Below are 55,635 nucleotides of genomic sequence, written 5' to 3' on the forward strand. Positions count from 1 at the left end.
CCACGGGCTGCTGCCGCGCCGGCTGCGGACCCGGACGGGGTCCGGGCGCACCCGGGCGCGGGCCGGAGCCCGGCCGCTGCTCGGGCCGCTGCTGACGCTCGGCCGGGGCCGCCGCCGGAGCGGACGAGGCCGCCGGAGCGGACGAGGCCGCCGGAGCGGCGGGAGCCGCCGGTGCCGGAGGAGCCGAGGGGGCCGCGGGCGGCCGGGGGCCGGGACGCGGTCCGGGTCCGGGCACCGCGGACGGTCCGGGGATGCCGCCTGAACGCGGCGGACCGGGGACGGCCGAGGGACCGGGGGTCGAGCCACCCGAGGGACGGGGGCCGGGGCGCGCGCCGCCGGGGGCACGACGGTTACCGTCGCCGCCACCGTTGCCGGCGCTGCCGTTACCACCGCCGGAGACCGAGTCACGCAACTTGCGCGCGACGGGGGCCTCGACGGTGGAGGAGGGGGACTTCACGTACTCCCCGAGGTCCTGCAGCTTGCTGAGGACCTGCTTACTGCTGAGTCCGAGCTCTTTCGCAAGCTCGTGAACGCGGGCCTTGCCTGCCACTGCTCTCCTTGTACTCGAAGAGGCCGGCGGCAACTCCCGCTCGACCTCGAACCTAAAGTCGATGCACGTTCATGGTGCGATCTTCACGACTGGCTCATGACGGGTCGACCTTGCTTCCGTGAATGACGGGCCCGGGCGCTTCCCGAACCCCTCGTGCCGTTTCCGATCCCGTGCCGTCGTTCCCCGCAGCGCGTTCCTGCAGGAACCTCCGTAGCGGGGCGGTGTCCAGCCGCCCGGGGACGCGCAACGCCCTCGGGAAGGCCGATCTCCGCTCCGCACGGTCCAGACACTCCGGCACGGGGTGCAGCCAGGCACCTCGGCCGGGGAGTCTTCCCCGCGGGTCCGGGACCAGGGCCCCGTTCACCGCGACGACTCGCAACAGACCGGTGGCCAGCTCCCGGGAGCGGCATCCCACACAGGTACGGACGGGATCCGAACCGGAACGTACGGGAACCGACCCCTGGTGACGGGCCGGACCTGAGTGTAGCGCGTCGCGGGTCAGCCGACCGACTCCGTCCCCGACGGCCGCGCGATCTCCGCCACGTCGGCGTCCGGCTCGACGTCGGCGTCGACCTCCTCGCCGTCCGCGGTCAGGGCGGCGTTGCGCGGGTCGGCATCACTGCGGATGTCGATCCGCCAGCCGGTCAGCCGGGCCGCGAGCCGGGCGTTCTGCCCCTCCTTGCCGATGGCGAGGGAGAGCTGGAAGTCCGGGACGACGACGCGGGCGGTGCGGGTCTTGGCGTCGACCACGGTGACGGACACCACCTTCGACGGCGAGAGCGCGTTCCCGACGAACGTCGCCGGGTCCTCGTCCCAGTCGATGATGTCGATCTTCTCCCCAGCGAGCTCGCTCATCACGTTGCGCACCCGCTGGCCCATCGGCCCGATGCAGGCGCCCTTGGGGTTGACCCCGGGCACGGTCGAGCGGACCGCGATCTTGGACCGGTGGCCGGCCTCGCGGGCGATCGACATGATCTCCACCGAGCCGTCGACGAGCTCCGGTACCTCGAGCGCGAACAGCTTGCGCACGAGGTTGGGGTGTGTCCGTGACAACGTGATCTGGGTACCGCGCATTCCGCGCGTCACGCCCACCACGTAGCAGCGGATGCGCTCGCCGTGCACGTACTTCTCCCCGGGGACCTGCTCGGCCTGCGGCAGCACGCCCTCGGTCTGTCCCAGGGCCACGACGACCACTCCGCGGGCGTTCGCGCGGGCGTCGCGCGAGATCACCCCGGCGACGATCTCGCCCTCCTTGGTGGAGTACTCGCCGTAGGTGCGCTCGTGCTCGGCGTCCCGCAGCCGCTGCACGATCACCTGGCGGGCCGTGGTGGCCGCGATGCGGCCGAAGCCCTCGGGGGTGTCGTCCCACTCCTGGGCCACGGAGCCGTCCTCGGCCATCTCCTGGGCCATGACGCGGACGAGGCCCGACTTGCGGTCGATGTCGACGCGTGCGTGCGGCTGGTGGCCGTCGGTGTGCCGGTAGGCGGTGATCAGCGCCGTCTCGATGGCCTCGATGACCATGTCGAACGGGATGTCCTTGTCGCGCTCGATCGCGCGGAGCGCGGCGATGTCGACGTTCATGAGAGCTCCTGGGGGTCGTGCTCGGCCACGCCGTCGTCGGTGTCGGAAGGGGGCGCCAGCAGGGTGGTCTCGGCCGCGGGCGGCGGGCGGAACTCGACCTGCACGACGGCGTTCGCGACGTCGGCGTAGCGCAGCGTGCGGCGTTCGGGCTTCTTCGCGCCCGCGTCGACGACGGTGACGGAGTCCGGGCCCGCCTCGCCGACGCGGACGTCCTGGGTGCCGCCACCGGCGAGGGTGACGCGGACCAGCCGCAGCCTCGCCCGCCGCCAGTGCAGCGGACGGGTGAGCGGGCGGTCGACACCGGGCGAGGTGACCTCGAGCGTGTAGGAGCCCTCGATCAGGTGCTCGTGTCCGTCGAGCTCGGCGGCGACGGTGCGGCTCACCTCCGCGATGGCGTCCAGACCCACGGCGTCCGACCCGTCCTTGCCGTGCTCCGGAACGTCCACGACGACCTTGACGGTGTGCCGCCGGCCCGCCGAACGCACGTCGAGCTCGTCGAGCTCGTAGCCTGCGCCGGCAACGACGGGCTCCAGCACACCGCGCAGCAGCTCGGTGAGCTGCTCGGGGCCTGGACTGGGCATCGCGGTCGCTCCTCGCGGTCGGTTCCTCGGCGGGTCGCGCTCTGTCGTCGCCGTCACGGTCGGCACCGGCATGCCGGCACCCCTGCTCCCGTCAGGCCGGACGATCAGGGCCGAGACGATCGGAGACCGAGACGCGTCGGGCCGGACGGGCCGTCCAGGGTATCGCGCCACACCCCGGGCCCCGTCGCCCGCGCGGGTGGCGGCCCGTGATCGGCCGCCTGGCAGGATGCCGGTCCGTGAACGTCCCCCGTCCGACGCTGAGCCGACGAAGGCTGTTCGCGCTCGCGGCGGCGGGTGCGGCGGCGGTGACGGTCTCCCCCGCACTGGTCGCCTGCACCACCACGGGCACCGGATCCGACGGCCCGGACCCGCTGATCGCGCTCGCCCGACGGGCCCGCGCGGACACGGCCGTGATCGCCGCCGCGATCGCGGCGGACCCCGAGCTGACCGAGCGGCTCGACCCGCTGCGCTCCGCCCGAACGGACCACGCCTCGGCGCTCGACCGCGAGATCCAGCGGCTCGACCCGCAGGCCCGCCCCTCCACCGCGCCGCCGACCGCGCCACGGACCGCCGACCTCCCCGCCGTCCGGACCGCGATCGAGGACGCGGCCCGGGAGGCGCAGGGGCTCGTCGGCGGCATCGCGGTCGAGCGGGTGGGGCTCGTCGCGGCGATCACCGCCTGCTGCACGACGTACGCGGCGGTGCTGACGTGAGCGCCCCCCGGCAGCAGGAGTCCCCCATCAGCGACGAGGCGATCACCGCGCTGCAGGGCGCGCTCTCCGCCGAGCACGCGGCGCTGTGGTCCTACACGCTGGTCCTCGCGTTCGTCCCGTCGGACCAGGCGGCCCAGGCCCGCGACGACATCGAGGCGCACCGGACGCTGCGCTCGCAGATCGAGCAGACCCTCACCGAGCTCGGCGCCCGCCCGGTCTCCGCGCAGCCCGCCTACACGAGCCCGCAGCCGGTGACCGACGCGCTCAGCGCGGGCCGTCTCGCCGTCGCCGCGGAGGACGACGCGATGGCGGCCTGGCGCTCGGTCCTCGAGCACACCGAGGAGCCGCAACTGCGGGCGGCGGGCCTGAAGTCGTTGGTCGAGGGCACCACGCGGAGTGCCCGCTGGCGGATCGCGACGGGCACCACGCCGGTGATCCCGCCGTTCCCCGGCGTCACCCGCTGAGCGCCCGTCACCCGCTGAGCGCCGCCAGGGCCCGTTCGACGTCGGACATGTCGTTGTAGAGGTGGAAGGACAGCCGGGCCCCGCCGCCGCGGTCGGTCGCGGTGATCCCGGCGGCGGCGAGCCGCTCGGCCGCCCCGGGCACGCGCACGTGCGTGATCGCCGAGCCCGCAGGCTCCAGGCCCAGCCCGGCCCGGAACGCGTCGGCGAGCCCGGTGCAGTGCTTCGCGACGAGCTCGAGGTCCAGCCCGGCGACCCACTCCAGCGCGACGGCGGCCCCGGCCTGGCACATCCAGGCCGGTGACGTGTCCAGCGCCCGGGCGTCCGGCGCGAGCCGCGGCGGCAGCCCGGACGTGCTGCCCCACCGGTCCGCGGCCGCGTACCAGCCCGCCGCGTGCGGGGTGAGTTCCAGGGACGGGTGGACGGCCATCCACGCCGTCCCGCGCGGGGACATCAGCCACTTGTAGCCCGCGCCGACGACGACGTCCGCCCAGTCCAGCCGCGTCGGCAGCCACCCGGACTGGGTGACGTCCAGGACCACCCTGGTGCCGCGGCCGCGGGCCCGCTCCAGGGCGTCGAGGTCGGCGAGCCGGCCGTCGAGGGACTGGACGACGCTCGTCGCGACGACGTCGAACTCCGCGGCCCGCGCGCCCAGCTCGTCGAGGGGGACCTCGGTGACGGTGACGCCGCGGCCCTGCACGGCGAAGGGATAGCTGACGCTCGTGAACTCGCCCTCGCAGACGCCCACCCGGGTGCCGTCCGGCGCCGCCGCCGCGACCAACCCCACCAGCGGGGACACGGCGGCGCCGATCGCGACCCGGTCCGCCGGGACGCCGACGAGCCGGGCCCACGCCGCGCGGGCGCGGTCCGTGGGGTCGTCGTAGCTCGGCGCCGTGGCGGACCCGGTCCGCCATTCCCGCACCGCCCGTTCCATGGCATCCGCGACCGGCGCGGGTGGAACCCCGACGCTCGCGGTGTTCAGATAGCTGGCAGGGACGTCGAACCGTTCGCCGAAGGCCTCGCGCACGGGGTCAGCCTAGGCTCCGGGGGTGCACAGCGAGCTGATCGAGATCCGGACCGGGGGCGAGGAGCGGGTCGTCGACCTGACCTCCCCGATCGACGACTTCCTGCGCGGCGCCGGGGGCGGTGACGGCCTGCTCAACGTCTGGGTCCCGCACGCGACCGCCGGCATCGCGGTGATCGAGACGGGCGCGGGGAGCGACACGGACCTGCTCGCCGCGCTCAAGGACCTCCTCCCGGCCGACGACCGCTGGAGGCACCGGCACGGCAGCCCCGGCCACGGCCGGGACCACGTCCTGCCCGCGTTCATCCCGCCGTCGACGAGCGTGCCGGTGCTGGGCGGGAAGCTCGCGCTGGGGACGTGGCAGTCCGTGTGCCTGGTGGACACGAACGTCGACAACTCGGTGCGGAGCGTCCGGCTGTCGTTCCTGCAGGGCTAGGACCCGCGCGTCCTCCGGCGTCGGCGAGTACCGCCGGCCACCGGCAGCCGGCCCGACGACCTCCCTCGATCGGCCGATCGATCCGCCCCCTCCGCGATAGTCTCCGCTCGTGAGCACTCCCGGGGCCCCGGACGACGACTCGAGCCCGCAGGAACCACGCGAGAACGGGCGCGTGTCCCCCGAGCCCACCTCGGCCGACCGGACCGAGGACCGGGACGCCGACCCCGGCGGCTCCGTCCCCCGGTACCCCGGACAGCGGTACCCGGCCGCGCCCGGCCACGTCGGGCAGCCCGCCGCGCCGCGGGCGGACGAGACCTGGGTCGGCGACCCGTACCCGTCGGCACCGTGGGGTGGTCCGCAGGCGGACCCGGGGCAGCAGCAGTGGGGTCCGCCGGCGCAGTGGGGCAGCCGGCCCTGGAGCGCTCCCCCGGCCGGTCTGCAATCGCCCGACCCGGGATCGCCCGGCCCGCCGTGGGCAGGCCGGGCACCGGAGCAGCAGGTGTCCGCCCCGCAGTACCCAGGGCAGCAGTGGGCCGGGCCCGGTTCCCCGCCCGGGCCGGGGCAACCCTGGGCCCCACCCGGTCCGCAGTGGGCCGCTGCGGGGCCGCGCGACCCCCGGGACGCTCCCGCGGGCCTCACCGCACCCCCGCCGAAGCGCCGGGGCCGCGCGCTCGCGCTCGTGGCCTTCGCGCTCGTCGTCGTGGGGGCCGTCGTCGCGGCGGGCATCGTGCTCGTCCGGGGCAACCTCGGCAGCTACCGCCCGGCGATCCCGGCGTCGTACCAGCCGATCACCACCCCGTTCCTGACCTACTCCGTGCCCCAGGGCTGGACAGCCGACCCGGCCGGCGGACCGTTCGCGCTCGGGGTCGGGTTCGAGGGTCGCGCGGACGCCCCGTCCTACACCTGCCGCGGCGACGGGTACATCCGCGGCTCCGCGTCCAGCGCGCTTGTCTCCGACCGCGGCGACCCCGCCCAGCTCGCCACGCAGTTCGCGACCCGGATCGCCACGCAGTCCTACACCGGGACGTCCGGCCGGGAGCCGACGGTCACGGTCGTCTCGACGACGCCGGTGCAGGTGCCCGGCCCCGGTGATGCCGAGACCACCGGGAGCCTGGTGGAGGTGCGCGCCACGCCCCCGTCCGACGACGGCTGCCTCGGGACCGAGGGTCTCGTCCTCGTCCTCGCCGTCCCCACGACGGCCGGCGGGCAGGCCGGGACCGCGCTGCTCACCTCCGGCGTGGACACCGCGGGCGGCCCGGCGACCCCGCCCCTGCCGCCGCGGGAGGAGATGGACCTGATCGCCGCCAGCGCGGCGCTGCCCGGGTGATCACATGCTGACGCGGGCCGCCGGGTTCTGAAGATCCTCAGGTCGGGGCGAGATGACGGTCCGATCTCGGGTCCTGTGCCCGGCCGGGCCGCGCGGCTACCGTGGGCGGCCGGGTGTGGCGATTTACGGGGGAGACGGGGACAGGGTGCAGGGCACGACGTTCGGCCCGTACACGATCGAGGAGCTGCTCGGTCGCGGCGGGATGGGCGAGGTCTACCGGGCCTTCGACACCGAGACGGACCGCGAGGTCGCGCTGAAGGTGCTGCCGCCCCACCTCGCGTCGGACGCCGAGTACCTCGAACGGTTCCGCCGCGAGTGCCGGGCCGCCGCGAAGCTCCGCGAACCGCACATCGTCCCGATACACCGCTTCGGTGAGATCGACGGCCGGCTCTACCTCGACATGCGCCTCGTCGAGGGCGCGGACCTCGGCTCCTGGCTGCGCGACCACGGCCCGCTCTCCCCCGCCGCGGCCGTGGCGGTCATCTCCCAGGTCGCGAGCGCGCTCGACGCCGCGCACGCCGAGGGGATGGTGCACCGGGACGTCAAACCGTCGAACATCCTGCTGGCGGGCGTGTCGGGCGACGAGGTGGACCCGGGCGCGGTCTTCGCCTACCTCTTCGACTTCGGGATCGCCAGCTCCGTCTCCGACACCGCGGAGGACGAGTCCACCCTGACGCGCACCGGCACGGTGCCCGGCTCGCTCGCCTATCTCGCGCCCGAGCGCTTCCGCGGGACCACCGCGGACCGCCGGGTCGACGTGTACGCGCTGGCCTGCGTCCTGTACCAGTCCCTCACCGGCCGCCAGCCCTTCGACGGGGACCTGGCGACCCTCATGCACGCCCATCTCACCGTGGAGCCGCCGCCCGCCTCGAGCACCCGGCCGGACGTGCCGACCGCGCTGGACCAGGTGATCGCCCGCGGCATGGCGAAGAACCCGGACGACCGCTACCCGACGGCCGGCGCGCTCGCCGCCGCGGCCCGGGCGGCCGTCGGCTCGCAGGCGGTGCCGGGCGCTGCGCCGCCCGACACCACCGGCGACGCCAGGACGTCGACCTTCGGGACCGGGGCGCCCATGCCCCGGACCGGCCCGGAGACGTTCGTCGGCGTCCCCGCCGGGTTCGGCGACCCCGGCTACGGATCCGGATACCCGAGGGCGCAGCAGGGCCGGGCGAACGGGCCGAACCCGGGTGCGCCGCCCGCGGGCCCGGGCTACGCGCCCGTCCCGCCGACGGGTCCTCCGCCCGGGAGGAAGGGGAAGCGCGGCAGGACGATCGCGGCGGTGGTCGCGGCCCTCGTCGTGTTCGGAGGCGCCGGCGCGGCCGCCTACGCGCTGAGCGGGAGCGGAGGTGGCAGGGAGACGCCGAGCACCAGCACGACCCGGCCGCCGGTCGTCCCGCAGACCGTCGCGAGCGTGCCTCCGGCGACCGGGGACCCCGGACCGTCGACGGACCAGTTGATCGCGGACCTGCCCGTCGGCTTCACGGCCACGACCTGCGGCGCGGACGACCCGGCCGCCCGCAACATCGGCGCGACGGCGTACCTGGCCTGCGAGAACGGCCCGAGCGACGGCCCGAACGGCGCGACGTTCAGCCGCTACTCCCAGCAGAGCGCCCTCGACGGCGGGTTCACCGCGGCCGCGACGGCGGCGAAGGTCCCGACCGTGGAGAAGGGCGAGCTCACGGTGTGCCGCGACGGCGGCTCGCAGGCCACGACGTACACGCGCAACGAGAAGCTCGGCGGGCGCGTCGGCTGCTACAAGGACGCCGCGACGGGCGCCGCCTACCTGTTCTGGACGGACAACGAGGCACTCGCGTTCGGCTACCTCCGCCGCGACGACGGCGACACCTCCACCCTCTACCGCTGGTGGCAGGGCAACGACTTCACGGTGGCCGGCCGCTGACGCCTCCTCGTGCGGGGTGTCAGCCGCGGGCGACGGCCACCATCTCCTCGCGCGGGACGACCTTGATCCGCTCGCGGCCCCGGTCCTCGCCCAGGCCGCGCTCGTGCTTGTCCAGCCGCAGCCAGCCGTCCCAGGTCGTGTACTCGACGCCGCGCTCGGTGAGCAGCTCGACGATCGCGGACGGGTCCGGCACCGGGGCCGGCGGGAGCGCATCCAGATCCTCCAGCAGGCTGCCGACGGTCTCGAGGGCGCAGCCCTTGGTGTGCCCGATCAGCCCGACCGGCCCGCGCTTGATCCAGCCCACCGCGTAGACGCCCGGGACCTGCTGCCCGTCGAGGTCCAGGACCCGCCCCGCGTCGTGCGGGACCACCCCGGCCGCGTGGTCGAACGGCAGCTCGGGGAGAGGCGAACCGAGGTAGCCGACGGCCCGGTAGACGGCCTGGACCGGGAAGTCGGTGAACTCGCCGGTGCCGCGCACCGACCCGGTCCCGGTGAGCTCCGTCCGCTCGGTGCGCAGGCCGGTCACCCTGCCGTCCCCGAGCACGGCGACGGGCGCCCGCAGGAAGTGCAGGTGCAGGCGGGCCCGGGCCGGGTCCGAGGCCGGCCGGCGGTCGCGCAGTGCCCAGTCCTGCACCGTCCGGACCACCATCTGCTGCTGCCGGCTCTCCCGCAGCGCCGCCACCGAGCCCTCGTCGAGCTCGACGTCCTCCGGATCCACGACGAGCTCGACGCCCGGCACGTGGTCGAGCTCGCGCAGCTCCATCGGCGTGAACTTCGCCTGGGCCAGGCCGCGGCGGGCGAACAGGTGGACGTCGGTGGCGCGGTTCGTGGCGAGGCCACGGTGGACGTTGTCCGGGATCTCGGTGGTCAGCATGTCCCCGGCGGACTTAGCCAGCACCCGCGCGACGTCCAGCGCGACGTTCCCGGCGCCGATCACCGCGACCTGCTCGGCGTCGAGGCGCCAGTCCCGCGGGGCGTCGGGGTGCCCGTCGAACCACTGCACGAACTCGGCCGCGCCGTGGCTCCCGGGCAGGTCGACGCCGGGGATGTCCAGGCCCCGGTCCTTCTCGCAGCCGGTCGCGACGATCACCGCGTCGTAGAGCGCGCGGACGTCGGCGAGCGTCACGTCGCGCCCGTAGGCGACGTTGCCGAACAGCCGCACGCCGGGCCGGTCCAGCACCCGGTGCAGCGCGTGGACGATCTGCTTGATGCGCGGGTGGTCCGGCGCCACGCCGTAGCGGATCAGGCCGAACGGGGCGGGCAGCCGGTCGAACACATCCACCGTGCAGGGCGTCCCGGACTTCATCAGGGTGTCCGTGGCGTAGATCCCGGCCGGGCCCGCCCCGATCACCGCCACCCGCAGCGTCCGCACCATGCCGATTCCTTCCCTCGTCCGATCACGTCCGACCGTACCGAGTTGAAGGAAGGCTTACCTAACTAGTGCCGGATCGGGTGCGTCACACCCCGACCGCGAGGGTGGCCGTGTAGCCCGCGTCGAATCGCAGTGCCAGAGGTAGACGGCCGCCCCGGCCAGCGGGGCGGCCCCGTCGGTGACCGTGAGCGTGATCGTCAGCGGGACGCCCTCGGCCGTGGTGGTCGACGAGCGCCGTCACGGCGGCCCAGCTGCTGCCGCTCCTGCTGCTCGCGGAAACCGTCGCCCTGGCGACGATTTCCGCGCACAGTGGCGTCAGCCGCGGACGACGCCCACGAGGTGCTCCGCGGCGCCCTCGCGCGGGATCTCGATCCGCTCGCCGCTGCGGCGGTCCTTGAGTTCGATGACACCGTTCGCCAGGCCCCGGCCCACGACGACGATCGTGGGGACGCCGATCAGCTCCGCGTCGGCGAACTTCACGCCCGGCGACGCCTTGCGGTCGTCCAGGATCACGGACAGGCCAGCGGCCTCCAGCTCGCGGGCCAGGACCTCGCCGCCCTCGATCAGCTCCGCGTTCTTCCCCGCGACGACCACGTGTACGTCGAACGGGGTGACCGAGCGGGGCCAGATCAGCCCGGAGTCGTCGTGGCTCTGCTCCGCGACCGCGGCGACGAGCCGGGAGACGCCGATGCCGTAGGAGCCCATCGTGATGCGGACGGGCTTCGAGTCCGGGCCCAGCGCGTCGAGCCCGAACGCGTCCGCGAACTTGCGGCCGAGCTGGAAGATGTGCCCGATCTCGATGCCGCGGGCCGCCTCGAGCACGCCCTGGCCGTCCGGCGACGGGTCGCCGGCGCGCACCTCGGCGGCCTCGATCGTGCCGTCCGGGGCGAAGTCCCGCCCCGCGACGAGGTCGACGACGTGGTGGTCCGCCTTGTCTGCTCCCGTCACCCACGCCGTCCCCGTGACGATCCGCGGGTCGACCAGGTACCGGACGCCGTTGGCCGCGAGCGCGCCCGGCCCGATGTAGCCCTTGACCAGGAAGGCGTTCCGCGCGAAGTCCGCCTCGTCGAGCAGCGCGACCTCGGCGGGGTGCACCACGGCCTCGACGCGCTTGAGGTCGACCTCGCGGTCCCCGGGGACTCCGACGCCGAGCAGCTCCCAGTCCACGGCACCCGGCCGGCGGATCTTGAGCAGCACGTTCTTCAACGTGTCCGCGGCGGTGAACTCCCGGCCGAGGCCCGCACCGTTCAGGAACGTCACCAGGGCCTCGATCGTCGGGGTGTTGGGCGTGTGGTGCACCTGCGCCGCGGGCTTGTCCTCGACCGGCTGCGCGGGCGGCGCGGGCGTCGTGACGGCCTCGACGTTCGCGGCGTAGCCGCCGGGCCCGCGGACGAACGTGTCCTCACCGGTCTCGGTGATCGCCAGGAACTCCTCGGACGCCGAGCCGCCCATCGCCCCCGACATGGCCGAGACGATCACGTAGTCCAGGGCGAGCCGGTCGAAGATGCGGATGTAGGCGTCGCGGTGCCGGGTGTAGGACTCGGCCAGCCCCTCGTCCGTGAGGTCGAACGAGTACGAGTCCTTCATCCGGAACTCGCGGCCGCGCAGGATGCCGGCGCGGGGCCGCTCCTCGTCCCGGTACTTGTTCTGGATCTGGTACAGCGTGACCGGGTAGTCCTTGTACGAGGAGTACTCGCCCTTCACGACCTGCGTGAACAGCTCCTCGTGGGTCGGGCCCAACAGGTAGTCGTTGCCCTTGCGGTCCTTCAACCGGAACAGGCTCGGCCCGTACTCGGTCCAGCGGCCGGTCGCCTCGTAGGGCTCGCGGGGCAGCAGCGCGGGGAGCTGGATCTCCTGGGCGCCCATCGCGTCCATCTCCTCGCGCACGATCTGCTCGACGCGGCGGAGCACCTTCAGCCCGAGCGGCAGCCAGGAGTAGACACCCGGGGCGACACGGCGGACGTAGCCGGCGCGGACCAACAGCTTGTGGCTGGGCACCTCCGCGTCGGCCGGGTCCTCGCGGAGGGTGCGGAGGAACAGCGACGACATCCTGGTCAACACCCGGAGAAGGGTAGCCACGCGCCCTCGGACCGCTTCATCCCGGTTGGTGGAATACGGTCGCGCCGCGCCCCGGTTGGGACCGGTATGACCGCCGCCACAGGGATCGACCTGCATGCACTGATCGCCGAGGCGCGCCTCGGCGTCCTCGCCACCATCAAGTCCGACGGCCGCCCACAGCTCTCCCCGGTCACCCCGTTCTACGACCGCGAGGCCGGGATCGTCTACGTCTCCATGACCGAGGGTCGCGCCAAGACCGCGAACCTGCGGCGGGACCCGCGGGCGAGCATCGAGGTCACCAGCCCGGACGGCTGGGCGTGGGCCACCGCCGAGGGCACCGCCACCCTGACCGGCCCGAGCACCGATCCGGACTCCCCCGAGGTGCAGGCGCTGGTCGACTACTACCGCAACGCCGCGGGCGAGCACCCGGACTGGGACGAGTACCGCGCCGTCATGGTCGCGGAGCGTCGGGTGCTGATGGCGATGGCCGTGGAGAAGGTCTACGGAGAACGGATCCGGTAGCCGCTCAGTCCTTCAGGAGCTCCGCCACCATCGCCGCCACCGCGCCCGTCTCGATCAGGAAGCCGTCGTGGCCGTACGGGGAGTCGATCACGCGCAGCTCGGCGGCGTTCGGGATGCCCGCGGCCAGCTCCGCCTGCTGCTCCAGCGGGTAGATCCGGTCCGAGCTGACCCCGCCCACGATCGTCCGCGCCGTCACCCGGGCGAGCCCGGCCGCGACGCCGCCTCGGCCACGGCCCACGTCGTGGGCGTTCATCAGTTCCGTGAGCCGCACGTACGACGCCGCGTCGAAGCGGCGGACCAGCTTCTCGGCGTGGTGGTCCAGGTAGGACTCGACGGCGTAGCGGCCGCCGTGCAGCGGGTCCTCGCCGTCCTGGGGGTCCCGGCCGAACCGGGTGCCCAGCTCGTAGCCGCTGCGGTAGCTCAGGTGCGCGATCCGCCGGGCGACGCCGAGGCCCGCGTGCGGCCCCGCGCCGTCGGGCAGGTCGTGGTAGTCGCCGCCCCGCCAGCCCGGGTCCGCGCGGATCGCGGCGAGCTGCGGTGCGGCCCAGGCGATCTGGTCCGCCGACGCGGCGGCCGGGGAGGCGAGCAGGAGCAGCCGCTCCACCCGCTCCGGCTCCGTGGCGGCCCACTCGAGCGCCCGCATGCCGCCCATCGAGCCGCCGACGACGAGCGCCCACCGATCCACCCCGAGGGCGTCGGCCAGCACGGTCTCGGCGCGCACGGAGTCCCGCGCGGTGACGAAAGGGAACCGGCCACCCCACGTCCGCCCGTCCGGGCCGGTCGAGGCGGGGCCGGTCGTGCCCTGGCAGCCGCCGACGACGTTCGGCGCGACCACGAACCAGCGGTCCGTGTCGAGCGCGCGGCCCGGCCCGATCAGGGCGTCCCACCAGCCCGGGCTCTTGTGGCCCGGGCCGAGGGGGCCGGCGACGTGGCTGTCGCCGGTGAGCGCGTGCAGGACCAGCACCGCGTTGCTGCGGCCCGCGGCGTCGACCCGGAGGTCGCCCCACGTCTCGTACGCCAGCCGGACCTGCGGCAGCTCGCCCCCGGCCTCCAGGCGCAGCGGGCCTTCGAGGTCGAGGAAGAGCCGGCGGCCCGGGTCGTCCCCCTCCCGCCAGGCACCGCTGGCGGGAGGGCGGACGGCCGGGTCCGCCGAGGTGGTGATGTCCGTGCTCACGCGCCCTTGGCCGCCCGGAATCCCGCGTCGAGGTCCGCCTTGATGTCCTCGACGCCCTCGAGGCCGACCGAGAGCCGGATGAGGCCCGGGCCAACGCCCGTCGCCAGCTGCTCCTCGCCGGAGAGCTGGCTGTGCGTGGTGCTCGCCGGGTGGATCACCAGGCTGCGCACGTCGCCGATGTTGGCGAGGTGGCTGTGCAGCTCCAGCGCGTCCACGAACCTCCGGCCGGCCTCGACGCCGCCGCGGATGTCGAACGCGACGATCGCGCCGGCGCCCTTGGGCGAGTACTTCTGCTGCAGCGCGTGCCACGGGCTGGACGGGAGGGCGGCGTAGTAGACCTTCTCCACCTCGTCCCGGGCCTCCAGCCACTCGGCGACGGCCAGCGCGTTCTGCACGTGCCGCTCGATGCGCAGGGACAGTGTCTCGATGCCCTGGATCAGCAGGAAGCTGTTGAACGGGGCGATCGCCGGGCCGAGGTCGCGCAGCAGCTGCACCCGGAACTTGATCAGGAACGCCTGCGGGCCGAGCGCCTCCCAGTAGTTGAGGCCGTGGTAGCTCGGGTCCGGCGTGGTCAGACCCGGGTACTTCGCGGCCTGCGCGCCCCAGTCGAAGTTGCCGGAGTCCACGACGACGCCGCCGATGCTGGTGCCGTGGCCGCCGAGGAACTTGGTGGCCGAGTGCACCACGATGTCCGCGCCGTGCTCGAACGGACGGATCAGGTAGGGCGTCGGGACGGTGTTGTCCACGACCAGCGGCACGCCGTTCTCGTGGGCGAGGTCCGCGATCGGGGCGATGTCGAGGACGTTGCTGCGCGGGTTGCCGATCGTCTCGGCGTAGAACAGCTTGGTGTTCGGCCGCACCGCGGCGCGCCACTCGTCGAGGTTGTCGGGGTCGTCGACGAACGTGACGTCGATGCCCATCTTCGGCAGCGTGTAGTGGAACAGGTTGTACGTGCCGCCGTAGAGGGAGGCGCTGGAGACGAAGTGGTCACCCGACTCGGCGAGGTTCAGGATCGCCAGCGTCTGCGCCGCCTGCCCGGAGGCGACGGCCACCGCCCCGATCCCGCCCTCGAGCGCGGCGACGCGCTGCTCCAGGACGTCCTGGGTCGGGTTCATGATCCGGGTGTAGATGTTGCCGAGCTCGGCGAGGCCGAAGAGGTTCGCCGCGTGCTCGGTGTCCCGGAAGGTGTACGACGTGGTCTGGTAGATCGGGGTCGCCCGGGCACCGGTCGTCGGGTCGGACGTGGCGCCCGCGTGGACCTGCTTGGTCTCGAAGGACCAGGCTGCGGTGGGGTCTGTCTCGGTCATGCTGCTCTCCTGAGCGGGAGGCGGCCCGGTACGGGCCGGCCGGGATGGGATCGCTGGGCGCGAGCGGCGCGGGCGCCGGGCGGATGTTCGAGCGCGAGGTCAGCGGCCGGAACGACAGGACGCGCTCGTGACGCGCATGAGGTCGACGTGTCGACGGGTCACGAGACGAATCACGCTGCGACCGTAACGGTGCCGTCACACGTGGCACAACAGCGCCACCTGACCGGGCGGCGGCCCCGCCGCCGGGCCTGGCTAGCGTGGCCGCGTGCTCGTTCTGCTTCCGCCCTCGGAGACCAAGCGGACCAACCGCGACGGCCCGCCGCTCGACCTCGCGGCGCTGTCGTGTCCCGAGCTGGACGCGGTGCGCAAGGAGCTGGTCGACGAGGTGGTGGCCCTCGCCGCGGACGTCGAGGCCAGCCGCGCCGCGCTCGGCCTCTCCGCCCGGCAGGACGACGAGATCGCCCGCAACGCCGAGCTGTGGACGTCGCCGACCATGCCGGCGATCACCCGCTACACCGGCGTGCTCTACGACGCCCTGGACGTCACGTCGCTGCGGGGCGCGTCGGCGGGCCGGGCGCGGGAGCGGCTCGCCGTCGGCTCCGCGCTGTTCGGCCTGCTGCGGGCGGACGACCCGGTACCCGCCTACCGGCTGTCGGCGGGCTCGTCACTGCCCGGGAGCTCGACGCTGGCCGCCCGCTGGAAGCCCGTGCTCGAACCGGTGCTCGCCGCGATCGCGGCCGAACAGCTCGTCGTCGACCTGCGGTCCGGCTCGTACGCGACGCTCGCCCGCGTCCCCGGCGCCGTCACGGTGAACGTCCTGGCGGAGCGCGCGGACGGTTCGCGCAGCGTCGTCAGCCACCACAACAAGTCCCACAAGGGCGGCCTGGCCCGGCTCCTCGCGTCCACCCGCGCCGAGCCGGTGGACGCGTCCGCGGTGGCCCGCCTCGCCCGCCGGGCAGGGCACGCGGTCGAGCGCACCGGCGAGACCCACCTGGACCTGGTCCTCCCCGCGTAATTCGGTGGCGACGCCGGCGCCCCGTGCGGGAGCCGGCCTGGGTGATCACCGCGCACGCCGCCGTCGACACCGATCTCGGCGTGCTCAAGACGGGCAAGGAGGCGGACGTCCACCTGCTCGAGCGCGGCGTCCCGGACACCGGCGAGCAGGTGCTGCTCGCCGCCAGGCGGTACCGCACCGCGGAGCACCGGATGTTCCACCGCGACGCCGGCTACACCGAGGGCCGCCGGGTGCGGCACTCCCGGGAGACCCGTGCGATGGCGTCGCGCACGGCGTTCGGCAGGCAGTTGTTGGCCGGGCAGTGGGCGCGGGCCGAGTTCGAGGCGCTCGGCACGCTCTGGGCGGCGGGCGCGCCCGTCCCCTATCCCGTGCAGCTGCACGGGACGGAGCTGCTGCTCGAGTTCGTCGGGACGCCGGACGGCGCGGCGGCACCGCGGCTCGCGCAGCTCCGCCCGGAGCCCGACGCACTGCGGGGTCTGTGGGAGCAGCTGACCGAGGCACTGCGCGCGCTCGCCCGCCGGGGCTGGGCGCACGGGGACCTCTCGGCGTACAACCTGCTCGTCGACGACGGACCCCTGGTCCTGATCGACCTGCCGCAGGTGGTCGACGTCGTCGGCAATCCGCAGGGCCCGGAGTTCCTGGGGCGTGACGTGCTCCGGATCACCGAGTGGTTCACCGCACGTGGTCTGCCCGGATCCGGCAGCGCCGAGGCGCTCCTCGGCGACCTCCGCCAGGAGGCCGGGATCGGCCCCTGACCGGCACAGACGCGCCGGGCGGCCCCGCGGTGTCACCGCGCGTCCGCGGGGCGGCCCGGCGCGTCGAACCGTCTGCCGGGGCCTGCCTGCGGGCGGGTGACCGGGCGTCACTCTCCGGTGCGGAGGGCGCCTCCGGTAGTGTGATCTACGAGCGCCCGGCCTTTCGTTGCCGCCGAGCCCCACCGACCGCAGTACCCGTTACGGGCGCGCACCCAGCGCCCGGGCCCGTCCCGAGACCATCCCGCGCCGCACGGCGCGTGGCCGCTCCGGCAGACGTGCCACGTCCCGGAGGTCTCCTTGACTGTCCCGTCCCGTCCTGCCCGCCGTCCCCGCCGTGGGGGTGGCAGCCCCAACGGCCGTCCCCGCAGCAGCGGCGGCGGCTCCTCCCGCGGATCGGCTCCTCGCCGCAACTCCGCGATCGACTCCATGCCGGTGGAGGTCCTCTGGACCGTCCCCGAGTCCGGCATGCCCACCTTCGCCGAGCTCGGGCTGCCCGAGCCGATGCTCCGCGCGCTGGTCGCGGAGGGCTTCACCGAGCCGCGCGCCATCCAGGCCGCGACCCTGCCCGAGACCATCCGCGGGCGTGACCTGCTGGGTCGCGGCCAGACCGGCTCCGGCAAGACCCTCGCGTTCGGTCTCGCGCTGCTCGCCCGCCTCGCCGGCAGCCGCGCCGAGCCCCGGCGCCCGCGCGGCCTCGTCCTCGTCCCCACCCGCGAGCTGTCGCAGCAGGTGATGGACGCGCTGAACCCGTTCGCCAAGGCGTTGAACCTGACCGTGGCGTCCGTCGTCGGCGGTATGTCGATGAACCGGCAGATCTCGGAGCTGCGCCGCGGCATCGACCTGCTCGTCGCCACGCCGGGCCGGCTCACCGACCACATCGGCCAGGGCACCGCGGACCTGTCCGCCGTCGAGGTCACCGCGATCGACGAGGCGGACCGGATGTCGGACATGGGCTTCCTGCCCCAGGTCCGGCGGATCCTGGACCAGACCCCGACCGACGGGCAGCGGCTGCTGTTCTCCGCGACGCTGGACAACGAGGTCGCCACCCTGGTCGAGCGCTACCTGCACGACCCGGTGACCCGCGCCGTCGCCTCGGCCGCCGCGCCGGTGGAGACCATGGACCACCACGTGCTGCTCGTGGACCGGGACTCCAAGAACCCGGTGCTGCACCAGCTCGCCGCCCGGGACGGCAAGACGATCATGTTCGTGCGCACCAAGCACGGCGCGGACCGTCTCGTCCGGCAGATGCGCCGGGACGGCATCGACGCCAGCGCGCTGCACGGCGGCAAGGCACAGAACGCCCGCAACCGCGCGATCGACGCGTTCAAGGACGGCAGCGTGCCGGTCCTCGTCGCCACGGACGTCGCGGCCCGCGGCATCCACGTCGACGACGTCGGCCTGGTCGTGCACGTGGACCCGCCGGCGGACCCGAAGGACTACCTGCACCGCGCGGGCCGCACGGCCCGCGGCGGCGAGGACGGCATCGTCGTCACCCTGGTGACGCCGCCGGAGCGCCGCGAGGTGGACACGATGATGCGCCAGGCCGGTGTCCGGCCCACGATCAACGACGGGGTGGTCGGCTCGCCGGTCCTCGCCGACGTGTTCGGCGCCCGGACCCCGAGCGGGATCCCGGTGCCCGAGGCCCCCAAGCCTGCGCAGCAGCCGCGGGCCGGCGGCGGTCGTCGTAGTGGCGGCCGCGGCCGCAGCTCCGGCGGCGGCCAGGGCCAGGGCGGCTACAGCAGCAGCCAGGGCCGCGGGTCCGTGGGCGGCGGTGGCGGCCGCGGCGGCCGCCGACGCGCCGCCTAGCAGCAGAACGACGCGAGGGCGTCCGTCGGGTCCTACCGGGCCCGGCGGGCGCCCTTCTTCGCGGCCCGGCGCAGCTGCAGGATCCGTGCGCTGCCCGGGATCGCGACCAGCAGGATCCCCGCGACGGCCGCGAACAGCATCGCGACGCCCGTCGGCAGGGCCCCGACCGCGCCCAGGAAGTGGATCTCCACCGGGTTCAGGTTCTGCAGGATGAAGATCAGCAGGAAGATCAGGACCAGGGTCGAGAGGATCAGCCCGACCCACAGCCCGCTGGTCCGCGTCCGGCCGATCGGCTCCACCGGGCGCGCCGGCGGGGCGGGGGTCGGCGTGGGGCCGGTCGTCCCGTCCGGGATCGCGACGGTCGAGCCGCCGGACACGTCGCCGCCGGGCACGTCGCCGCTGGGCCCGGGCTCCTCGAAGGTCGGTCCGGGGGACGGCGTCGCTCCCGTGCCGTTCGTGCTGACCCGGTCGTCACTCATCGCGTCCTCGCCCCTCTCCGTGCGCGGCCCCGCGCCGCGGACGTCGGGCGGAGTATGACGCACCACGCCGCCCGTCACCCCGCGCGGCGCGTCACCCGTCAGCGGGACGGGCGCCGCATCGGCAGGTGGGCGACGCCGTCCCAGTCGTACGCCGGGCCCGTCGCCTCGAACCCGAACTCCCGGTAGAACTCGGCCAGGTGCTCCTGCGCGTCGAGGATGCACGCGCCGTCCCCGACCTCCGCCAGCGCCGCCTGCATCAGCTGCCGCCCCAGGCCGCGGCCGCGGGCGTCCCGCGAGGTGCACAGCCGGCCGATCCGGTAGCCGCCGTCCGGCTCCTTCAGCAGCCGCACGCAGCCGAGGATCGGCTCCGGCTCCCCCGGCCCGGTGAGCCAGTAGTGCCGGGCGCGGTCCTCGAGGTCCCGGCCGTCGAGCTCGCCGTAGGGGCAGGCCTGTTCCACCACGAACACGTCGACCCGCAGGCGCAGCAGCTCGTAGAGCGTCCGCGCGTCGAGGTCCAGGGCCCAGGAGCGACGTACCGTCGCCGCCGTCGTCTCGCCGCTCATGCCCCAGTGACTACCAGACCGCGTCCACCGCGCGTGATCCCGGCCGCCGGACGCGCCGTGCCCTCGGCTCGCGGCTAGCCTCGGCGGGGTGCGTCACCACGATCTCGTCGTCATCGGCACCGGTTCCGGCAACACCTTCCTCGACGAGCGGTTCGCGGGTCTCGACGTCGCGCTCGTCGAGCACGGGGTGTTCGGCGGCACCTGCCTCAACGTCGGCTGCATCCCCACGAAGATGTACGTCTACGCCGCGGACGTCGCCGAGGTCGTCCGGCGCGCGGCGAAGTACGGCGTGGACGCGTCCATCGACAAGATCCGCTGGTCGGACATCCGGGACCGGATCTTCAGCCGGATCGACCCGATCTCCGGGGGCGGCAGGCAGTACCGCGTCGAGCGCAGCCCCAACGTGACCGTCTACTTCGGGCACGCGTCGTTCACCGGGCCGCGCGCGCTGCAGGTGGTCCGCACCGACGGATCGGGCACCGACGAGATCACGGCGGACCAGGTCGTCATCGCCGCGGGGGGAAGGCCGATGGTTCCGCCGGTGGTCGCGGACTCTGGCATCCCCTTCGAGACGTCGGACACGATCATGCGGCTGCCGGAGCTCCCGGAGCGGCTGGTGGTCCTCGGGGGCGGCTACATCGCCTCCGAGTTCGCCCACGTGTTCTCCGCGCTCGGCAGCCGGGTCACGCTGGTCAACCGGAGCCACGCGCTGCTCCGGTGGCACGACGAGACGATCTCCGAGACCTACACCCGGCTCGCCGTCGCCGGGTCCCGGATCGACGTCCGGCTCAACTCCCAGATCACCTCGCTCAGCGGCACCGCGGGCGACCTCACCATCACCCTCGACGACGGCTCGACGCTCGGCGCGGACACCCTTCTCGTAGCCACGGGCCGCGTGCCGAACGGGGACCTGATGAACCTCGGCGCGGCCGGCATCGGAACCCTCTACGACGGCCGCATCGACGTCGACCGGTTCCAGCGGACCAGCGCCGACGGCGTGTTCGCCCTCGGCGACGTCAGCTCGCCCTGGCAGCTCAAGCACGTCGCCAACCGGGAGGCGAAGGTCGTCGGGCACAACCTGCTCCACCCCGACGACATGATTGAGATCGATCATCGGTTCGTCCCCTCGGCCGTGTTCACCGATCCGCAGATCGCCGTGGTGGGGAAGACCGAGCAGCAGTGCCGGGACGCCGGGATCGACTACGCGGTGAAGGCCCAGAAGTACGGCGACGTCGCCTACGGCTGGGCGATGGAGGACACCACCGGCGTCTGCAAGATCATCGCCGAGCGCGGGACCGGGAGGTTGCTGGGCGCGCACCTGCTCGGCCCGCAGGCGTCGTCGCTGATCCAGCCGCTGATCCAGGCGATGTCGTTCGGGCTGACCGCGCGGGAGATGGCGACGGGGCAGTACTGGATCCACCCGGCGCTGCCCGAGGTCGTCGAGAACGCGCTCCTGGGCCTCGACGTCTGAGCCCGGACGCTCGAGCCCGGCATGTGACGAAGGTTGCCCTTATCCTGAGAGGGCCGATCCGGGCAGGCTCGGGCACCGGACACCACGGTGGCACGTTCTGCGAGCGCTGCCGTTCGAGTGACCGGTGAGGTGCGAGACCCGATGACCCTGACCGCTGACACTCCCGAGGCCGCCGGTGCGCGACCGGTCCTGGACGGCAGCCGGGGGCTGCCGCAGCAGATCGGCGTGTACGTCTTCGTGTTCACCCCGCTGGTCGCGCTGCTGGCCGCCGTCCCCCTTGCCGCGGTCTTCGGCTTCCTGGGCTGGGCGGACGTGGTGATCGCCGCGGTCTTCTACGTCGGCAGCGGGCTCGGCATCACCGTCGGCTTCCACCGCTACTTCACGCACGGCTCGTTCAAGGCGAACCGCCCGCTGCGGGGTCGCGCTGGCGATCGCCGGGATGCTCGCCATGCAGGGCCCGGTGATCACCTGGGTCGCGGACCACCGCCGCCACCACGCGTTCTCGGACAAGGAGGGCGACCCGCACTCGCCGTGGCTGTTCGGCACGGGTGTGCGGGCGCTGGCCAGGGGCTTCTGGCACTCGCACATGGGCTGGCTCTTCGACCGGGACCTCACCAACGCCGAGCGCTTCGCCCCGGACCTGCTCGCGGACCGGGACATCGACCGCGTCAGCCGCCTGTTCGCCCTGTGGAGCGTCCTGACGCTGCTCGCCCCCGCCCTGATCGGCGGGCTCGTGACCTGGTCCTGGTGGGGCGCGCTGACCGCGTTCTTCTGGGCCGGCCTGGTCCGCGTCTCGCTGCTGCACCACGTCACGTGGTCCATCAACTCGATCTGCCACATGTGGGGCGAGCGCCCCTTCGCCGCCCGGGCCCACTCGGCCAACGTCTGGTGGCTGGCGATCCTGTCCTTCGGCGAGTCCTGGCACAACCTGCACCACGCGGATCCCACCTGCGCCCGGCACGGGGTCGAGGAGGGCCAGATCGACCTCTCCGCCGCGGTGATCAACGGCTTCGAGAAGGCGGGCTGGGCCACGTCGGTCCGCTGGCCCACGTCACGTCGGCTGGAGAAGCTGAGCAAGGCCGCCTGATCACGGTTCGCGGTACATCCCGGTCACCTACGGCCGGGTTGTACCGCACCCCGCGATCACTGGCCCGAGTTTCCGGAAAGGGCCCCGCCCGCCGGGTCGCTCGGTGATCCTTCCGATGTGGATCTCGGGACGCTTCTGCGCCGCCAGGGCGGTGTCGTGCGGCTCGACCAGGCGGTCGCAGGCGGTGTCTCCACACGCACGGGTGCGCCGCCGGGTGGCCGACGGCGAACGGCAGCGCCTGTCCCCCGGCGTCTACCTGGCCTCCGGCCATCGCCTGACGCACGAGGCCCGCGTCCGGGCGGTGGCTGTGGGCCGGGGACAGGGCCCTCGTGTCCGGGCCGGCCGCCGCGTACTCGCACGGAATGCTCGACCGGGCGCCCGACGTCGTCGAGGTGACCGTGCCGCGCCGGCACGACCCACGGGCACAGCCGGACGTCTCCGTTCGCCGGCGGGACATCGCGGCGACGGACCAGGTCGGACTGCGCGACATCTTGCTCACCGAACGGGCCCTGGCCGTCCTCGAGACCGCGGTTGCCCTTCCCGACGGGTCGGCGTTCCCGGACCGGGCCCTCCAGCGGTTCACGGGCTTCGACGCGGTGCACCGGGCTCATTGCCGCATGATCGGCCGCGCCGGGTCGCCCGCCGCCGGGCGACTGCTCGTCGCCGCCGCGGACCGCAGCCCGTGATCAGCTGGCCGGCCGCTCCCCCAGCGCACTCGGCGGCCCCGAGGGCTCCCGGCGCGCGTCCGGGTCGAACGGGATCGACGGCGGGGTCTCCCCCCGCACCTCCCCGACCAGCTTCGTCACCGCGGACATGATCGCGCCGGTGGCGCCGTCGAGGTTCGTGCGGGTGCGGGGCTTGCCGATGTAGTCCGAGAGGTCGACCGGCGGTCCGGCGAGGACGGTGACGCGCTTGCGCGGCCACGGCCGGGGCTTGCCGCCCGGCGGCAGCAGGTCCTGGGTCCCCCAGTTCGCGATCGGGATGACGGGCACCCCGGTCATCATCGCGATCCGGCCGATGCCGTTCTTGGCCTTCATCGGCCAGCCGTCGGGGTCCGCGGTGTAGGTGGCCTCGGGGTAGAACACGACGACCTCGCCGCGCTCGAGGGCCTTGACGGCGTCCCGGTAGGCGTCCCCCGCCCGCGCGGACTCCCGGTAGACGGGGATGTGCCCGCCCCGGCCGAGCACCCACTTGACCACGGGGACCCCCCACAGCTCGGACTTCGCGAGGAACCGCGGCATCCGGCCGTTCACGATCGTGAACGCGACGTCGTAGATCGGGTCCGCCATCGAGACGTGGTTCGCGGCGAGCAGGACGCCCCCGGTGCGCGGGATCCGCTCGCCGCCGGACCAGGAGATGCGCGTGAACGCCATCACGAAGGGCCAGATCACCTCGATGGCCAGGCCGTACCAGAAACCGGAGCCCCGGCGTCGGCGGCGCAGGGTCAGCAGCAGCTTCTCCCGCGCCGTGAGCAGCGGCGGAGTGGTCATCCCCAGGTCTCCAGATCTCGGTGGCGGGCGCCGGGTGGAGCGTTCGACGCCACGGGGTCGAAACAGGATCCTCGCTCACGGCCGAAGGGCGCAGCCCGGCGGGTCACGAGCTGATCGTCGGCCACATGTGACATGGCTTCCAGGTCACCATCCGCCGGGCCACTCCGGAACGGAGGAACCACCGAGAACGTCGGCTGAGCGATGCGAGGTGGCAGGTGAGCGGTCACGTCCCCGGGAGGGCGCTGCCCCGGCTGGAACCGGTCGGGCGCCGGCGCCCGGATCCCGCCGCGCTGGTCCTGGTGGCCCACGGCGGCCGGGCGGGCAGCCGCGAGTCCGGCGAACGACGACGGCTGACGTACTGGCGGATGCTGCCGTTCGCGAAGGACCTGCGACGGGCCGGCCCCGAGCTCGGGGTGTTCATGCTCCGCTACCGCCACCGCGGCTGGAACGGCGCGGATCGGGACGCCCAGCGGGACGTCGAGGCGATGCTGGCCGAGCTCCGGCGGCGTCACCCCGGCGTGCCGATCGTGCTGGTCGGGAACTCGATGGGCGGCCGCGCGGTGCTGCGGGCGGCCGGTGCGGACGGCGTGGTCTCCGTCTGCGCCCTGGCCCCCCGGCTCGACGGCTCGGATCCCGTCGCGCAGCTCGCGGGCCGCAGCGTGCTCATCGCCCACGGCGACCAGGACCGCTGGACGGACCCGCGGCAGTCCCTCGCCTACGCGGTCGCGCCAAGGCCGTGACGGACCGCGTCGCCCGCTTCGAGGTACTCGGCGACGGCCACTCGATGCTCCGCCGCAGCGGCGACTGGGCCTCCCTGGTCCGCCGGTTCGTGCTCGGCGAGATCGGGACGAACCCCCGGACCCCGACATCACGAACGCCATGCGACCACCGGCACCCGCCGGACTGACGACCGTCCTGACCGGAGCCGTTCGATGACCGGTCCACGCGAGACAGTCGGGGTGATCGGCAGTGGCGTGGCCGGCCTGACCGCCGCCCACCTGCTGCAGCGCCGCCACGACGTCACCCTCTTCGAGGCCGACGACCGCCTCGGCGGGCACGCCCACACCCACGAGCTCACGGCGTCCGACGGCGGCACCACCGACGTCGACTCCGGCTTCATCGTCCACAAAGTCCGGGACCTCGCCGCGGACTTCGCCGCCGTCGGCGCGCAGCCGGTGGGCATCAGCGGGGACAGCGTGCTGGAGCAGAGCGTCTTCGCGACGAGCCACTCGCTCGGCTACCCGCTCCTCTCCGACGAGGGCCACGAGGTCGCCAAGGAGTTCGGCGCATGGCGCTGGTGGCTCCCGGGCGGGCTGCACACCCGCCGGCAGACCTTCGTCATCGGTCAGGGCCGGCGGATCGTCGCCGCGTTCGCCAGTGAGTCGAAGTTCGACGCCCACGCGGACGAGGCCCTGACCGCGGTGAAGAAGCAGGCCGCCGGCTGAACCACCTCCGTCAGCGCACCTTCGCCTTCATCAGGGTCATGCGCACGGGCTCCTGCTGCTCCAGCTGCTGCATCAGGTCCAGCGCCCGCCCGGGGCCGGGGCGGAGCCCGAACTCCGCCCACGCGAGGAGCTCCTCGGACAGCACCTCGCCCACGACGCCCGGGTACAGCCACCTCGCCCGCAACGCGGCGTCACACGGACAGCACAGCTCCGCGACCCCGGTCAGGGGCGCGGTACGAGACCCGGGAGGCCGTCGATGCTCTCGGCGTTCTTCTTCGCGTGGTACGCCTCGAGGTCCCCGGGAGTCTTGTCGTCCGCCCAGCGGTCGAGCAGGGTCCGCTCCTCGCGGTAGGCCATGTGCGGCACGGCGTAACCGCAGGCGTCGGCGACCCGCGCAACGTCGACGGTGATCACGGCGCGGGACTGCATCCGCCGACTCGTGCCGGCCTCGCCGAAGCCGGCCACCGCATCGTCGAAACCGGGATCGCAGGCGGCGAGCACCCGGCCCGTCCCGTGCAACCGGACGATGTTCGGCGGCCCCTCGAAGGCGCAGAACATCACGCAGATCCGCCCGTTCTCCCGCAGGTGGGCGACCGTCTCGATGCCGCTGCCGGTGATGTCCAGGTAGGCGAACGTGTGCTCATCGACCACCCGGAAGGTGCCGCGCGTCCCCTTCGGCGAGAGGTTCACCAGCCCGTCCGGGTCCAGCGGCGCGGTGCCGACGAAGAACACCGGTTGCGCCTCGATGAACTCCCGCAGCCGACCCGAGATGCCGTCGTGGACCTTCGCCATCCCCCGACGGTACGTCCGCCCGGGGGAGGTGACCATGGTTTCGACCCAGAGGGCGGGCGACGAGACCCGTGCGTCGGCCTGCGGGGACGGGGTCCCACGGGGTCAGGGCAGGGTGAGGATCTCCGCGCCGTCCGCCGTCACCAGGATCGTGTGCTCGAACTGGGCCGTGCGCTTGTGGTCCTTGGTCACCACGGTCCAGTCGTCCGGCCAGATGTCGTAGTCGATGGTGCCGAGGGTGATCATCGGCTCGATCGTGAACGTCATGCCCGGCTCGAGCTCGATGTGGATGTCCGGCTGGTCGTAGTGCAGCACCACGAGCCCGCTGTGGAAGGAGCGGCCGATGCCGTGGCCGGTGAAGTCCCGCACGACCCCGTAGCCGAAGCGCTTCGCGTAGGACTCGATGACCCGGCCGACAACGTTCAGCTCGCGGCCCGGCTTGACCGCCTTGATCGCGCGCATCGTCGCCTCGTGGGTCCGCTCGACGAGGAGGCGGTCCTCCTCGGAGACGTTCCCGGCGAGGAAGGTGGCGTTGCAGTCCCCGTGGACGCCGCCGACGAACGCGGTGACGTCGATGTTGACGATGTCGCCGTCGTTGATCACGGTCGTGTCCGGGATCCCGTGGCAGATGACCTCGTTGAGGCTGGTGCAGCAGGACTTCGGGAAGCCGCGGTAACCCAGCGTCGAAGGGTAGGCGCCGTGGTCGACCAGGAAGTCGTGGACCACCCGGTCGACGTCGTCCGTGGTCACCCCGGGCTTGACGGCCTCGCCACCGACCTGCAGCGCCTGCGCGGCGATGCGGCTCGCGATCCGCATGGCCTCGATGACCTCCGGCGGCTGGACGTCCGAGTCACGGTTCGCCGCCGGGGCCTTCTTGCCGACGTACTCCGGCCGCGGGATGTGCGCGGGGACGGTGCGGATCGGCGTGGGGGTGCCGGGGACCAGGAGAGCAGGTGAAGCCACGGGTCCAGTGTAGGTCGGGCGCCGGCGGCGGTGCTGTCGGACGGCCCCATCAGTGACGCAGCGCTCCGCGTCTCAGTGACGCAGCGCTCCGCGCTTCGTCGAGACGCGGGCGACCAGCATGGACAGCCCGCGCCAGCCCAGCAGCAGCACGGCCAGGGAGATCGTGGCGACGATCGCGAAGCTCAGCGGCAGCCGCTGCAGGAACGCGGCGCGCAGGGCGAGCCCGATCACCACCGTCCCGAGGAGCACGACGGCGCCCGCACGCAACCCGGGCGGGTCCGCCCGCACCCGGCGCGACGCCCACGAGGCGCCGAGCCCCACGAGGAACGGGGCGGCGGTGCCGACCAGGCCGACAACACTGTCCGCCTCGGCGTGGCTCGACCGCCCGATCGCCGCGAACACCACCACGGCGACGGCGTCTGCGGTCAGCGCGAGGACAGGGACTGAGGGACGGCGCACGCCCCCAGCCTAGATCCCCCGTGCAATCCCCGCGCCGACGTCCAGGTCACATGGCTCCACAACGCGACGAGAACGCCTCGAAACCGTGTTGTGGCTCCACGACGCGGACGTCGGCGAGCGGGTCGTCAGGAGCTGAAGCCCGCCAGGAACGGCTGGGCGGCCTTGACCGCGACGCTCGACGATCCGCCGTCGACCACGAGGATCGCGAACGCGACGTCCCCGCGGTACCCGACGAACCAGCCGTGCGCCCGGTTGACGCCGCCCTGGCTGTACTCCGCCGTGCCCGTCTTCCCGTACACCTCGCCGGACCCGCGCAGCAGCGTCGCGGTCCCCTCCGTGACGACCTGGCGCATCATCGGCCGCAGCTGCGCGAGCGCGGCCTGGTCCGGCGCCGTCGCGGGCGTGACCGTCTCGGTGGCGCGCCCGCGGATCAGCTGCGGGGTGACCGGGGCACCGTGTGCGACCGTCGCGGCGACCAGGGCCATCCCGAACGGCGTCGCGACGACCTGGCCCTGGCCGAAGCCGTCCTCGGCGCGCTGGACCTGGTCCTCGGCGGGCGGCACCGAGCCCGTCACCGTGGTGAGGCCGGGGATGCCGAAGTCCGCGCCGAAGCCGAGCTGCAAGCCGGCGGTCGTGAGCGCGTCCGGGGGCAGCTGGGCCCCGATCTGCGCGAACGTGGTGTTGCAGGACTTGGCGAACGCCGTCGACAGCGGGACGGTGCCGAGGTCGAACCTGTCCTCGTTGGGCACCGGGCGGCCGCCGATGACGGTCGTGCCCGGGCAGGCCTCGGACGTGGTACCCGTCAGGCCGAGCCGCTCCACGCCCGCCGTCGCCGTCACGATCTTGAAGGTGGAGCCGGGCGGATACCGGCCGGTGAAGGCGATCGCGCCCGCGGCGTCCGCCGGCCCGTTCTGCGCCGCCGCGAGGATGTCCCCGGTCGACGGCTGGATCGCGACGATCGCGGCCTGCTGCGGGAGCGCCTCGACGGCGTCCTCGGCGGCGGACTGGACGGTCCGGTCCAGGCTCACCCCGACCGTCGCGCCGGGCGTCGGCGGGGTCTCGGTCAGCGTGCCGACCGTGCCACCGGACGAGTCGACGGCGGCGACGGACCAGCCGGCGACGCCGTCGACCTGCGACGCGACCTCGGACCGCACCGGCGGGAGCACCTGGCTGCCGAACCCGGCGGACGGCCCGAGCAGCCGCGACGACGAGGTGAACCGCACGCCCGGGAGGTCGTGGATCGCGTTCTTGACGCCGTTGTAGTCCGTCTCCCGCAGCACGGCGACGGTGTAGGCCTGGCCGTCGGGGACCTTCGCCGCACCGTCGGTGATCGTCTGTGCGGTGATCTCCGGGTCGATCGGGCCCAGCGCCCGGGCCAGGGTCCCGGTGGCGGCGTTGAGGTCGCCGGTGGCCTTGCGGTCCAGCAGGACGTTCACCACGGTCGTCGGGGCCAGCAGCGGGACGCCGTTGCGGTCGACGACCGGGGCCGGGTCCGGGACGTCCGTCCGCAGCGCGAGCCGCTGGCCGGTCGCGAGCTGCGGGTGCACGACCGTCGGCGCCCAGCGCACCTGCCAGCCCGTGTCCGTCTCCGCGGGGTGCATCTCGAACCCACCGAGGTAGGTCCAGCGGCGGTCCTGACCGAGGTCCCAGGTGATGTTCGCCGACGCGGTCGAGCGGTCGGTCGCGGTGCGCACCTGCGCGACCTCGGTGGTGATCGCGGCCGGGGCGAGCGCCGTTCGCGCCTCGGCGAGCAGTTGCCGCGCGGCGTCCGGGTCGTCCGTCAGGGCCGCGGCCCCGGCGTCGTCGCCACGGCTCCAGGCCGCGAGGAACGCGGCGGCGGTCTTCGTCGGGCCGTCGTCGCCGAAGAGGCCGCAGCCGGCGACGCCGGCCAGGACCACGAGCGTGACCGTCAGGACACGTAGCGCACGGAACGGACGGGCGGGACGGAGGGGACCGGGCACCCCCGGAGTATGCCGAGACACCCTGCCGACCGTTCGGCAGCCTCGCCGGGACCGCCCGGCATCTGCCGACCACAGGTCTGCTCCTCGACCGGAGAAGTGCCTTCACTACCATGAAGATCCCCGTAACGCCTCCGACAGGACGGGACGAATCTCCCCCATGGACATCCATCCGAATCCGCTCCCCGGTTCGGCGCTGATCGATCTCAAGCGGCTCTCCGACGACCGGGGGTTCTTCGCCCGGTCCTTCTGCGTCGACGAGTTCGCCGAGGCCGGGCTCGACCCGGCCATCGCGCAGTGCAACATCTCGTACAACCACAAGGCCGGCACGCTGCGCGGGTTCCACTACCAGCTGGAGCCCAACGCCGAGGTCAAGGTCATCCGCTGCTTCCGCGGCGCGATCTACGACGTGATCGTGGACCTGCGTCCCGAGTCCCCGACCTACCTGCAGCACTTCGGTGCCGAGCTGACCGAGGACAACTACCGGGCGATGTACATCCCGAAGAACTTCGGGCACGCGTACCTCACCCTCACCGACGGCGCCGCCACGATGTACCAGGTGAGCACCCCGTACACGCCGGGCGCCGAGCGCGGCCTGCGCTGGGACGACCCGACGCTGGCGGTCGAGTGGCCGCACGAGGTCACGACGATCTCGGACAAGGACGCGAGCTGGCCGCTGCTGTCCGAGCTGTCGGTCGAGGCACGCTGATGCTGATCATCGACACGGCGCTGCGCAGGCGCGAGGAGGAGAACCGGCCGATCCGCGTCGGCATGATCGGCTCGGGCTTCATGGGCCGCGGGCTGGCCAACCAGATCGTCAACTCCGTCCCCGGCATGCGCCTGGTGGCCATCGCCAACCGGACGCTCGCGAACGGGCGGCGCGCCTTCACCGAGGCGGGCCTCGAGCCCACCGTCGTGGAGGACGCGTCCCAGCTCGACCACGCGATCGAGAAGGGTGAGCCGGCCGTCCTGCAGGACGCGTTCGAGCTGCTCAAGTCCGTGCACGTGGACTGCATCGTGGACGTCACCGGCGCCGTGGAGTTCGGCGCGCGGATCACCGTCGCCGCGATCGAGCGCGGGCTGCCGGTCGTCACCATGAACGCCGAGCTCGACGCCACGGTGGGCCCGCTGCTCGCCGTGCGCGCCAGGGCCGCGGGCGTCGTGTTCACCGGTGCGGACGGGGACCAGCCCGGCGTGCAGGGCAACCTGATCCGCTTCGTGCAGGGCCTCGGCGTCACCCCGCTCGTCGCGGGGAACGTCAAGGGACTGCAGGACCCCTACCGCAACCCCACGACGCAGAAGGCGTTCGCGGAGCGCTGGGGCCAGGACCCGGCGATGGTCACCAGCTTCGCCGACGGCACCAAGATCAGCTTCGAGCAGGCCATCGTGGCCAACGCCTTCGGGCTGACCGTGCCGAAGCGCGGCATGTACGGGCGGGACCACGCCGGGCACGTCGACGAGCTGACCGAGGCCTACGACGTCGACGAGCTGCGCGAGCTCGGCGGGATCATCGACTACGTGGTCGGTTCCAAGCCCGGCCCCGGCGTCTACGTCCTCGGTACGCACGACGACCCGAAGCAGCGGCACTACCTGGAGCTCTACAAGCTGGGCAAGGGCCCGCTCTACAGCTTCTACACGCCGTACCACCTGTGCCACTTCGAGGTCCCGAACAGCGTCGCGCGCGCGGTGGACTTCGCCGACGCCGCGCTCGTCCCGGCCGGAGCACCGAAGGTCGACGTCGTCACCACGGCGAAGCGGGACCTGAAGGCCGGGCAGGTGCTCGACGGCCTCGGCGAGTACGACACCTACGGCGTCGCGGAGTCCACCCCGGTCACCCGGGCGGAGAACCTGCTGCCGATGGGCGTGGCCGTGGGTTGCACGCTGCTGCGCGACGTGGCGAAGGACGAGGTCCTGACCTACGCCGACGTCACCCTGCCCCCGGGCCGGCTGATCGACCAGCTGCGCGAGGAGCAGGAGAAGCTCTTCTTCTCCTGACCGGGAGCTCCGTCGATCTTCACGAACGGCACTTTCGCTCATACCTAGTGAGCGAATGTGCCGTTCGTGGGTTCAGAACAGGACGGTCGCGAAGCTCGCGACCTGTTGGAACCCGATCCGGTCGTACGTGGAACGGGCCCGGTGGTTGAAGCCGTTGACGTAGAGGCTCGAGATCTTGCCTATCGCCGCGAGCCGCTCCGCGACCGCGGCGGTGCCGAGGATGCCGAGGCCCTGGCCACGGCGGTTCGGGTGCACCCAGACACCCTGGATCTGTCCGACCCGGGACGACAGCGCGCCGATCTCGGCCTTGAAGACGACCTCGCCGTCCTCGAACCGGGCGAAGGCGCGGCCCGCGGAGACGAGCTCGGCGACCCGGGCCCGGTAGCCGGCGCCGCCGTCCCCGGCCCGGGGGTCGATGCCCACCTCCTCGGTGAACATGGCGACGGCCGCGGGCAGGTAGCGGTCGAGTTCCTCGATCCGCACCGGGCGGACCTGCGGGTCGGGCCGGACGGTCGGCGGGCCGACGAGCACCATCAGCGGCTGGTCCGCGCGCACCTCGCGGGCGGGCGCCCAGCCGGGCGCGAGGTCCTCCCACAGCGGGAGCACCAGCTCGGCGCGGCCGACCAGCGACGAGCACGCGCGGCCGTGCCGGCGGGCGCGGTCCGCGAAGGCGCGGATGGCGGAACGCTCGCCGCGCAGCGGCACGAGGTTGGCCCCGGAGAAGCACAGGCCCTCCATCCGGGAGCCGACCGCCCAGAGCTCTCCGCCGAGCCGCCACGGATCCAGCCCGGCGATCTCCACCCGGGCGGCCACCATGCATGCGGCCACGGGGTCGGCGTCCAGCGCCGCGCGGACACCACCGCGATCCCGATCGTCGAGCAGCCGGGCACCGGCGACCCTCAGCACCCCTTTACGGTGCCATACCCGGCCGGCGATTCCCATTCCCGGATCGCCGCTACCGCGGGCGGTGTCCATGGATCATCCGTTGGCAGTAGTGGAGAGCGCAGGGCCCCGTGCAGCGTGGACCCGCGAGCTCATCCGACGGTCACCTGCGGCTCGCCCTCGAGCTCCATCCCCTCGGCGATCTTGAGCGCCTCCTCGATCAGGGTCTCGACGATGGCGTGCTCGGGGACGGTCTTGATGACCTCGCCCTTGACGAAGATCTGGCCCTTGCCGTTGCCGGACGCGACACCGAGATCCGCCTCGCGGGCCTCGCCCGGACCGTTGACGACGCAGCCCATGACGGCGACGCGCAGCGGGACCTCCATGCCGGTGAGCCCGGCGGTGACCTGCTCGGCGAGGGTGTAGACGTCGACCTGGGCGCGCCCGCAGGACGGGCAGGACACGATCTCGAGCTTGCGGGGTCGCAGGTTCAGCGACTGCAGGATCTGCGTGCCGACCTTGATCTCCTCGACCGGCGGCGCCGAGAGCGAGACGCGGATCGTGTCCCCGATGCCCTGGCGCAGCAGCGCGCCGAACGCGACCGCGGACTTGATCGTGCCCTGGAACGCCGGCCCGGCCTCGGTGACGCCGAGGTGCAGCGGGTAGTCGCACAGCTCGGCGAGCAGCTCGTAGGCCAGCACCATGACGACCGGATCGTTGTGCTTGACCGAGATCTTGATGTCGTGGAAGTCGTGCTCGGCGAAGAGGCTCGCCTCCCACAGGGCGGACTCGGCGAGCGCCTCGGGCGTGGCCTTGCCGTGCTTGGCCAGCAGGCGCTTGTCCAGCGAGCCGGCGTTGACGCCGATCCGGATCGGGGTGCCGTGGTCCTTCGCGGCCTGCGCGATCTGCTTGACCTGGTCGTCGAACTTGCGGATGTTGCCCGGGTTCACCCGGACCGCGGCGCAGCCGGCCTCGATCGCGGCGAAGACGTACTTCGGCTGGAAGTGGATGTCCGCGATCACGGGGATCTGGGACTTGCGCGCGATCGCGGGCAGCGCGTCGGCATCGTCCTGGCTGGGGCAGGCCACCCGCACGATGTCGCAGCCCGAGGCGGTGAGCTCGGCGATCTGCTGGAGGGTGGCGTTGACGTCGGAGGTCAGCGTGGTGGTCATGGACTGGACCGAGATCGGGTGCTCGCTGCCCACCCCGACCGGTCCGACCTGCAGCTGCCGGGTCTTCCGGCGCGGCGCGAGGGTCGGTGCGGGAGTCGACGGCATACCCAGGGAGACGCTCACGACCTCCAGTATCCACCTGCCCCGCCGATCGCCACCGACGGAGGCCGTGACGTGCGCCTCCGGCACTCGTGCGCGGAAATCGTCGCCAGGGCAACGAGAACGCGCACGAGCGGCTACGTACGCCCCTTGCGCTCCTGGGCGTCCTGCAGGGTCGAGGAGTGTGGCAGCCAGGTCGCGAGCTCGATGGGCCAGCCGTCCGCCTTCAGCAGGTCGACGACGGCGGGGTCGTCGTCGATCACCGACACGATCTTCCGGCTCCGGCCGAGCCGGCGCAGCACCTGGCGCTTCATCATCCGGGCGGGCCGGTAGTCGTCGTCCTCGCGCATGTACAGCGGGCCGGTCGGCAGCTCGTGCCCGGCCAGCCAGCGCTCGGTGAGCCGCCGGTTCCGCTCCGGGCGGCCGGTCAGGTAGATCACGTCGTGGTCCGCCTGCGCGGCCCGCAGCCGGCCCGCCCCCTCGCCGAGCAGCGGGTCGACGTTCGCCTCGGCGAAGAAGCGCTCCCAGCGCTGCGGGCGCGCGCGCAGGTGGTGCAGGCGGTGGGTCACGTCGGCGAGGACGCCGTCGATGTCGAAGACGGCCACGGGCCGGGCCCCGTTGGTCGAATGTGCGGTGCTCACGGTCGGGCGGCACCGCCCGCGGGGCGAAGGGAGCTGGGGAGGATCATCCCCCCAGTATCCCTGCCGCCTCCGATTACCTCTCGTCTAGAGCCGAACGGGGTTGATGACGTCCGCCACCAGGACCAGCGCGCTCCACGCGACGAAGATCAACGCCACCGTGTAGGCGATCGGCAGCAGCCGCGCGACGTCGACGGGGCCCGGGTCCGGCCGGCCGCGCAGCGCGGCGAACCGCCGCCGGATCGCCTCCCAGATCGCCGGGAAGATCTGCCCGCCGTCCAGCGGCGGGATCGGCAGCAGGTTGAACAGGCCGAGCGAGATGTTCACCAGCGCCAGCAGGGTGAGCATCGACGCGATCTCCTGGCCGGGAGGCGCGTCGCTGGAGAGGATCTGGCCGCCGATCCGGGAGGCGCCGACGATGCCGACCGGGGAGTCCTGCGAGCGCTCCTCGCCGAGGAACACCGAGCCGAAGAGGTTCGGCACCCGCTGCGGCAGCTGGACGAGCTTCTGCCCGACCTCGGAGATCACCGAGCCCATCGTCGCGCCGACGTCGGAGAAGCTCTGCCGCTGGACCTCCGCGACCGGGCCGACGCCGAGGAAGCCCACGGGGACCAGCTTGTTCGGGTCGTTCAGGTCCAGGCGCTCGGTGGTGACCAGGGTCGGCGTGAGGACCTGCTCCTGGCCGTTGCGCTCCACCGTGACCTGCACGGTCCCGCTCGCCGCCCGGATGGCCAGCTGCAGGTCGTCCCAGCTGTCGTAGCGCACGCCGTTGAAGGCGACGATCTTGTCGCCCGCCTGGAACCCGGCCGCGGCGGCGGGTGTGAGCGGGGCGCCGGGCGGGCAGACGTCCTGCCGGGTGGCCGTCGCCGGCAGCACACAGGCGCTGACCTCGCTGACCGTCGTCGTCGCCGTCATCCGGCCGAAGCCCATCAGCACGATCGCGAACAGCACCACCGCGAGGATCAGGTTCATCGCCGGGCCGGCGGCCATGACGATGATCCGCTTCCACGGCGGGCGGGTGTAGAACTGCCGGTCCGCGTCCTCCGGGCCGACGTCGACGGCCGAGGCCTGCCGGGCGTCGTCGATCAGGCCCTGGAACGGCCCGGTGCGCCGGCTGCGCCCGTACCGCTCGCCCTTGGCCGGCGGCATCATCCCGATCATGCGAATGTAGCCGCCCATCGGGACGGCCTTCACCCCGAACTCGGTCTCGCCGACCCGCTTCGACCAGACCGTCTTCCCGAACCCGACCATGAACTCGGGCACCTTGATCCCGAACCATCGCGCGGTCGCGAAGTGGCCCAGCTCGTGCCAGGCGATCGAGAACAGGATCCCCAGGAAGAAGATCACGATCCCGACGATCGTCATCACCATGCGGTGGTCCTCGCTCCGTTCTGCTCGTGAGCCCGGACCCGCTCGCGCGCACGGGCGCGCGCCCAGTCCTCGGCAGCCAGCACGTCGGCCACGGTAGCGGGGTCCCCCGCCCACCCGTCGGCCGCGGCCAGCACGCACTCCAGCTCGTCCGTGATGCCCGTGTAACCCAATGTGCCCGCGACGAACGCGGCGACGAGCTCCTCGTTGGCCGCGTTGTAGACCGCCGGCAGGCAGCCGCCCCGCTCCCCCGCCGCGCGGGCCAGCCGCACGCCGGGGAACGCGTCGTCGTCGAGGGGTTCGAAGGTCCAGCTCTGCGCGAGGTCCCAGGCGCACGGGCGGGCCGCCCCGGGCACCCGCGCGGGCCAGGCCAGCGCGAGCGCGATCGGGAGCCGCATGTCCGGCGGGCTGGCCTGGGCGATCGTCGAGCCGTCGGCGAAGGTGACCATCGAGTGCACGATCGACTGCGGGTGGACGACGACGTCGATCCGGTCGTACGGGATCCCGAAGAGCAGGTGCGCCTCGATCAGCTCGAGGCCCTTGTTCACCAGCGTCGACGAGTTGATCGTGACGACCGGGCCCATGTCCCAGGTCGGATGCTTCAGCGCGTCGGCGACCGACACGTGCTCGAGGTCACGGCGCGGGCGCCCGCGGAACGGGCCGCCGGACGCCGTCAGCACGAGCCGCGCGACCTCGTCCGGGGTGCCGCCGCGCAGGCACTGGGCCATCGCGGAGTGCTCGGAGTCCACCGGCACGATCTGGCCGGGCGCGGCGGCGTCGAGCACCAGCGGTCCGCCCGCGACCAGGGACTCCTTGTTCGCGAGCGCGAGAGTGGCTCCCGAGTGCAGGGCCGCCAGCGTCGGGCCGAGCCCGCGGGAGCCCGTGATGCCGTTGAGCACGACGTCCGCGGGGGTGGTCGCGGTCAGTTCGGTCGCCGCGTCCGGGCCCTCCAGGACCTCGAGACCGGGAACCGCCTCGCGCAGCTCGGCCGCCGCCTCGGGGCGCGCGACGGCGACCCGGCGGACGTCGTGGGCCCGCACCTGGGCGGCCAGCAGGGAGACGTCGCCACCGCCGGCCGCGAGCCCGGCGATCGTGAACCGGCCCGGCGCGGCGTCCACCACGTCGAGCGCCTGGGTCCCGATCGAGCCCGTGGAACCCAGCAGGACCAGCGAACGCGGCCCGGCTCCGTCGGTCATGGCACCTCTCTCACTCCTCGGGGAGGACCCGCACGGATCTCACCCTCCGGCGCCATCATCCCCGTCCGCGTGTTGTGCGACGATGAAGCCCGACCTGGACGGGCACGAAGAGGGGTGCAGACGTGGCGAGCAACTCGCGGGAGCTGGCGAAGCGACCGGCGGTGGACCCGGAGGCGGAGCCGTCGGCCGAGTGGGGCTGGCACGGCACCTTCCCCAAGGCGACGCCCCTCGCGGCCGTCATCTCGGCGATCCTGCTGCCGATCATGCTGATCGGGCACCACACCAGCGTCACCGAGATCCTCTGGATGGTCCTGCCGGCCGTCGCCATCATCGGCGCCGTCGTGTGGGGGTCCGTCCGCAAGCGCCACTCCTGGCGGCGCTGACCCGGCCGGGTCCGATCAGGAACCGGCCCGTGGCCGCCAAGGACTCGGCCGGCGCCCCGGTCGAGCTCGAGGCCGCCGGCCGGACGATCCGGATCTCCAGCCCCGACCGCGTGTACTTCCCCGCGCGGGGCGAGACCAAGCTGGACCTCGCGCGCTACTACCTGGGCGTCGGGGACGGGATCGTCCGAGCCCTGCGGGACCGTCCGTGCATGCTGCACCGCTTCCCCACCGGCGTGACCGGGGAGAAGGTGCACCAGAAGCGGCTGCCGCGGGGCGCCCCGGACTGGGTCGAGACCGTCCGGATCCACTTCCCACGCTGGAACCGCACCGCGGACGAGCTGTGCGTGCAGCACGTCGCGGACGTGGTCTGGGCCGTACAGATGTCCACGGTGGAGTTCCATCCCTGGAACTCCCGCAAGCCCGACGTCGAGCAACCGGACGAGTGGCGCATCGACCTCGACCCGATGCCGGACGCGACCTATGCGGACGTCCGCCGGGTCGCGCACGTCGCCCACGAGGTCCTCGACGAGCTCGGCGCCACCGGCTTCCCGAAGACCTCCGGCGGCAAGGGGATGCACGTCTACGTGCGGATCGCCCCGGAGCACGGGTTCGCCGACGTCCGGCGGGCCGCGCACGCGTTCGCCAAGGAGGTCGGCCGGCGCGCCGGCGACGTCGTGGACCTGAGCTGGTGGCGCAAGGACCGGGACTCGAAGTCGATCTTCGTGGACTACAACCAGAACGCCCGGGACCACACGATCGCCGCCGCCTACTCGGTGCGTGGCGTGCCCGAGGCCGTCGTCTCCGCCCCGATCCGCTGGGACGAGGTCGACGACGCCGAGCCCGGGGACTTCACGATCGCCACGATGCCCAACCGCTTCGCCGAGCTCGGGGACCTGCACGCCGGCATCGACGACGCCGTCTTTGCGATCGACCCGCTGCTGGAGTGGGCGGACCGGGACGCGAAGGACGCCCCCGCCGAGGAACCCCCGGACCTCGACGCCGTCTGAGCCCCGGGCTCAGGCACCATCCTCGGCCGCGGCCCGCAGCCGCGCGAACTCCTCGGCCATCGCCGCTCGGGACCAGTGGGCGTTGAGGCCCGACGGGTTGGGCAGCACCCAGATCCGCGTCGGTCCGAGCATCGTGTCCTGCGGTCCCACGGCGGCCGCCTTCGCGCCGAACGCCGTCCGGTAGGCGCCGATGCCGACCACCGCGAGCCAGCGCGGCGCCCGCTGCTCGACCAGGGCCCGCAGGACCTGCCCGCCCTCGACGATCTCGGCGGCGCTCAGCTCGTCCGCCCGGGCGGTCGCGCGGGCGGCCATGTTCGTGATGCCGATCCCCCACCCCGGGAGCAGCCCCTGCTCGTCCGGCCGCAGCAGCCGCGGGGTGAAGCCGGCGCCGTGCAGGACCGGCCAGAACCGGTTCCCGGGGCGGGCGAAGTGGTGGCCGGTCGCCGCGGAGACGAGGCCGGGGTTGATGCCGCAGAACAGCACCCGCAACGGCGGGTCGTCCGACCCGGGGAGGACGTCCGGGAGCAGGCGTGAGCGGGCGGCCTCGAGCTCGGCGGCGGTGAAGCGGGGCATCCGGCAAGGCTCTCAGGACAGGTTGCGGCTCATGCGTCGCAGGGTGGCGACCGTCGTCCGGTACTCCGCCTCGCCCACGCCCTCGGTGATCCGCGTCCGGTGGTCCCGGATCGCGACGATCAGCCGGCCGCGCGCCGCGGAGCCGGCGGGCGTGACCGTGATCCGGCCGGCCGCGTTCTGCACCCAGCCGCGCGAGACCAGCTGGTCCAGGATCACGGCAGGGGGCGGCCCCGCGGCCCGGAACGGTGCGAGCGCGGCGTCCAGGGCGGCCGGCGTGTCCGCCCCACCGGCGACGGCGTTGAGCGCCTGCCAGTGCCGGCGCCCGATGCCCTCGCCGGCGAGCAGCCGGTCGAAGGACTCCTCGATCAGCCGGTCGACCTGCTTGAGCCACCAGCCGATCGGCCGGTCCTCGGCGTCGTGATCGCAGCCGGGTCCGTGCCGGTGCTCGGGGTTCACCCGGTCAGGATGCCCGTCCCGCCAAGATCCGACCAGCGCCGAGACCCGAGCAGCATCGAGATCCGAGCAGCATCGACGCCGCGACGGGACCGGGCTCAGCCGCCCGCGAGCACCCCGGCGAGGTCGAACGAGACGGGGCGCTCCAGCTGCGCGTAGGTGCAGGACTCCGGTTCGCGGTCCGGACGCCAGCGGACGAACTGCGCCGTGTGCCGGAACCGCGCGCCCTCCATGTAGTCGTAGCGGACCTCCACGACCCGCTCCGGCCGCAACGGGGTGAACGACAGGTCCTTGCCCGCGTTCCAGCGGCTCGTCTCGTTCTTCCGCGGGGTCCGCTCGCCCTGCTCGTGGGCCGCCCAGTTCCACGGGTGCCCCTCGAACTCCGTCACGAGCGGCTGGAGCTCGGCGAACAGCTCGCGGCGGCGAGCCATCGGGAACGCTCCGACGACGCCCACGGAGTTCAGCACCCCGCGCTCGTCGTGCAGCCCGAGCAGCAGCGAGCCGATCACGTCCGGCCCGGACTTGTGCACCCGGTACCCCGCGACGACGCAGTCGCAGGTCCGCTCGTGCTTGATCTTGCTCATGACCCGTCTGTCCGGCTCGTACACCACGTCCGGGCTCTTCGCGATCAGCCCGTCCAGCCCGGCGCCCTCGAACAGGGAGAACCAGCGGCGCGCGGTCTCGATGTCCCGGGTCAGCGGTGTGACGTGCACCGGGGGTGCCGCCTTGGCCAGGGCCTCCTCGAGCAGCGCACGCCGCTCCGCGAACGGCCGCCCGGTGAGGTCCTCGTCGCCCAGGGCGAGCACGTCGAACGCGATGAAGCTCGCCGGCGTCTTCTCGGACAGCATGCTCACCCGGCTCACCGCCGGGTGGATCCGCTGCTGCAGGGCCTCGAAGTCCAGGGTGTTGCGCGTGGTGTCCGCGACGACGATCTCGCCGTCGATCACCGCCCGTTCCGGGAAGTTGGCGAGGACGGCCTCGACGACCTCCGGGAAGTACCGGGTCATCGGCCGCTCGTTGCGGCTGCCGATCTCGACCTCGGCGCCGTCCCGGAACACGATCGACCGGAACCCGTCCCACTTCGGCTCGTAGAGCTGGCCCTCCGGGATGTCCTTGACCGGCTTGGCCAGCATCGGGGCTACGGGCGGCATCACGGGCAGCTGCACGGCACCAGTGTGCCCCGGACCACTCCCGCACCGTCCGGACGGGTCATCGCATCAGGACGGGCCGACCGCCGGAAGGTCGCACCCGCAGGACTCCCGGTGGACGAACTCCGGCGTCATGCGCGTCGTCGTCGGGGTCGCGGACGGGTCGGCCATCCGGCGCAGCAGCAGCCGCACCGCCTCCCGGCCGATCCGGTCGAACGGCTGCGCGACGACGGTGAGCCGCGGGGCGAACAGGTCCGCCCACGGGAAGTCGTCGAACGCGACGAGCGCGATGTCCCGCGGCACCTCGACCTTCGCGTCCCGTAGCGCCTGCATCGCCCCGATGGTCATGGAGTTGTTGCCGGTGACGATCGCGGTCGGCGGGCGGTCCAGGTCCAGCAGGCGCTGTACGGCGGCGCGGGCGAGGTCGGCCTCCGAGTGACCGTCGACCAGCAGCGCGGGGTCCTTCGCCAGCCCGTGCCGGCTCAGCCCCCGCTCGTAGCCCTCGACGCGCTCGACGGTCGTCGCGAGGCCGGGGTGGCCCGCGACCAGCGCGATCCGCCGGTGGCCCCGCTCGGCCAGATGCCCGACGAGCCCGGCCACCGCCTCGACGTTCTCCGTGCCGACCTGGTCCATCCGGTCGTCGATCAGGCGGTCGATCAGCACGGTGGGCACCGCGCGGTTCGTCAGGTACTCCAGCGCCTCCCCCGGGTCCGCCGACGGCGCGAGCAGCACCCCGTCGACGCGCCGGGCGTGCAGCTTCCGCACCACCGTGTCCTCGAGGTCCGGGTCCTCGTGCGGGTCCACGAGCAGCAGCGTGTACCCGGCCTTCGCGGCCTCGGACTCCACGGCGTGCAGCAGCTCGCCGAAGTAGGGGTTCGAGATGGCCGAGAGGGCGAGCCCGATCGTCCTGGTGCGGGCGGTGGCCAGGGACTGCGCGACCGTGTTGGGCGTGTAGTCCGCGGCCCGGATCGCGTCGAGCACCTGCGCCCGGGTCTCCGGACGGACCGTCCGGGTCCCGTTGAGAACGTGCGAGACCGTCGCGATCGAGACCCCGGCGAGCCGGGCCACGTCGGCCATGGTCGCCATGGCTCCACCTCCGCATGCCGGTCCGGCGCGCCGGAACTCGATCTCCCTGGACAAGAGCATGACGTGATCACGGACCGCGCCCGGAGATGGTGGTCGCGATTCCGCGGGTCACGAGGGGTTAAGCCGTTGCGCAAACGCTTAACTCGGGTTTACCGTACAGCAGTTGGTGATATAGGACACGTTCGACTTCGGGAGTGCAAGCTCCACCGGCGTCAGCGAGGAGGGCATGGTGGCCCGACCACGAACATCGACACCCGACGAGCCGGGGCGGCGGCAGTCCCGGAGACGGCCACGGGTGGCCCGCTCGGCCCCGTTGGCTGTGCTGGCCTCCCTGCTCCTGACCGTGACGGGCTGCGCGGGAGCCGGCGCGCTCGGCGGCGGGGGCGAGGGCCAGCGCACGATCACCATCGCGATCGTCTCCAACCCGCAGATGCAGGACGCCATCCAGCTCTCCCCGCAGTTCGAGCAGGAGAACCCGGGCATCCGGCTCAAGTTCGTGAGCCTGTCGGAGAACGAGGCCCGCGCGAAGATCACTGCATCGGTCGCCACCGGCGGCGGCGAGTTCGACGCCGTGATGATCTCGAACTACGAGACGCCGCAGTGGGCGGCCAACGGATGGCTGGTCGACCTCGACCCGCTCATGGCGCGGAGCCCGGGGTACGACGAGAACGACTTCATCCCGGCCGTCCGGGAGGCCCTCTCCGGCCCCGACGGGCACATGTACTCGGTCCCGTTCTACGGCGAGTCGTCGTTCCTCATGTACCGCAAGGACCTCTTCGAGCAGGCCGGGATCAGCATGCCGGCCCAGCCGACGTGGCAGGATGTGGCCGCGGCCGCGGCGAAGCTAGACGACCCGGCCAAGGGCATGGCGGGCATCTGCCTGCGCGGCAAGCCCGGCTGGGGCGAGGTCATGGCGCCGTTCGACACCGTCGCCAACACCTTCGGCGCCCGCTGGTTCGACCCGCAGTGGAACGCGCAGCTGACGTCACCGCAGTTCCGCCAGGCCGCGAACTTCTATGTCGACCTGGTCCGTCAGTACGGCGAGCCCGGCGCCGCGGGCAGCGGGTTCAGCGAGTGCGGCACGCAGTTCAGCCAGGGCAACGCCGCGATGTGGTACGACGCGACGGTCGCCGCCGGCATCGTCGAGAACCCGGTCGAGAGCCGGGTCGCCGGCAAGGTCGGCTACGCGCCGGCACCGATGGTGGTGAAGCCGAACGCCGGCTGGCTCTACGCCTGGTCGCTCGCCATCCCGAAGACCTCGGACGGGAAGGGCAGCACCGAGGACACCTGGAAGTTCCTGTCCTGGATGACGAGCAAGGAGTACGGCCCGACGGTCGGGCGACAGCTGGGCTGGGAGCACGTGCCGCCCGGCGCGCGGCAGTCGACCTACCAGATCCCGGAGTACGTCGAGGCGTCGAAGGCCTACGCCCAGCCCACGCTCGACGCCATCGCGGCGGCCGACCAGAAGAAGCCGACCGTCGAGCCGGTGCCCTACACCGGCATTCAGTTCGTCGCGATCCCCGAGTTCCAGGACCTGGGGACGCGGGTCAGCCAGCAGCTGTCGGCGGCCATCGCCGGCCAGCAGACGACCGACGAGGCGCTGGACCAGGCGCAGGTCTATGCGCAGACCGTCGGCGACTCCTACAAACGGCAGGGAGCGGGCTCATGACCGCCGACGTACTCACTCCCGCGGAGGCGAAATCATGACCGTCACAGCCGAGCGGCCCGCGGAGGTCACCCCGCGGCGGCCGGACCGCGGACCGGGATCGCGGGCCGACGGGTGGATCCGTCGCGCGCCGCTGCTGCCGGCGCTGATCTTCACGATCATCATCACGCAGCTGCCGTTCCTGTTCACCATCTACTACTCGCTGCAGTCCTGGAACCTCGTCCGGCCGGGCAGCCGGCAGTTCGTGGGCCTGGACAACTACGTCAAGGTCTTCACGGACAGCCAGTTCCGCCAGGTCGCGCTCAACACGGTCCTGTTGACCGCCGGCGCGGTGATCTTCTCGATGATCCTGGGGCTGCTCTTCGCGCTGCTCCTGGACCGGGCCTTCTTCGGCCGGGGCTTCATCCGGACGCTGCTGATCACGCCGTTCCTGATCACGCCGGTGGCAGCCGCGCTGCTCTGGAAGACCGTGCTGTTCGACCCGACCTACGGCCTGATCAACTTCGTCCTCTCGCCGTTCGGCGCCGGTCAGACGGACTGGATCTCGACGTTCCCGCTGACCTCGGTGATGATCGCGCTGGTCTGGCAGTGGGCGCCGTTCATGATGCTGCTGACCCTCGCGGGGCTGCAGAGCCAGCCACACGACGTGCTGGAGGCGGCCCGGGTGGACGGGGCCGGGACCTTCGCGGTGTTCCGCGAGGTGACGATCCCGCACCTGCGCCGGTTCATCGAGCTGGGCCTGGTGCTCGGCGCGATCTACCTGGTCAACACGTTCGACGCGATCTACATGATGACCCAGGGCGGACCGGGCACCGCCAGCGCGAACCTGCCCTTCTACATCTACCAGCGCGCGTTCCTGGGCTTCGACATCGGACAGTCCGCGGCGATGGGCGTGGTGGTCGTCGTGGCCACCATCATCGTCTCCACGTTCGCGCTGCGCCTGATCTTCCGCAGCTTCTCCGGAGAGGAGTCGTGATGGCCACCGCGACGCCCGAGCGCACCGTCACTCCTGCCGGGGGCGACGACCAGCAACTCAACCCGAAGGCGAGGAGGAGCGTCGGCGGCACGCTGCTCAGCGTGCTGGCCTGGATCGTCGGCATCGGGTTCTTCTTCCCGATCCTCTGGATGGTGCTCACCGCCTTCAAGCAGGAGGCAGACGCCTACACCACCCCGCCGAAGCTGTTCTTCTCGCCCACCCTCGACCAGTTCCGCGCGGTGTTCGACGCCGGCATCGGCCCGTACCTGCTCAACTCGCTGTTCGCGACGGTCGTCTCGACGATCCTGGTGCTGGTGCTGGCCACGCCCGCCGCGTACGCGGTGTCGCTGCGGCCGGTGAAGAAGGTGCAGGACGTCCTGTTCTTCTTCATCTCCACCAAGATGCTCCCGGTCGTCGCGGCGATCGTGCCGATCTACGTCGTCGTCAACGACATCGGCATGCTGGACAACATCTGGACGCTGATCGTCCTCTACACGGCGATGAACCTGCCGATCGCGGTGTGGATGATGCGCTCGTTCTTCCAGGAGGTGCCCAAGGAGCTCCTCGAGGCCGCGAGCATGGACGGCGCCTCGCTCGCCCGCTCGCTGCGCGAGGTCGTGCTCCCGGTCATCTCCCCCGGCATGGCGGCGACGGCGCTGATCTGCGTGATCTTCGCGTGGAACGAGTTCTTCTTCGCCGTCAACCTCACCGCCGCGCGGGCCGCGACGGTGCCGGTGTTCCTCGTCGGGTTCATCACCTCCGAGGGCCTGTACTTCGCCAAGCTGTGTGCGGCCGCCACCATGGCCGCCCTGCCCGTCGTCATCGCCGGGTGGATCGCCCAGAACAAGCTCGTCCAGGGCCTCTCCTTCGGGGCCGTCAAGTGAAGGGGGCCCGTCGTGGCTGAAGTCGAGTTCGATCAGGCGTCGCGGATCTACACGCCCGGCGCGAAGCCCGCCGTCAATCGGCTGGACCTGATCATCGACGACGGCGAGTTCGTCGTCCTGGTCGGTCCGTCCGGTTCCGGCAAATCCACCGCGCTGCGGATGCTGGCCGGCCTCGAGGAGATCGACGCCGGTCAGATCCGCATCGGCGGCAAGAACATGGTCGGGGTGGCGTCGCGGGACCGGGACATCGCGATGGTGTTCCAGAACTACGCGCTGTACCCGAACAAGACCGTCGGCGAGAACATGGCGTTCCCACTGAAGATGCGGGGCGTGGACAAGGCGGTGCAGCAGGAGAAGGTGAAGGCCGCGGCGGACATCCTCGGCCTCACCGACTACCTGGACCGCAAGCCGCGCGCCCTCTCCGGCGGTCAGCGCCAGCGCGTGGCGATGGGTCGCGCGATCGTCCGCGAGCCGCAGGTCTTCCTGATGGACGAGCCGCTGTCCAACCTCGACGCGAAGATGCGGGTCTCGACCCGCACCGAGATCGCGGCCATGCAGCGCCGGCTCGGCGTCACCACCGTCTACGTCACGCACGACCAGGTCGAGGCCATGACGATGGGCGACCGGGTCGCGCTGCTCAAGGACGGGGCGCTGCAGCAGTTCGCCACGCCCGCGGAGCTCTACGACAAGCCGGCCAACGTGTTCGTGGCCGGGTTCATCGGCTCACCGGCGATGAACCTGTTCACGCTGCCGGTCGGCGCGGAGGGCGTGCGGATCGGTTCGTCCGACCTCGCGCTGCCAGGGTCCCTGCACTCGAGGATCTCCTCCGCCGGCCAGGACACGATCACGCTCGGCATCCGGCCGGAGCAGTGGGCGGTCGGCGGCGACAACGGGGACGGGGCCGGCGGGGTCAAGGCGCAGGTGGACGTCGTCGAGGAGCTCGGGAGCGACGCGTTCCTCTACGCGCACCTGGACGACGAGAAGCAGACACCGGTCGTCGTGCGATCCGCGGGGCGATCGGGGGCGCGGCGAGGTGACCAGATCGCCCTGACGCCGACGAGCGAGGACCTGCACCTGTTCAGCCCGGAGACGGGCGAGCGGCTGTAGCGCCCGGATTGATCTTCACGGACGGCACTTTCGCTCACCAGGTATGAGCGAAAGTGCCGTTCGTGCGTCGGACGGGCGGAGACGCGGAGACGCGCGAAGGGGCCGGTCAGGGGCGGGCGGTGGCGGCGAGCTGGCCGCAGGCGGCGTCGATCTCCCGGCCCCGGGTGTCCCGGACCGTGCAGGAGATCCCGGCGGCCACGACCCGGCGGACGAACTCCCGCTCGACGGGCTTGGGGCTCGCGTCCCACTCGCTGCCCGGCGTGGGGTTCAGCGGGATGAGGTTGACGTGCACGCGCTTGGCGCCGATCTGCTGGCGGAGGATCTTCCCCAGCAGGTCGGCCCGCCACGGCTGGTCGTTGACGTCCCGGATCAGCGCGTACTCGATCGAGACCCGACGGCCGGTGGCCTGCGCGTAGCGCCGCGCCGCGCCCAGCACCTCGGCGATGTTCCAGCGGTTGTTGACGGGCACGAGGGTGTCCCGAAGCTCGTCGTCCGGGCAGTGCAGGGAGACGGCAAGGGTCACCGGCAGGCCCTCGGCGGCGAGCTTGTCGATCGCCGGGACGAGCCCGACCGTGGACACGGTGACCCCGCGGGCGGAGATCCCCAGCCCCTCCGGCGCGGGCTCGATGATCCGTCGCAGGGCCGCGACCACCCGCTTGTAGTTCGCGAGCGGCTCCCCCATGCCCATGAAGACGATGTTGGACAGACGGGTCGGCTTCCCCAGCACCCCGTCCCGGGCGGCCCGGGCGGCCTGGCGGACCTGGTCCACGATCTCGCCCGTGGTCAGGTTGCGCTGCAGCCCACCCTGGCCGGTGGCGCAGAACGGGCAGGCCATCCCGCACCCGGCCTGGCTGGAGATGCAGACCGTCGTCCGGTCCGGGTACCCCATCAGCACGGACTCGGCCAGCACGCCGTCGTGGCCGCGCCAGAGGGACTTGCGGGTCTGGCCGTCGTCGCAGACCTGTTCGGTGACCGGGGTGACCAGCGGCGGCAGCAGCGCGGCGAGCGTCTCGCGCGCGGCGGCGGGCAGGTCCGTCATCTCGTCGAGGTCCGCGGTGAGCCTGCCGAAGTAGTGCCGGGCGAGCTGGTCCGCGCGGAACCCGGGCAGGCCGAGCTCGCTCACCGCGGCCTTGCGGTCGGCCGGGGCGAGGTCGGCGAGGTGGCGGGGCGGAAGGGCGCGCTTCGGCTCGTCGAAGACGAGCGGCAGGGGCGTAGGCATGACCTCTCCCATTGTGCCAGCTCGCCGGCCCGTTGCCCGCCCGGTGGGAGCCGGACCACGCGGAGCCGTCCGGTCCTACCGCCCGACGCGGGCGCGGAGCTCGCCGAACAGGCCGATGCGGCGGCAGCCGGCGAGCCACAGCAGGAGCGCGCCGACGATCCCGACGACGCCCTGAGGGAGCGACGCACCCGCCGAGTTCAGGGCGAGCAGCGCGCCCACCGCGGCCAGCACGACGAGGAGCCCGCCGAGCGCGACGTAGGACCGCTCCGTGAGCAGCGACGACAGGGGGAACAGCGCCACCCCGACGACCGCGCAGCCGATCGGCACCGTCAGCTCCCCCCAGCCGCCGCCCACGAGCGGGAGCACCACGCCCAGCGCGACGAGCGCGACGAGAACCCCGAGCCCGAGCCTGAGCACCTGCGTCCGCAGCGCCCGGTCCAGCCGCGCGCCCAGGCCGTGCCGGCGTCGCACGGACACCCACAGCACCCCGGTGACGCCGAGGCCGGCGGCCATCAGCACCGTGCCGACGCCCGTGGGCAGGGCGAGCGTGCCCGCGACCCACGCGACGGCGCCCAGGACGATCTCCAGATGGGGGACGGGGATCCCCGCGACCGCGCGCACCGTACGGCTCATGCGCTCCACGGTAGCGAGCGGCGGACCTCACACGGGTCTCAGCCCCCACCCGGGAAGATGACGGTTCAACAACCACGCCGGATCCCACCACGACGCGAGGAGCACCACCCATGACGAACCCGCAGGCCCCCGAACCTGCCGCCCCGACCCCGATCGGGCGGCGGGCCGTCGTCGCCGGCGCGGGGGTCGCCGCGCTCGGCGTGGGACTCGTGGTCACGGGATGCTCGACGGGCACGTCGTCCGGCGCGGAGACGGGGTCGTCGGGCTCCGGTTCGGGTTTCGGTTCGCGCGGCGGGGCGGCGGGGGCCGGGACGGCGCTGGGGCCGGCGTCCGACGTGCCCGTCGGCGGGGCCCACGTCTATCCGGACCAGGCCGTCATCGTCACGCAGCCGACCGCGGGCACCTACCGGGGGTTCTCGACGAAGTGCCCCCACCAGGGCTGCGCGGTGAGCCGGATCGAGGGGACCTCGCTCGTCTGCCCGTGCCACGGCAGCGCCTTCGCGCTGGACGGCTCGGTCACCCACGGGCCCGCGCAGAAGGGGCTCACCGCACAGCCCGTGGCGGTGACGGCCGGGCAGATCACGGTCGTCTGACCGCGCCGCGCTGATCAGGGACGGAGCAGCGTCGCGGGTCGGTGGCGCGTCCGCAGCCGGTAGCCGACGTCGATCGTGAGGCCGGGCGTCGACGCGAGGGCCCGGTCCGCCACGGCCTTCGAGAACTCGATCCGGAGGACCGCCTCGAGCGTCGCCCGGTCCTCGAAGCGCCAGACGGTGCCGACGCTGCGGGAGCGGAAGCCGTGCCGGTGGAAGAACCGCTCCACCACGACGGGATCGAACTTGGGCAGGTCCGCGCGGAGCCAGTCGCCGTAGGGCGATGCTGCGAAGTCCAGGTCGACGACCGCGAGCACTCCCCCGGGACGCAGCACCCGGTCCGCCTCTCCGAGCCCAGGCTCGCAGCCCTCGCCGAAGAAGTACGCGGTCCGGGCGTGCACGACGTCCGCGCTGCGGTCCGGGAGCGGCAACGCCTCGGCCCCGCCACGCAGGACGCCGATCCCGGTGTCGGCGACCCGCACGCGGGCGCGCGCGACCAGCGGCGGATGCGGCTCCACGCCGACGACGGACGCGGCCTCCGCCGCGAACACGGGCAGGTGGAAACCGTCCCCGCAGCCGACGTCGACGATGTCCTTCCCGGCCCAGGGCGCGACCTCGCGGAGCGCGACCCAGATCGCACCGTCCGCGTCCTGGGCGGCGTTCTCCCGGGCGTAGACGTCCGGCCAGTGCCAGATGTTGGGGCTGGGGATCGCCGGTCCGGGCTTCACCTGGCCGCCGAACCCCATGAACCGTGCGGTCAAGCGACCGGCACCACGAGGCTCAGCAGCGCCCACGCCACGAACGCCGACGGGAGCATCGAATCCATCCGGTCCATCAGGCCGCCGTGGCCGGGCAGGAGGTCCCCCATGTCCTTCACCCCGATGTCCCGCTTGATCAGCGACTCGGTGAGGTCCCCGAGCGTCGCGGTCACGACGAGCACGGCACCGGTGATCGCGCCGAGCCACCACACGCCGTCGAGGAGGAAGGAGACACACAGCGCGCCCGCGACCATCCCGGCGATCAGCGACCCGCCGAAGCCCTCCCAGGACTTCTTCGGGCTGATCGTGGGCGCCATCGGGTGCCGGCCGGCGATCACTCCGGCCGCGTAGCCGCCGACGTCCGAGGCCACGACGCAGATCATGAAGGTGAGTACCCGGCCGACGCCGTCCGGCGCGACGGTCAGCATGACCGCGAAGGACACGAAGAAGGGCACGTAGGCCGCGGTGAAGACGCCCGCGCCGACGTCCCGGACGAAGCCCTGGGCCCCGCCGCGCATCCGCCACAGCAGCGAGACCAGCACCGTCACCGCGAAGGCGACGGCGGATCCGCGCAGCCCGAACGGCCAGGCCAGCCAGATCATCGCCTGCCCGCCGACGAGCAGCACCGGCAGCGGGACCTCGATCCCGGCGCCGCGGCGCAGCGCACCGGCGAGCTCCCAGGTGGCGACGGCCGCGGCCACCGCGAGCACGAGGACGAACGCCTGCCGGACGATCAGCAGGGAGGAGATGATGACCGCGCCCATCGCGACGCCGACGCCGATCGCCGCGACCAGGTTGCGGCCGAGCCGCGCGGACCTCGGCGGGCGCGGGGCGCCCGGGAGGTCCGCACCGGGGAGGTCCGAGGTCACCGGAGCGCCGGGGGCGTCGTGAGGGGAGGCGGTCACGGGCTCAGAGCTCGAGGAGCTCGGCTTCCTTGTGCTTGACGAGTTCGTCGATCTGGGCGACGTAGCGGTCCACCGTCGCCTGGAGCTCCTTCTCGGCACGGCTGACCTCGTCCTCGCCCGCGTCACCGTCCCGGACGATGCGGTGCAGCTCGTCCATCGCCTTGCGCCGGACACTGCGGACCGTGACCCGGGCCTCCTCGCCCTTGCCGCGGGCCACCTTCACCATGTCCCGGCGGCGCTCCTCGGACAGCTGCGGCACCACCACTCGGATGATCTGGCCGTCGTTGCTGGGGTTGAGGCCGAGGTCCGAGTCCCGGATCGCCTTCTCGAGCGCCCTGAGCTGGCTGGCGTCGTACGGCTTGATGATGACCATGCGCGCCTCGGGGATGTTCACCGACGCGAGCTGGTTGAGCGGCGTGTAGGCGCCGTAGTAGTCGACGACGATCTTCGAGAACATGTTGGGAGTGGCGCGTCCGGTACGGACGGAGGCCAGATCGTCCTTGGCCACCGCGACGGCCTTCTCCATCTTCTCCTCGGCGTCGAAGAGGGCTTCGTCGATCACGGCTGCTCCCAGGCTTGCTCGGTCCGCGGTGTTCGTGGTTCTCGGTGTCAGTTCTCTGGCGTGCTCACCAGCGTGCCGATTCTCTCACCTGCGACCGCGCGGGCGATGTTGCCCTCGGTCAACAGGTTGAAGACGATGATCGGCATCCGGTTGTCCATGCACAGGCTGAACGCGGTGGCATCCGCGACCTTGAGCCCGCGCTCCAGGACCTCCCGGTGGGTGATCTCGTGGTACATCGTGGCACCGGGGTTCGTCTTCGGGTCCGCGTCGAACACGCCGTCGACCCCCTTGGCCAGCAGGAGCGCCTCGCAGCCGATCTCCAGCGCGCGCTGCGCCCCCGCGGTGTCGGTGGAGAAGTAGGGCATCCCGACGCCCGCGCCGAAGATCACCACGCGGCCCTTCTCCAGGTGCCGGATCGCGCGCCGGGGGATGTACGCCTCCGCGACCTGCCCCATCGTGATGGCGGTCTGCACGCGGGTGTCCAGATGGTGTTCGCGCTCCAGGAAGTCCTGGAGCGCGAGACAGTTCATGACGGTGGCGAGCATGCCCATGTAGTCCGCCCGGGAGCGGTCCATGCCACGCTGCTGCAGCTCCGATCCGCGGAAGAAGTTCCCGCCGCCGATCACGATCGCCATCTGGGCGCCGCTCGCGACGACCTCCGCGACCTGGCGCGACACCGTCTCGACGACCTTGGGATCGACGCCGAGGCCACCGCCCCCGAACATCTCCCCGCCGAGCTTGAGCAGCACTCGGCGGAAGCCGCGTCGGGGGGTGGCCGTGGCGTCGATCCCGTGGTCGTCAGTCATTCTGCGTCAGGCCTGGCCGACCTCGAAGCGGGCGAACTCCTTGACGGTGACGCCGGCCTCGTCGAGCAGGGCCTTGACGCTCTTCTTGGAGTCCTGGACCGACGCCTGCTCGAGCAGCACGACGTCCTTGTAGAAACCGGTGAGCCGACCCTCGACGATGCGGTCCAGGATCTTCTCCGGCTTGCCCTCCTCGCGGGCGGTGGCCTCGGCGATGCGACGCTCGTTCTCCACGAGGTCCGCCGGCACCTGCTCACGGGTGGTGTACTGCGGGCGGGCCGCGGCGATGTGCATCGCGACACCGCGGGCGGCCTCGTCGTCCGAGCCCTCGTACGAGACCAGCGCGCCGATGGCCGGCGGCAGGTCGCTCGCGCGACGGTGGAGGTAGACGGCGACCGGGCCGTCGACGTGGATGTAGCGCTTGAGCTCGAGCTTCTCGCCGATGCGCGCGGAGAGCGAGTGGATCGCGTCCGCGACGGTGCCACCGTCGAGGGGGGCCTTCGCCAGCGCCTCGACGTCGGCGGGCTGCTGCTCGACCGCGACGGCCAGGATCTTGTTCGCCAGGGAGACGAAGTCGTCGCTCTTGGCGACGAAGTCCGTCTCGCAGTCCAGCTCGACCATGGTGCCGCCCTCGGCGACGACCAGGCCGTTCGACGTGGAACGCTCGGCGCGCTTGCCCACGTCCTTCGCGCCCTTGATGCGGAGCAGCTCGACGGCCTTGTCGAAGTCGCCGTCGGACTCCTCGAGCGCCTTCTTGCAGTCCATCATCCCGGAGCCGGTGAGCTCACGGAGCCGCTTGACGTCCGCGGCAGTGTAGTTCGCCATCTCGGTGTCTTCTCGTTCCTTGGGAAGCGTGCGAATGAGGGAATCCGACCGACGGCCGGGCTCCCGGGGGTGTCCCCGAGGAGCCCGGCCGCCGAGATCGGGCAGGTCAGCCGGCGGTCTGCTGCGTGCCGTTGCTGGTGCTGGCCGGGGCGGCGGCGGTGGCGGCGGAGCCGGCCTCCGGCGCAGCGGCGGCGGAGCCGGCCTCCGGCTCAGCAGCGGCGGAGCCGGCCTCCGGCTCAGCAGCGGCGGGCGCGGTCTCCGGCTCGGCAGCGGCGGGCGCGGTCTCCGGCGTACCGGCGGTGCCGTTGATGCTGGCCCCGTCCGAGCCGACCTCACCACCGGTGAGCAGCTCCTTCTCCCACTCGGCGAGCGGCTCGTCGGAGGCGCCCTCGGGCTTCTCCGAGCCGTCCCCGCGACCGCGCGACGAGCGGGCCATGAGGCCGTCCGCGGCGGCGCGCGCGATCACCTTGGTGAGCAACGCGGCGGAGCGGATCGCGTCGTCGTTGCCCGGGATCGGGAAGTCGACCTCGTCGGGATCACAGTTCGTGTCCAGGATGGAGACGACCGGGATGCCCAGCTTGCGAGCCTCGCCGACGGCGATGTGCTCCTTCTTCGTGTCGACGATCCACACCGCGCTCGGCACCTTGGTCATGTCGCGGATGCCACCGAGGGTCTTCTCGAGCTTGGTCTTCTCGCGGGTCAGCATGAGGATCTCCTTCTTGGTACGACCCTCGAAGCCCCCCGTCTGCTCCATCGACTCGAGCTCCTTCATCCGCTGAAGGCGCTTGTGCACGGTCTGGAAGTTGGTGAGCATGCCGCCCAGCCAGCGCTGGTTGACATACGGCATGTTGACGCGGCCCGCCTCGTCGGCGATGGCCTCCTGCGCCTGCTTCTTCGTGCCGACGAACATGATCGTGCCGCCGTGCGCGACGGTCTCGCGCACGAACTCGTAGGCCCGGTCGATGTACGACAGCGTCTGCTGCAGGTCGATGATGTAGATGCCGTTGCGCTCGGTCAGGATGTAGCGCTTCATCTTCGGGTTCCAGCGCCGGGTCTGGTGCCCGAAGTGCACGCCGCTGTCGAGCAGCTGCTTCATGGTGACGACGGCCATGGCCGGTGTTCACCCTTTCGTCGGGCGCGGCCTCTCGGCCGCGCGGGGCGGTTGCGGGGACCACGTTGTCGTGGTCCCACCCTGGCGCCGCGCCGGCCACCGGACCCGCCGCACCGGCCGAGACTGCTGGCCGGCGGTACGGGACCGCCCGGTCGCCGTTGCGCCGCGCGGCCTCCGGAAGGAGGACCGTGACCGCGGAGCACGCGTGCGCGCGAAGTCACCTCGACGGATCGAGGTGCATGTCGAGTGTACGCCGTGGGCGCGATCGACCTCACCCGGCATGGCTCCGCCGGGCCGGGTTGTCCACAGGGGGTTCCGGCTGTCCACGGGCGGACCGGCCGGGGGCCGCGAAGGGCTTCCGGGGGTCAGGCTGGAGCGATGAACGGTGGGCTGGTCCGGGCGCTTCTGGCGGGGGTCATCGGCGTGGTGACGGCGGTGGGTCAGGTGCCGGTGGAGCCCGGGGGGCCCGGCGCCGAACCGGGCTCCTCCGCCACCGGGCCGTCCGGAGGCAGGGCGCCCGGGGGCGGGCCGGCTGGGGCCGGGACGTCCGGGGGCGGGCCCTCCGCGCCCTTCGGGACCGGGCCGTCCGGAGCCGGGCCGTCCCGGGTGGCCGCCGTCCCGGCGCCCGGGGCGCGGTACTCCTGGCCGCTGCTGCCCCGCCCGGCCGTCGGGAACGTCTTCCGGGCACCCTCGTTCCGGTACGGGACCGGGCATCGCGGTGCCGACCTCGTCGGCACGGCGGGCCAGGCCGTGCTGGCGGCGCGGGCGGGGACGGTGGTCTTCGCGGCCCGGCTGGCGGGGCGCGGGGTGGTCTCCCTCGAGCACGCGGACGGCCTGCGGACCACGTACGAGCCCGTCCGGGCGACCGTGGCCGCGGGCGTCCACGTGGGGCGCGGGGACGTCCTCGGGGTTCTCGAGGCCGGGCACGCGGGCTGCCCCGCGGACGCGTGCCTGCACTGGGGGGTGCGCCGGGGCGAGGCGGACTACCTCGATCCGTTGGTACTGCTGCGGCCGGCGCGGGTACGCCTGCTCCCCGAACCCCCACCGTTTTGAGCGGCGGGCGGCGCACCGTGACCGCCCTCCGCCCGGAGTGCTGAGTCCTCGGGGACCGCACCCGAACCGACGCGCGCCGTTCAGCGCGACGCGCATCGTCGACCGCGCGCATGGCGCCGCACCGCGCCCCTCCGCCGGACCCCTGGAGCCGCCGGGGCCGTCCGCGAACCCACGCGCGCGTTCAGCGCGAGGTACGCCGTCGACCGCGCGCGTGCGTCGCCTTCCTCACGCGCCGCACCCGCGTGCGGCGCGGCGCGACACCGTGCGCACCGCCTCGCGGGCGAGCCGAAACCTCACCAGCCGGAGCTCGACCGGACCGGCTCAGCCGGCGGCGTCCTCCTCGAGCCTCACCCGTAGCCGGGTGAGCAGGCGCGAGTGCAGCTGGCACACGCGGGACTCGGTGACCCCGAGGACGCGGCCGATCTCGGCGAGCGTGAGGTTCTCCAGGTAGTACAGCCGGACGACCAGACGGTCCCGCTCGGCGAGCGCGTGCACCGCGGCGGTGAGCCTGCGGCCCGCCTCCCGGCGCAGCGCGACGTCGAGAGGGTCCGGTGCATCGTCGTCGGCCAGCAGCTCCGCCACCGGGACGGCCCCGGGCGGCGCCGAGTCGTCGAGCGCCTGGACGCTCACCAGCTGCACGTGATGGCTGTTCGCCCGCAGCTCGCGCAGCCCCACGCCCAGCTCGAGGGCCAGCTCGCGCTCGCGAGCCGCCCGGCCCAGCCGGATCTCCAGCCGCTCGCGCGCCCGGTCGATCTCGCGGCGCCGGCCGCGGACGGACCGGGGCACCCAGTCCTGGGCGCGCAGCTCGTCCAGCATCGCCCCACGGATCCGCTGCGCCGCGTAGCTCTCGAACCGGACCTCACGCGCGGGCTCGAAGCGCTCGACGGCCTCCATCAGCCCGAACATGCCGGACTGCACGAGGTCCGCCACGTCGACGTGCGCGGGCAGGCCACCCGCCATCTTCCCGGCGACCCCGCGGACGAGGCGCCCGTAGTGGACGACGAGCGCGTCCCGGTGCTCGCGGGCGCGGCCGTTCCGGAACCGGGCCCAGAGCTCCGCCACTGCGGGGACCCCCGGCCCCGAGGCCTCGATCGGGGGAACCGGGTCGTCCCCGGGCGTGTCGCCCCACAGGGGTGCGACGACCGCGGCCCGCTCCCCCTGCTCGTCCGCAGACGCCGACCACGGGAGAAGCGCTGGTCGCGCTGCGTGGTCGTCCTCAGAAGGCGCCGGCACGGCCCGCAGGCGGGTCCGGGGGGC

Annotated in this window: 58 protein-coding genes and 4 pseudogenes; 26 read left to right on the forward strand and 36 right to left on the reverse strand. The window is 73.0% G+C overall.

The genetic code is table 11. The features are described 5' to 3' along the window. The 4 genes from JWP64_RS30210 to rimP all read right to left on the reverse strand — a co-directional run. On the reverse strand, positions 1–550 hold a 550-nt coding region (locus JWP64_RS30210; protein ID WP_297503731.1), incomplete at its 3' end, for a translation initiation factor IF-2 N-terminal domain-containing protein. Positions 551–644: 94 nt separating this feature from the next. Beyond that, positions 645–965 (reverse strand): YlxR family protein, encoded by a 321-nt coding sequence (locus JWP64_RS30215; RefSeq protein ID WP_297503733.1) that lies wholly within the window; start codon positions 963–965, stop codon positions 645–647. Positions 966–1,048: 83 nt separating this feature from the next. Then, positions 1,049–2,131, reverse strand: a complete 1,083-nt coding sequence (nusA, locus tag JWP64_RS30220; protein ID WP_297503735.1) for a transcription termination factor NusA — start codon at positions 2,129–2,131, stop codon at positions 1,049–1,051. After that, positions 2,128–2,712 (reverse strand): ribosome maturation factor RimP, encoded by a 585-nt coding sequence (gene rimP, locus JWP64_RS30225; RefSeq protein ID WP_297503737.1) that lies wholly within the window; start codon positions 2,710–2,712, stop codon positions 2,128–2,130. Before rimP ends, nusA begins: the two co-directional genes overlap by 4 nt. Before the next feature lie 236 nt (positions 2,713–2,948). Here rimP and JWP64_RS30230 point away from each other — a divergent pair, with 236 nt between their 5' ends. Together JWP64_RS30230 and JWP64_RS30235 are read left to right on the forward strand one after the other, a co-directional pair. Further along, complete coding sequence (locus tag JWP64_RS30230; protein ID WP_297503739.1) at positions 2,949–3,425, forward strand: hypothetical protein; 477 nt, start codon at positions 2,949–2,951, stop codon at positions 3,423–3,425. After that, on the forward strand, positions 3,422–3,889 hold the full coding sequence (locus JWP64_RS30235) for a ferritin-like domain-containing protein (RefSeq protein WP_297503741.1): 468 nt from the start codon (positions 3,422–3,424) through the stop codon (positions 3,887–3,889). Before JWP64_RS30230 ends, JWP64_RS30235 begins: the two co-directional genes overlap by 4 nt. A gap of 7 nt (positions 3,890–3,896) precedes the next feature. Here JWP64_RS30235 and JWP64_RS30240 read toward each other — a convergent pair whose 3' ends face one another. Continuing rightward, positions 3,897–4,913 carry an aminotransferase gene (locus JWP64_RS30240; protein WP_297503743.1) on the reverse strand — a complete coding sequence of 339 codons (1,017 nt, stop codon included), beginning with the start codon at positions 4,911–4,913 and terminating at the stop codon, positions 3,897–3,899. 22 nt (positions 4,914–4,935) lie between these two features. Here JWP64_RS30240 and JWP64_RS30245 point away from each other — a divergent pair, with 22 nt between their 5' ends. From JWP64_RS30245 to JWP64_RS30255, 3 genes are all read left to right on the forward strand, one after another. After that, complete coding sequence (locus JWP64_RS30245; protein WP_297503745.1) at positions 4,936–5,346, forward strand: YjbQ family protein; 411 nt, start codon at positions 4,936–4,938, stop codon at positions 5,344–5,346. 109 nt (positions 5,347–5,455) lie between these two features. Continuing rightward, positions 5,456–6,673: a hypothetical protein gene (locus tag JWP64_RS30250; RefSeq protein ID WP_297503747.1), complete on the forward strand. Its 1,218-nt coding sequence runs from the start codon at positions 5,456–5,458 to the stop codon at positions 6,671–6,673. Between the two features lie 145 nt (positions 6,674–6,818). Next, positions 6,819–8,573 (forward strand): serine/threonine-protein kinase, encoded by a 1,755-nt coding sequence (locus tag JWP64_RS30255; RefSeq protein ID WP_297503749.1) that lies wholly within the window; start codon positions 6,819–6,821, stop codon positions 8,571–8,573. Between the two features lie 19 nt (positions 8,574–8,592). On the opposite strand, the gene JWP64_RS30260 is transcribed toward JWP64_RS30255, so the two are convergent. Together JWP64_RS30260 and JWP64_RS30265 are read right to left on the reverse strand one after the other, a co-directional pair. After that, the gene (locus tag JWP64_RS30260; protein ID WP_297503751.1) at positions 8,593–9,948 is read right to left on the reverse strand and encodes an FAD-dependent oxidoreductase; all 1,356 of its coding nucleotides are present in this window, start codon (positions 9,946–9,948) and stop codon (positions 8,593–8,595) included. A 312-nt stretch (positions 9,949–10,260) separates the two neighbouring features. Next, complete coding sequence (locus JWP64_RS30265) at positions 10,261–12,006, reverse strand: proline--tRNA ligase (protein WP_297503753.1); 1,746 nt, start codon at positions 12,004–12,006, stop codon at positions 10,261–10,263. Between the two features lie 84 nt (positions 12,007–12,090). On the opposite strand from JWP64_RS30265, the gene JWP64_RS30270 reads away from it, so the two are divergent. After that, on the forward strand, positions 12,091–12,525 hold the full coding sequence (locus JWP64_RS30270; protein ID WP_297503756.1) for a PPOX class F420-dependent oxidoreductase: 435 nt from the start codon (positions 12,091–12,093) through the stop codon (positions 12,523–12,525). Between the two features lie 4 nt (positions 12,526–12,529). Here the strand turns inward: JWP64_RS30270 and JWP64_RS30275 are convergent, their stop codons facing one another. From JWP64_RS30275 to JWP64_RS31780, 3 genes are all read right to left on the reverse strand, one after another. Next, entirely contained in the window at positions 12,530–13,699 is a 1,170-nt protein-coding gene (locus JWP64_RS30275) for a homoserine O-acetyltransferase (protein ID WP_297503758.1), read from the reverse strand. After that, positions 13,696–15,006 (reverse strand): bifunctional o-acetylhomoserine/o-acetylserine sulfhydrylase, encoded by a 1,311-nt coding sequence (locus JWP64_RS30280; protein WP_297503761.1) that lies wholly within the window; start codon positions 15,004–15,006, stop codon positions 13,696–13,698. The genes JWP64_RS30275 and JWP64_RS30280 overlap by 4 nt, the downstream gene beginning before the upstream one ends. Positions 15,007–15,105: 99 nt before the next feature. Further along, positions 15,106–15,180, reverse strand: coding sequence for a putative leader peptide (locus JWP64_RS31780; RefSeq protein ID WP_366890865.1), 75 nt, complete (start codon positions 15,178–15,180; stop codon positions 15,106–15,108). Between the two features lie 91 nt (positions 15,181–15,271). Between JWP64_RS31780 and yaaA the strand changes: the two genes are divergently transcribed. From yaaA to JWP64_RS30295, 3 genes and pseudogenes are all read left to right on the forward strand, one after another. Further along, positions 15,272–16,021: a peroxide stress protein YaaA gene (yaaA, locus tag JWP64_RS30285; RefSeq protein ID WP_297503764.1), complete on the forward strand. Its 750-nt coding sequence runs from the start codon at positions 15,272–15,274 to the stop codon at positions 16,019–16,021. A gap of 20 nt (positions 16,022–16,041) precedes the next feature. Next, positions 16,042–16,776 (forward strand): annotated as a pseudogene (locus JWP64_RS30290) (RIO1 family regulatory kinase/ATPase); the annotation flags it as partial. 426 nt (positions 16,777–17,202) lie between these two features. Further along, complete coding sequence (locus JWP64_RS30295; RefSeq protein WP_297503768.1) at positions 17,203–18,582, forward strand: DEAD/DEAH box helicase; 1,380 nt, start codon at positions 17,203–17,205, stop codon at positions 18,580–18,582. 32 nt (positions 18,583–18,614) lie between these two features. Here JWP64_RS30295 and JWP64_RS30300 read toward each other — a convergent pair whose 3' ends face one another. Together JWP64_RS30300 and JWP64_RS30305 are read right to left on the reverse strand one after the other, a co-directional pair. Beyond that, the gene (locus JWP64_RS30300) at positions 18,615–19,061 is read right to left on the reverse strand and encodes a lipopolysaccharide assembly protein LapA domain-containing protein (RefSeq protein WP_297503770.1); all 447 of its coding nucleotides are present in this window, start codon (positions 19,059–19,061) and stop codon (positions 18,615–18,617) included. Positions 19,062–19,159: 98 nt separating this feature from the next. Next, positions 19,160–19,624 carry a GNAT family N-acetyltransferase gene (locus JWP64_RS30305; protein WP_297503773.1) on the reverse strand — a complete coding sequence of 155 codons (465 nt, stop codon included), beginning with the start codon at positions 19,622–19,624 and terminating at the stop codon, positions 19,160–19,162. A gap of 88 nt (positions 19,625–19,712) precedes the next feature. Between JWP64_RS30305 and JWP64_RS30310 the strand changes: the two genes are divergently transcribed. The 3 genes and pseudogenes from JWP64_RS30310 (at position 19,713) to JWP64_RS30320 (ending at position 22,868) form a co-directional block, all read left to right on the forward strand. Then, positions 19,713–21,095, forward strand: a complete 1,383-nt coding sequence (locus JWP64_RS30310) for a mycothione reductase (protein ID WP_297503776.1) — start codon at positions 19,713–19,715, stop codon at positions 21,093–21,095. A gap of 141 nt (positions 21,096–21,236) precedes the next feature. After that, positions 21,237–22,182: pseudogene (locus JWP64_RS30315) on the forward strand (acyl-CoA desaturase). 329 nt (positions 22,183–22,511) lie between these two features. Further along, the gene (locus JWP64_RS30320; RefSeq protein WP_297503779.1) at positions 22,512–22,868 is read left to right on the forward strand and encodes a hypothetical protein; all 357 of its coding nucleotides are present in this window, start codon (positions 22,512–22,514) and stop codon (positions 22,866–22,868) included. On the opposite strand, the gene JWP64_RS30325 is transcribed toward JWP64_RS30320, so the two are convergent. Further along, a complete protein-coding gene (locus JWP64_RS30325) occupies positions 22,869–23,672 on the reverse strand; it encodes a lysophospholipid acyltransferase family protein (protein WP_297503782.1) in 804 nt (267 codons plus the stop codon). It lies immediately after the preceding gene. A 215-nt stretch (positions 23,673–23,887) separates the two neighbouring features. Here JWP64_RS30325 and JWP64_RS30330 point away from each other — a divergent pair, with 215 nt between their 5' ends. From JWP64_RS30330 to JWP64_RS30345, 4 genes and pseudogenes are all read left to right on the forward strand, one after another. Further along, a complete protein-coding gene (locus tag JWP64_RS30330) occupies positions 23,888–24,412 on the forward strand; it encodes an alpha/beta fold hydrolase (protein ID WP_297503786.1) in 525 nt (174 codons plus the stop codon). Then, positions 24,409–24,579 (forward strand): hypothetical protein, encoded by a 171-nt coding sequence (locus JWP64_RS30335; protein ID WP_297503789.1) that lies wholly within the window; start codon positions 24,409–24,411, stop codon positions 24,577–24,579. Before JWP64_RS30330 ends, JWP64_RS30335 begins: the two co-directional genes overlap by 4 nt. Positions 24,580–24,604: 25 nt before the next feature. Next, positions 24,605–24,799, forward strand: a pseudogene (locus JWP64_RS30340) (FAD-dependent oxidoreductase); the annotation flags it as partial. A 12-nt stretch (positions 24,800–24,811) separates the two neighbouring features. Further along, positions 24,812–25,117, forward strand: a pseudogene (locus JWP64_RS30345) (redoxin domain-containing protein); the annotation flags it as partial. A 10-nt stretch (positions 25,118–25,127) separates the two neighbouring features. Here JWP64_RS30345 and JWP64_RS30350 read toward each other — a convergent pair. The 5 genes from JWP64_RS30350 to JWP64_RS30370 all read right to left on the reverse strand — a co-directional run bounded on the left by JWP64_RS30350 (position 25,128) and on the right by JWP64_RS30370 (position 29,289). Beyond that, entirely contained in the window at positions 25,128–25,271 is a 144-nt protein-coding gene (locus JWP64_RS30350; RefSeq protein WP_297503792.1) for a hypothetical protein, read from the reverse strand. 68 nt (positions 25,272–25,339) lie between these two features. After that, a complete protein-coding gene (locus tag JWP64_RS30355; protein WP_297503795.1) occupies positions 25,340–25,909 on the reverse strand; it encodes a pyridoxamine 5'-phosphate oxidase family protein in 570 nt (189 codons plus the stop codon). Between the two features lie 102 nt (positions 25,910–26,011). Then, positions 26,012–26,869, reverse strand: a complete 858-nt coding sequence (map, locus tag JWP64_RS30360) for a type I methionyl aminopeptidase (protein ID WP_297503797.1) — start codon at positions 26,867–26,869, stop codon at positions 26,012–26,014. Positions 26,870–26,941: 72 nt separating this feature from the next. Then, positions 26,942–27,328, reverse strand: a complete 387-nt coding sequence (locus JWP64_RS30365) for a DUF3054 domain-containing protein (protein ID WP_297503800.1) — start codon at positions 27,326–27,328, stop codon at positions 26,942–26,944. 125 nt (positions 27,329–27,453) lie between these two features. Then, complete coding sequence (locus JWP64_RS30370; RefSeq protein WP_297503803.1) at positions 27,454–29,289, reverse strand: penicillin-binding transpeptidase domain-containing protein; 1,836 nt, start codon at positions 29,287–29,289, stop codon at positions 27,454–27,456. A 157-nt stretch (positions 29,290–29,446) separates the two neighbouring features. On the opposite strand from JWP64_RS30370, the gene rfbC reads away from it, so the two are divergent. Then, positions 29,447–29,995: a dTDP-4-dehydrorhamnose 3,5-epimerase gene (gene rfbC, locus JWP64_RS30375; protein WP_297503806.1), complete on the forward strand. Its 549-nt coding sequence runs from the start codon at positions 29,447–29,449 to the stop codon at positions 29,993–29,995. After that, the gene (locus JWP64_RS30380; protein WP_297503809.1) at positions 29,995–31,281 is read left to right on the forward strand and encodes a Gfo/Idh/MocA family oxidoreductase; all 1,287 of its coding nucleotides are present in this window, start codon (positions 29,995–29,997) and stop codon (positions 31,279–31,281) included. Before rfbC ends, JWP64_RS30380 begins: the two co-directional genes overlap by 1 nt. 72 nt (positions 31,282–31,353) lie before the next feature. Here JWP64_RS30380 and JWP64_RS30385 read toward each other — a convergent pair whose 3' ends face one another. The 5 genes from JWP64_RS30385 to dxr all read right to left on the reverse strand — a co-directional run bounded on the left by JWP64_RS30385 (position 31,354) and on the right by dxr (position 36,636). Further along, positions 31,354–32,187: a GNAT family N-acetyltransferase gene (locus JWP64_RS30385; RefSeq protein WP_297503812.1), complete on the reverse strand. Its 834-nt coding sequence runs from the start codon at positions 32,185–32,187 to the stop codon at positions 31,354–31,356. A 128-nt stretch (positions 32,188–32,315) separates the two neighbouring features. Further along, positions 32,316–33,458, reverse strand: a complete 1,143-nt coding sequence (gene ispG / locus JWP64_RS30390) for a flavodoxin-dependent (E)-4-hydroxy-3-methylbut-2-enyl-diphosphate synthase (RefSeq protein ID WP_297503816.1) — start codon at positions 33,456–33,458, stop codon at positions 32,316–32,318. Positions 33,459–33,571: 113 nt separating this feature from the next. Next, positions 33,572–34,075, reverse strand: coding sequence for a hypothetical protein (locus tag JWP64_RS30395; RefSeq protein ID WP_297503821.1), 504 nt, complete (start codon positions 34,073–34,075; stop codon positions 33,572–33,574). An 84-nt stretch (positions 34,076–34,159) separates the two neighbouring features. Beyond that, entirely contained in the window at positions 34,160–35,443 is a 1,284-nt protein-coding gene (locus JWP64_RS30400; protein ID WP_297503822.1) for an RIP metalloprotease, read from the reverse strand. Next, complete coding sequence (dxr, locus tag JWP64_RS30405; RefSeq protein ID WP_297503825.1) at positions 35,437–36,636, reverse strand: 1-deoxy-D-xylulose-5-phosphate reductoisomerase; 1,200 nt, start codon at positions 36,634–36,636, stop codon at positions 35,437–35,439. Before dxr ends, JWP64_RS30400 begins: the two co-directional genes overlap by 7 nt. A 122-nt stretch (positions 36,637–36,758) precedes the next feature. Between dxr and JWP64_RS30410 the strand changes: the two genes are divergently transcribed. Both JWP64_RS30410 and ligD read left to right on the forward strand, forming a co-directional pair. Beyond that, complete coding sequence (locus tag JWP64_RS30410) at positions 36,759–37,019, forward strand: DUF2631 domain-containing protein (RefSeq protein WP_297503828.1); 261 nt, start codon at positions 36,759–36,761, stop codon at positions 37,017–37,019. 29 nt (positions 37,020–37,048) lie between these two features. Beyond that, entirely contained in the window at positions 37,049–38,026 is a 978-nt protein-coding gene (gene ligD / locus JWP64_RS30415; RefSeq protein WP_297503831.1) for a non-homologous end-joining DNA ligase, read from the forward strand. A gap of 9 nt (positions 38,027–38,035) precedes the next feature. On the opposite strand, the gene mug is transcribed toward ligD, so the two are convergent. From mug to JWP64_RS30435, 4 genes are all read right to left on the reverse strand, one after another. Beyond that, positions 38,036–38,599, reverse strand: coding sequence for a G/U mismatch-specific DNA glycosylase (gene mug / locus JWP64_RS30420; RefSeq protein WP_297503834.1), 564 nt, complete (start codon positions 38,597–38,599; stop codon positions 38,036–38,038). A gap of 12 nt (positions 38,600–38,611) precedes the next feature. Beyond that, positions 38,612–39,055, reverse strand: coding sequence for a MarR family transcriptional regulator (locus tag JWP64_RS30425; protein WP_297503836.1), 444 nt, complete (start codon positions 39,053–39,055; stop codon positions 38,612–38,614). Positions 39,056–39,150: 95 nt separating this feature from the next. Beyond that, complete coding sequence (locus JWP64_RS30430; RefSeq protein WP_297503839.1) at positions 39,151–40,218, reverse strand: ATP-dependent DNA ligase; 1,068 nt, start codon at positions 40,216–40,218, stop codon at positions 39,151–39,153. A 51-nt stretch (positions 40,219–40,269) separates the two neighbouring features. Then, positions 40,270–41,286 carry a LacI family DNA-binding transcriptional regulator gene (locus JWP64_RS30435; protein WP_297503842.1) on the reverse strand — a complete coding sequence of 339 codons (1,017 nt, stop codon included), beginning with the start codon at positions 41,284–41,286 and terminating at the stop codon, positions 40,270–40,272. Positions 41,287–41,581: 295 nt separating this feature from the next. Here JWP64_RS30435 and JWP64_RS30440 point away from each other — a divergent pair, with 295 nt between their 5' ends. Genes JWP64_RS30440 through ugpC form a run of 4 tightly spaced genes read left to right on the forward strand, consistent with a single transcriptional unit; the run spans position 41,582 to position 45,919 of the window. After that, entirely contained in the window at positions 41,582–42,955 is a 1,374-nt protein-coding gene (locus tag JWP64_RS30440) for a sugar ABC transporter substrate-binding protein (protein WP_366890855.1), read from the forward strand. 34 nt (positions 42,956–42,989) lie between these two features. Next, complete coding sequence (locus tag JWP64_RS30445) at positions 42,990–43,928, forward strand: sugar ABC transporter permease (protein ID WP_297503848.1); 939 nt, start codon at positions 42,990–42,992, stop codon at positions 43,926–43,928. Continuing rightward, positions 43,928–44,812, forward strand: coding sequence for a carbohydrate ABC transporter permease (locus tag JWP64_RS30450; RefSeq protein ID WP_297503851.1), 885 nt, complete (start codon positions 43,928–43,930; stop codon positions 44,810–44,812). The genes JWP64_RS30445 and JWP64_RS30450 overlap by 1 nt, the downstream gene beginning before the upstream one ends. Before the next feature lie 12 nt (positions 44,813–44,824). After that, positions 44,825–45,919, forward strand: coding sequence for a sn-glycerol-3-phosphate ABC transporter ATP-binding protein UgpC (ugpC, locus tag JWP64_RS30455; RefSeq protein ID WP_297503853.1), 1,095 nt, complete (start codon positions 44,825–44,827; stop codon positions 45,917–45,919). A 106-nt stretch (positions 45,920–46,025) separates the two neighbouring features. On the opposite strand, the gene rlmN is transcribed toward ugpC, so the two are convergent. Further along, complete coding sequence (rlmN, locus tag JWP64_RS30460; RefSeq protein ID WP_297503856.1) at positions 46,026–47,138, reverse strand: 23S rRNA (adenine(2503)-C(2))-methyltransferase RlmN; 1,113 nt, start codon at positions 47,136–47,138, stop codon at positions 46,026–46,028. Between the two features lie 75 nt (positions 47,139–47,213). Next, positions 47,214–47,771 carry a hypothetical protein gene (locus JWP64_RS30465; protein WP_297503859.1) on the reverse strand — a complete coding sequence of 186 codons (558 nt, stop codon included), beginning with the start codon at positions 47,769–47,771 and terminating at the stop codon, positions 47,214–47,216. 110 nt (positions 47,772–47,881) lie between these two features. Here JWP64_RS30465 and JWP64_RS30470 point away from each other — a divergent pair, with 110 nt between their 5' ends. Further along, complete coding sequence (locus JWP64_RS30470; RefSeq protein WP_297503861.1) at positions 47,882–48,364, forward strand: Rieske (2Fe-2S) protein; 483 nt, start codon at positions 47,882–47,884, stop codon at positions 48,362–48,364. A 14-nt stretch (positions 48,365–48,378) separates the two neighbouring features. Here the strand turns inward: JWP64_RS30470 and JWP64_RS30475 are convergent, their stop codons facing one another. The 6 genes from JWP64_RS30475 to rpsB form a co-directional block, all read right to left on the reverse strand. After that, positions 48,379–49,107 carry a class I SAM-dependent methyltransferase gene (locus JWP64_RS30475; RefSeq protein WP_297503943.1) on the reverse strand — a complete coding sequence of 243 codons (729 nt, stop codon included), beginning with the start codon at positions 49,105–49,107 and terminating at the stop codon, positions 48,379–48,381. An 11-nt stretch (positions 49,108–49,118) separates the two neighbouring features. Further along, positions 49,119–49,988, reverse strand: coding sequence for a phosphatidate cytidylyltransferase (locus JWP64_RS30480; RefSeq protein WP_297503945.1), 870 nt, complete (start codon positions 49,986–49,988; stop codon positions 49,119–49,121). Positions 49,989–50,028: 40 nt separating this feature from the next. Next, positions 50,029–50,586: a ribosome recycling factor gene (gene frr / locus JWP64_RS30485; protein WP_297503864.1), complete on the reverse strand. Its 558-nt coding sequence runs from the start codon at positions 50,584–50,586 to the stop codon at positions 50,029–50,031. Between the two features lie 47 nt (positions 50,587–50,633). Further along, positions 50,634–51,392 (reverse strand): UMP kinase, encoded by a 759-nt coding sequence (gene pyrH, locus JWP64_RS30490; RefSeq protein ID WP_297503866.1) that lies wholly within the window; start codon positions 51,390–51,392, stop codon positions 50,634–50,636. Positions 51,393–51,398: 6 nt separating this feature from the next. Further along, entirely contained in the window at positions 51,399–52,214 is an 816-nt protein-coding gene (gene tsf / locus JWP64_RS30495) for a translation elongation factor Ts (RefSeq protein WP_297503869.1), read from the reverse strand. Positions 52,215–52,320: 106 nt separating this feature from the next. Further along, complete coding sequence (gene rpsB / locus JWP64_RS30500) at positions 52,321–53,325, reverse strand: 30S ribosomal protein S2 (RefSeq protein ID WP_297503871.1); 1,005 nt, start codon at positions 53,323–53,325, stop codon at positions 52,321–52,323. A 378-nt stretch (positions 53,326–53,703) separates the two neighbouring features. Between rpsB and JWP64_RS30505 the strand changes: the two genes are divergently transcribed. After that, entirely contained in the window at positions 53,704–54,378 is a 675-nt protein-coding gene (locus tag JWP64_RS30505; RefSeq protein WP_297503875.1) for a M23 family metallopeptidase, read from the forward strand. Positions 54,379–54,699: 321 nt separating this feature from the next. On the opposite strand, the gene JWP64_RS30510 is transcribed toward JWP64_RS30505, so the two are convergent. Next, complete coding sequence (locus tag JWP64_RS30510; protein ID WP_297503878.1) at positions 54,700–55,440, reverse strand: FliA/WhiG family RNA polymerase sigma factor; 741 nt, start codon at positions 55,438–55,440, stop codon at positions 54,700–54,702. Between the last annotated feature and the right edge of the window lie 195 nt (positions 55,441–55,635).

It is taken from the genome of Pseudonocardia sp., from assembly GCF_025465255.1.
GTDB lineage: Bacteria > Actinomycetota > Actinomycetes > Mycobacteriales > Pseudonocardiaceae > Pseudonocardia.

Bases quoted from the DNA above. Each gene is read 5' to 3' on its own strand.
- nusA (WP_297503735.1), bottom strand. From the start codon at position 2,131: ATGAACGTCGACATCGCCGCGCTCCGCGCGATCGAGCGCGACAAGGAC.
- rimP (WP_297503737.1), bottom strand. From the start codon at position 2,712: ATGCCCAGTCCAGGCCCCGAGCAGCTCACCGAGCTGCTGCGCGGTGTG.
- JWP64_RS30260 (WP_297503751.1), bottom strand. From the start codon at position 9,948: ATGGTGCGGACGCTGCGGGTGGCGGTGATCGGGGCGGGCCCGGCCGGG.
- JWP64_RS30270 (WP_297503756.1), top strand. From the start codon at position 12,091: ATGACCGCCGCCACAGGGATCGACCTGCATGCACTGATCGCCGAGGCG.
- JWP64_RS30280 (WP_297503761.1), bottom strand. From the start codon at position 15,006: ATGACCGAGACAGACCCCACCGCAGCCTGGTCCTTCGAGACCAAGCAG.
- JWP64_RS30295 (WP_297503768.1), top strand. From the start codon at position 17,203: ATGCCGGTGGAGGTCCTCTGGACCGTCCCCGAGTCCGGCATGCCCACC.
- JWP64_RS30300 (WP_297503770.1), bottom strand. From the start codon at position 19,061: ATGAGTGACGACCGGGTCAGCACGAACGGCACGGGAGCGACGCCGTCC.
- JWP64_RS30305 (WP_297503773.1), bottom strand. From the start codon at position 19,624: ATGAGCGGCGAGACGACGGCGGCGACGGTACGTCGCTCCTGGGCCCTG.
- JWP64_RS30325 (WP_297503782.1), bottom strand. From the start codon at position 23,672: ATGACCACTCCGCCGCTGCTCACGGCGCGGGAGAAGCTGCTGCTGACC.
- JWP64_RS30355 (WP_297503795.1), bottom strand. From the start codon at position 25,909: ATGGCGAAGGTCCACGACGGCATCTCGGGTCGGCTGCGGGAGTTCATC.
- rfbC (WP_297503806.1), top strand. From the start codon at position 29,447: ATGGACATCCATCCGAATCCGCTCCCCGGTTCGGCGCTGATCGATCTC.
- JWP64_RS30380 (WP_297503809.1), top strand. From the start codon at position 29,995: ATGCTGATCATCGACACGGCGCTGCGCAGGCGCGAGGAGGAGAACCGG.
- JWP64_RS30400 (WP_297503822.1), bottom strand. From the start codon at position 35,443: ATGGTGATGACGATCGTCGGGATCGTGATCTTCTTCCTGGGGATCCTG.
- dxr (WP_297503825.1), bottom strand. From the start codon at position 36,636: ATGACCGACGGAGCCGGGCCGCGTTCGCTGGTCCTGCTGGGTTCCACG.
- mug (WP_297503834.1), bottom strand. From the start codon at position 38,599: ATGCCCCGCTTCACCGCCGCCGAGCTCGAGGCCGCCCGCTCACGCCTG.
- JWP64_RS30435 (WP_297503842.1), bottom strand. From the start codon at position 41,286: ATGGCGACCATGGCCGACGTGGCCCGGCTCGCCGGGGTCTCGATCGCG.
- JWP64_RS30445 (WP_297503848.1), top strand. From the start codon at position 42,990: ATGACCGTCACAGCCGAGCGGCCCGCGGAGGTCACCCCGCGGCGGCCG.
- JWP64_RS30450 (WP_297503851.1), top strand. From the start codon at position 43,928: ATGGCCACCGCGACGCCCGAGCGCACCGTCACTCCTGCCGGGGGCGAC.
- rlmN (WP_297503856.1), bottom strand. From the start codon at position 47,138: ATGCCTACGCCCCTGCCGCTCGTCTTCGACGAGCCGAAGCGCGCCCTT.
- JWP64_RS30465 (WP_297503859.1), bottom strand. From the start codon at position 47,771: ATGAGCCGTACGGTGCGCGCGGTCGCGGGGATCCCCGTCCCCCATCTG.
- JWP64_RS30470 (WP_297503861.1), top strand. From the start codon at position 47,882: ATGACGAACCCGCAGGCCCCCGAACCTGCCGCCCCGACCCCGATCGGG.
- JWP64_RS30475 (WP_297503943.1), bottom strand. From the start codon at position 49,107: ATGGGGTTCGGCGGCCAGGTGAAGCCCGGACCGGCGATCCCCAGCCCC.
- pyrH (WP_297503866.1), bottom strand. From the start codon at position 51,392: ATGACTGACGACCACGGGATCGACGCCACGGCCACCCCCCGACGCGGC.
- tsf (WP_297503869.1), bottom strand. From the start codon at position 52,214: ATGGCGAACTACACTGCCGCGGACGTCAAGCGGCTCCGTGAGCTCACC.
- rpsB (WP_297503871.1), bottom strand. From the start codon at position 53,325: ATGGCCGTCGTCACCATGAAGCAGCTGCTCGACAGCGGCGTGCACTTC.
- JWP64_RS30505 (WP_297503875.1), top strand. From the start codon at position 53,704: ATGAACGGTGGGCTGGTCCGGGCGCTTCTGGCGGGGGTCATCGGCGTG.